The sequence below is a fragment of the Janthinobacterium sp. GW822-FHT07A03 genome, from assembly GCF_058798815.1.
In genome coordinates, this window is record NZ_JBXAKW010000010.1 from 224559 (window position 1) to 273727 (window position 49169).

Below are 49169 nucleotides of genomic sequence, written 5' to 3' on the forward strand. Positions count from 1 at the left end.
CGACCATGAGCTATGGTAACGGCATTTCCGTGTCGCTGATCCAGCTGGCGCGCTCTTATATGATGTTCGCGCGCGACGGCGACACGATTCCCCTGTCGTTCCAGAAGGTCAATGAACTGCCCGTGGGTCAGCAGGTGATCAAGCCGAAGACGGCTGCCGAAATGCGCGCCATGCTCGAACTGGTGGTCTCCGGGGCGCACGGCTCGGCCAAGCGCGCCCAGGTCGCCGGCTACCGCGTGGGCGGCAAGACGGGTACCGCCTATAAAGTGGAAAACGGCCGCTACGCGATGCCGCGCAAATACATCGGCTCTTTCGTGGGCATGGTGCCGATGTCGGCGCCGCGCTTCATCATTGCCGTGATGATCGATGAACCGACCGGCCCGGCCCACTATGGCGGCCAGGTCGCCGCTCCCGCTTTCGCGGCGATTGCGACCAACGCGCTGCGCGCGATGAACGTGCCGCCCGATTCCTCCGTTACCGAAATCGTGGTCCCGGCCAATGCCGGCCCGGAGGCCATGTGAAGTCACTCATGACCATACAAGACATCAGTTTGTGGATCAAAACGGCTGCCCCGTCCGGGCAGCTGACGTCCGATTCGCGCCGCGTGCAGCGCGGCGACGTGTTTTTCGCCTATGCGGGCGCCACCGATTTCATCGCCGCCGCCATCGCGCAGGGCGCCGCCGCCATCGTGCATGACGCCGTGGAATGGAACGCCGCATGGAGCGTGCCGCACCTGCTGGTCAGCGACCTGAAACGCCGGGCCGGCCCCGTGGCGCATGCTTTCTACGACATGCCCGACAGCGCCATGTTCAGCGCCGGCGTGACGGGCACGAATGGCAAGACCTCGTGCGCCTTGTGGCTGGCGCAGGCCCTGGCGCGCCTGGGCGAAACGTCGTCCGTCATCGGGACGTTGGGCGTGGGCCTGTGCAAGCCGCGCGGCGTCATCGAATTCGACGTCACCGGCTACACTACGCCGGACGCCGTGCTGCTGGCGCGCAAGCTGGCCGCCATGCGTGACGCTGGCGCCAAGGCCGTCGCCATCGAAGTGTCGTCGATTGGCCTGGACCAGGACCGCGCGGCCGGCATGCATTTTGACGTCGCCATGTTTACCAATCTGACGCGCGACCACCTCGACTATCATGGCGACATGGCGGCCTACGAGGCGGCCAAGGTCAAGCTGTTCGACTGGCCCGGCCTGAAAACGGCCGTCATCAACCTGGACGACCCGATGGGCCTGCGCCTGGCGGCGCACGTGGACGGCAAGCTGGCGGGCGAGTATCCCGTCATCGGCTATACCTTGCAGGATGCGGCTGCCTTGCCCGACTTGCCTGGCGTGCTGATGCTGCGCGCCAGCCAGTTCCGCAGCCGCAATGCCGGCACCGACTTCCACCTGGAATGCGCACTGGGCGTGGCGCTGGTCAAGACGCAGCTGGTGGGCCACTTCAACATCAGCAACGCGTTGGCCGTGCTGGGCGCCTTGCTGGCGCACGGTACCGGCCTGCGCGCCGCCATCGACGGCATCGAATCCTTGCAGCCGGCCCCGGGCCGCATGCAGCAGGTGGGCGGCCAGGAAGCGCCGATGGTCGTCATCGATTACGCGCATACGCCGGACGCGCTGGAAAAGACCCTGGCCGCCTTGCGCCAGGTGGCGCAGGAACGGGGCGGCCAGCTGTGGTGCGTGTTTGGCTGCGGCGGCGACCGCGATCCGGGCAAGCGCCCGCAGATGGGCGCCATCGCACAGCTGGCCGATCACGTGCTCGTCACCAGCGACAATCCGCGCAGCGAAGACCCGCACGCCATCATCGCGCAGATCGTCGCCGGCATGCGCGCAGACGGCCCGCAGCCGCAGGCCATCGAGGACCGCGCCGCGGCCATCCTGTCGGCCATCAAGCACGCCGCCAAGCCGGACGTGATTCTGTTGGCGGGCAAGGGCCATGAACCGTACCAGGAAATCAAGGGCAAGAAACTGCCGTTCTCCGACGCCGACCATGCGCAGCTGGCCCTGTCCGCGCGCCTGACCATGATGAGGACGAACTGATGCGCGGTACCCTGACAGAACTGATGCCATCGCTGGGCGGCGCGCAGCTGATTGGCGACGCCGTTTTTGACGGTGTCTCCACCGACAGCCGCAGCGCCCAGGTCGGTTCGCTGTTCGTCGCCCTGCGCGGCGAGAGTTTCGACGCCCATGACTTCCTCGAGCAGGTGGCCGCCAGCGGCGTCGCCGCCGTGGTGGTCGAGCGCTTGCCCGAAGGCTGGGACAGCGGCAAGGTAGCGGCCATCGTGGTGCCCGATACCTTGGTCGCGCTGGGCCGCATCGCCAACCACTGGCGCGGCCGTTTTAATGTGCCCGTCATCGGTGTTACCGGCAGCAATGGCAAGACCACCGTCAAGGAGATGATTTCATCGATCCTGACGGCGGCCTTCGGCGAAGAAGCGCGCCTGGCCACGCGCGGTAACCTGAATAATGAAATCGGCGTGCCATTGACCCTGTTCCGTCTGAGCGAGCAGCACAAGGCGGCCGTCATCGAGATGGGCATGAACCATCCTGGCGAAATTGCACGCCTGGCCGCGATTGCCGCGCCGACCCTGGCGATGGTCAACAATGCGCAGCGCGAGCACCAGGAATTCATGCATACGGTCGAAGCGGTGGCGCGCGAAAACGGCGCCGCGCTGGCGGCATTGGCCGACGACGGCGTGGCAGTCTTCCCGCATGGCGATGAATTCACACCCCTGTGGCAGGAGCTGGCCGGCGCGCGCGCCGTCATCACCTTCGGGCTGTCGAAAGAGGCGGACGTCAGCTGCACGCACCGCGCCGCCGAGGATTTTGGCAGCGACATGTTCGTCAGCGTGCGTGCGCAGGACGGCGCCTTGCGCCAGTTTTTTGTAGGCTTGCAGGCAGCGGGCGAACACAATGTGCGCAATGCGCTGGCCGCGGCGGCATGCGCCGTGGGCGCCGGCATCGCCATCGAACATATCAAGCAGGGCCTGGAGGCGTTCGCGCCGGTGAACGGCCGCCTGCAGAAAAAACGTGCCGCCAACGGCGCCACCATCATCGACGACACGTATAACGCCAATCCGGATTCGGCGCGCGCGGCCATCGATGTACTGGCGCAGGCCGCGGCACCGCGCATCCTGGTGCTGGGCGAGATGGGCGAAGTCGGCACGCAGGGGCAGCAGTTCCACGAAGAGATCGGCGCCTACGCCGCCGCCAAAGGCATCGAACACGTGCTGGCGACGGGCGGCTTGGCGCGCCATCTGGTAAGTGCGGCGCAGGCAGCCGCCAGCCAGGAATCGGGCACGGTCGTGGAGTATTTCGAACAGTTCGACGGTTTGCTGGCGGCGCTCGATGCGCATTTGTCCGGCCGTTCGGATGCAACAGTATTAATCAAGGGCTCCCGCTTCATGAAGATGGAACGGGTCGTGCAGCATTTGATTGGTTCAAACAACAAAAACAAGGAAGCTCACTAATCATGCTGCTCTGGCTCGCTCATTATTTCCAGGACGACATTGGCCCATTGCGGGTCTTTAACTTCATCACTTTCCGCGCCGTCTTCGCCACCTTGACGGCGATTTTGATCGGCCTGTGCGCCGGCCCCGCCGTGATCCGCATGCTCACGCGCATGAAGGTCGGCCAGGCCGTGCGCACGGACGGCCCGCAAACGCATCTGAAAAAACACGGCACGCCTACCATGGGCGGTGTGCTGATCCTTATCGCCATCGGCATTTCCACCTTGCTGTGGGCCGACCTGTCGAACCGCTTCATCTGGCCGGTTTTGATCGTCACCTTGGGCTTTGGCGCCGTCGGCTGGGCTGACGACTACCGCAAGGTGGTGCACCAGGACCCGGAAGGCATGCGCTCGCGCGAAAAATACTTCTGGCAGTCGCTGATCGGCATCGTCGCCGCGTTTTACCTGGCTTTTTCCGTCTCCGTCTCGGAACCGGATGCCGGCCACGTGTGGAACCTGATCTACGCCTGGGTGCAGTCCGGCTTCGCCATGGACCTGCCGCCGAAGGCCGACCTGATCGTCCCGTTCTTCAAGACCATCAGCTATCCACTTGGCGTGTGGGGTTTCATCGCGCTGACCTATTGCGTCATCGTCGGCACCAGCAACGCCGTCAACTTCACGGACGGTCTCGATGGCCTGGCCATCATGCCGACCGTGATGGTGGGCACGGCCCTGGGCCTGTTCGCCTACCTGACGGGTAACGCCACGTATGCGCGCTACCTGTTCATCCCGCACATTCCGGGCGCCGGCGAACTGGTGATCTTCTGCGGCGCGCTGGCCGGCTCCGGCCTGGCCTTCCTCTGGTATAACACGCACCCCGCCAAAGTGTTCATGGGCGACGTGGGCGCACTGGCACTGGGCGGCGCACTGGGCACCATCGCCGTCATCGTGCGCCAGGAAATCGTCCTGTTCATCATGGGCGGCATCTTCGTCGTCGAAACGCTGTCCGTGATCATCCAGGTCGTCTGGTTCAAGTACACCAAGAAGCGCTATGGCGCTGGCCGCCGCATCTTCCTGATGGCGCCGTTGCATCACCATTTTGAACAAAAAGGCTGGAAGGAGACGCAGGTAGTCGTGCGTTTCTGGATCATCACCATGATGCTGGTGCTGCTCGGCCTGACCACCTTGAAGCTGCGCTGATGATGTACGACGCTAAAACCGCACTGGTACTGGGCCTCGGCGAATCGGGGCTGGCGATGGCCCTGTGGCTGGCCCGCAGCGGTGCTTGCGTGCGCGTGGCCGATACGCGCGTGCTGCCCGAGCGCCTGGCCGCGTTGCAGGCCGCCGTGCCGCAGGCGCAATTCATCGCCGGCGCCTTCACGGCCGACCTGCTTGACGGCGTCGATTTCGTTGCCGTCAGCCCTGGCCTGGCGCCGGGTCGCGAACTGGCGCAGATTGCGCCTGCCGCGGCTGAAAAAAATATCCCCGTGTGGGGCGAGATCGAACTGTTCGCGCAAGCCCTGGCCGCGCTCAAGGCAGAACGCGGCTATACGCCGAAAGTCATCGCCATCACGGGCACGAATGGCAAGACGACCGTCACCAGCCTGGTGGGCCTGCTGTGCGAACGCGCGGGCCTGGCCACGCGCGTGGCCGGCAATATCAGCCCGGCCGCGCTGGACGTGCTGCGCGAAGTGCTCGATGCCGAACCCGCGCCGCAGCCGGTGGATGCGGACGCTGAAGTGGCGGAACCCGTCGCCAGTACCTTGCCGCAAGCGTGGATACTCGAGTTGTCCAGTTTTCAGCTGCACACGACGTTCAGCCTGCAGGCCGATGCGGCCACGGTCCTGAATCTGTCGCAGGATCACCTGGACTGGCATGGCGACATGGCCGCGTATGCCAAGGACAAGGCGCGCATCTTCGGCGACCAGACCGTGCGCATCCTGAACCGCGACGATGCGGCCGTGATGCGCATGGCCGATCCGCTGGCCGAGACGGTCACCTTCGGCACGGGCGAGCCGGCGGAAGTGGACAGCTTTGGCCTGGTCAACGAGCGGGGCATCTTCTGGCTGGCGCAAGCCGTGCCCAGCGAAGAAGTGATCGAGAAAAAACGCAAGAAGAACGATCCGGCGCCGGAACCGGTGCCGACGTTGGCCAAGAAACTGATGCCGGCCGATGCGCTGAAAATCCGCGGCCAGCACAATGCCTCGAATGCGCTGGCGGCGCTGGCCCTGTGCCGCGCCATCGGCTTGCCATTTGCGCCGCTGCTGCACGGCTTGCGCGAATACCAGGGGGAGCCGCACCGCGTGGAGCTGATCACGGCCGTGGGCGAAGTCGAATACTACGACGACAGCAAGGGCACGAATGTGGGCGCGACAGTGGCCGCGTTGTCCGGCCTGGGCAAGGCGTTTGGCGGCGCGGAACAGCGCCTGGTGCTGATCGCCGGCGGCGACGGCAAGGGGCAGGATTTCTCGCCGCTGGCCGAGCCCGTGTCACGCTACGTGCGCGCCGTGGTGCTGATCGGACGCGACGCGCCTGCCTTGCGCGCGGCGCTCCAGCCGGCCGGCGTGGACATCGTCGACTGCGCCACCTTGCCGGAAGCCGTCAAGCACGCCAGCAGCCTGGCGCAGGCCGGCGATGCCGTGCTGCTGTCGCCCGCGTGCGCGAGCCTGGACATGTTCAAGAACTATGCGCACCGCGCGCAGGTGTTTGTCGACGCCGTGCGCGACATCGCTCTGGAAAACGGACAGGATATCTGATGGCCTTCCAACTGCCTTTCCGCTTTGGTTCCGGCTCGGCTGCCAAGCCGCTGGATAGCCGCGCGCGGCAGTCGAAGATGATGGACTATGACAAGCCGCTGGTGTGGGTCGTCCTGCTGCTCATGTTGCTGGGCATGGTGATGGTGTATTCGGCGTCGATCTCGCTGTCGGACGCGCGCAAGTTCGCCGCCTATACGAACAATTATTTCGTCGTGCGTCAGGCGCTGTTCATCGGCGTGTCGATCATCGTCGGCGCGATGGTGTTCCGCATCCCCGTCGCCACCTGGCAAAAGATCGCGCCGTGGCTGTTCATCGGCACCCTGGTGCTGCTGGTGATGGTGCTGATACCGGGCCTGGGCGTGTCGGTCAACGGCGGTCGCCGCTGGCTGAATTTGCCGGGCCTGCGGCCGCAGCCGTCCGAGCTGATGAAGGTGGTGATGGTGCTGTACGCGGCCGACTACACGGTGCGCAAGCAGGAATACATGCACAAGCTGACCAAGGGCTTCATGCCGATGGCGCTGGCTGTGAGCTTCGTCGGCTTGCTGCTGCTGATGGAACCCGATCTGGGCGCCTTCGGCGTGATCGTCTGCATCGCCATGGGCATCCTGTTCCTGGGCGGCGTCAACGCCATCTGGTTCGGCGGCATCGGCGCCATGCTGACGGCGATCTTCGTCACCATCATCGCCCTGTCGAAATTCCGCCGCGAGCGGTTTTTTGCGTATCTCGATCCGTGGCAGGAAGACAATGCGCTGAACAAGGCCTACCAGCTGACGCATTCGCTGATCGCCTTCGGGCGCGGCGAGCTGTTTGGCGTGGGCCTGGGCGGCAGCGTGGAAAAACTGCATTACCTGCCCGAAGCGCATACGGACTTTTTGCTGGCCGTGATCGGCGAGGAACTGGGCCTGGTGGGCGTGCTGGTCGTGATCGGCATGTTCTACTGGATTATCAAGCGCGCCTTCGACATCGGCCGCCAGGCGATCGCCATCGACCAGACCTTTGCCGGCCTGACGGCAAAGGGCATCGCCATCTGGATCGGCGTGCAGACCTTCATCAACATGGGCGTGAACCTGGGCCTGCTGCCGACCAAGGGCCTGACCTTGCCCTTGATGAGTTATGGCGGCACGGGCGTACTGATTAACTGTATCGGCCTGGCGATTTTGCTGCGCATCGATTACGAAAACCGGATCCTGATGCGCGGAGGCCGGCTATGAACAACGTGACGAATTTGAAAACGACGAAAAGACTGATGATCATGGCGGCCGGCACCGGCGGCCATATCTTCCCGGGCCTGGCGATTGCGCAGACGATGCGCGCGCGGGGCTGGGAAGTGAGCTGGCTGGGCACGACCCATGGCATGGAGCAGGAACTGGTACCGAAAAGCGGCATTCCCATGGATGCCATCGCGTTCTCGGGCATGCGCGGCAAGGGTCTGGCGCACACCATCCAGGGCGGCTTCAAGATGCTGGCCAGCTTCTTTGCCATCCGCCGTTTCATCGCCAGCCGCAAGCCGGACGTGGTGATGGGCATGGGCGGCTACGTCACCGTGCCGGGCGGCCTGATGGCGCGCCTGAAGGGCGTGCCGCTGGTGCTGGTCAATGCCGACGCGGCGCTGCTGTTGTCGAACAAGACCCTGGTGCCGCTGGCGCAGCAGGTGTGCTTTGGTTTCCCTGCCGATTTCGGCAGCGCCGCCGGCAAGGCCGTCGTCACGGGCAATCCCGTGCGCGCGGAGATCCTCGCCATGGCGCCGCCAGCCTCTCGTTTCGCGGGACGGAGCGGACCGTTGCGCATCCTGGTGGTGGGCGGCAGCCTGGGCGCGAAAGCGCTGAACGACAGCCTGCCCGCCGCGCTGGCGCTGATGCCGGAGGGTCAACGCCCGCTGGTGACGCACCAGTCGGGCAAGAAGAATATCGACGCCCTGCATGCCGCGTATCCGCAGGCGGGCGTGCAAGCCAATGTGGTTGACTTCATCGACGACATGGCCAGGGCGTATACCGAGGCCGACCTGGTGATTTGCCGCGCGGGCGCGATCACCCTGTCGGAATTGACGGCGGCCGGCGTGGCCAGCGTGCTCGTGCCGCTGGTGGCATCGACCACCAGCCACCAGCGCGACAACGCGCAATGGATGGCAAAACAAGGCGCGGCGATTCATCTGCCGCAGACGGAAATGAGTGCGGCGTCGCTGAGCACCCTGCTGGCGTCCTTGACGCGCGATACCTGCCAGCAGATGGCGCAGGCGGCACTGGCAGCAGGCAAGCGCGACGCCAATGAGGCGATCGCACACGTATTGGAAAAACTGGCATGAGGTTAGCTCTGTGAAGCATAAAGTAAATAATATCCACTTTGTCGGCATTGGCGGCAGCGGCATGAGCGGCATCGCCGAAGTGCTGGTCAACCTCGGCTACAAGGTGTCGGGCTCCGACCTGGGCAGCAATGCGGCGACGCAGCGCCTGGCGAGCCTGGGCGCGACCGTCATGCTCGGCCACGCGGCCGAGAACATCGGCGACGCCGATGCGGTAGTGACGTCGGGCGCCGTCCCGCAAGACAATCCCGAAGTGGCGGCCGCGCGCGCGCGCAAGATCCCGCTGGTGCCGCGCGCCGTGATGCTCGGCGAGTTGATGCGCCTGAAACGCGGCATCGCCATCGCCGGCACGCACGGCAAGACGACGACCACCAGCCTGGTCGCCTCCGTGCTGGCGCAGGGCGGTCTCGATCCGACTTTCGTCATCGGCGGACGCCTGACCAGCGCCGGCGCGAACGCCAAGCTGGGCTCGGGCGACTACCTGGTGGCCGAAGCCGATGAATCGGATGCCTCGTTCCTGAACCTGACGCCGATGATCGAAGTGATCACGAATATCGACGCCGATCACATGGACACCTACGAGCACGATTTCGAGAAACTCAAGCAGGCCTTCGTGCAGTTCACGCACCGCTTGCCTTTCTATGGCCGCGCCATGCTGTGCATTGACGATCCGCACGTGCGCGCCATCATCCCGTCCGTCACCAAGCCCGTCACCACCTACGGTTTCGCGGAAGACGCGCAGGTGCGCGCCATCAACGCGCGCGCCGTGGGCCTGGAAATGCACTTCACCGTGCTGCAGGAAGGTTATCCGGACCTGGACGTGGTGCTGAACCAGCCCGGCATGCACAATGTGCAGAATGCCTGCTCGGCGATCGCCATCGCGCGCGAAATCGGCATCGCCGACGGCGCCACGCAGCAAGGCCTGGCCGAGTTTTCCGGCGTGGGCCGCCGCTTTACCCGCTATGGCGACGTGGCGCTGCCGAACGGCGGCAGCTTCGCGCTGGTCGACGATTTCGGCCACCATCCGGTGGAAACGGAAGTGACCCTGGCCGCCGCGCGCGCTGCCTATCCGGGCCGCCGCCTGGTGCTGGCATTCCAGCCGCACCGCTACAGCCGCACGCGCGACCTGTTCGAGGATTTCGTCAAGGTGCTGGGCGCACCCGACATGCTGCTGCTGTCCGAAGTGTATGCGGCGGGCGAAGCGCCTATAGTCGCCGCCGACGGCCGCGCACTGGCGCATGCGCTGCGCGCACGCGGCAAGATCGAACCGATTTTCGTCGAGTCCATGACGGACATGGCCGACACCATCATGAGCGTGGCGCGCGACGGCGACGTCGTGCTGACCATGGGAGCCGGCTCGATCAGCGGCATCCCGCAACAACTGACAACGTATCCATCCAACACTGTAAAGGCCTGATGTGAACCAAGCTTCAGCTATCGACGTAAAACAATTGGGCAAGGTCGGCGTCCTGTTCGGCGGCCGTTCGGCCGAGCGCGAAGTGTCGCTGATGTCCGGCGCGGGCGTGCTGGCCGCTTTGAAAAGCCATGGCGTGGATGCGCATGGTTTCGACACGGGCGAACGCAGCCTGGCCGAACTGGCCGCTGAGAAGTTTGACCGCGTCTTCATCGCGCTGCACGGCCGCTTCGGCGAAGACGGCAGCCTGCAGGGCGCGCTGGAACAGCTGGGCATCCCGTACACGGGCAGCGGCGTGATGGCGTGCTCGGTGGGCATGGACAAGGTCTATACCAAGATGATCTGGCTGATGCACGAGCTGCCGACGCCGAAGTATGCGGTGCTGGACGATAGCTCCGACCTGGCCAAGGTGGCCGCGGAACTGGGCTTGCCGCTGATCGTCAAGCCGCCGCATGAAGGCTCAAGCATCGGCATCACGACGGTCAATGAGGCGTCGGCCTTCCAGGCGGCCTACGACATCGCCGCCGGTCTCGATGATTCGGTGCTGGCCGAGGAATTCATCAAGGGCCGCGAATTCACCGTGGCGATCCTGGGCAAGGGCGCCGCGGCGCGCGCGCTGCCGCCGATCGAAATCGTCGCGCCGCAAGGCAATTACGATTACCAGAACAAGTACTTCACGGACGATACGCAGTATTTCTGCCCGCCGCAGCTGGACCCGGCCATCATCGCCGAGATGGAACGCATCGCCCTGGCCGCGTACCGCGCCCTCGGCTGTGAAGGCTGGGGACGGGTCGATGTGCTGATGCGCGCGGCCGACAGCAAGCTGTTTTTGCTGGAGGTCAATACCTCGCCAGGCATGACCGGTCACTCGCTCGTGCCGATGGCGGCGCGCGCGGAAGGCACCAGCTATGAAGACCTGTGCCTGGAAATCGTTTCCGGCGCAAGTCTGAAAATGCACAAGGGACAGCGCTGATATGTGGCATGACGCTAAAAGCCTCAATACGACTGCCAACGGCTTGCTGGCCGCGGTTCTGGTCGTGTGCGTGGCCGCCGGCGTCTGGTGGGTGTCGCAGCGTCCCATGTTCGACCTGCGCACGATCAAGGTGGAAAGCGCGGACGACAAGGGCCTGCGCCACGTGAATTACCTGACCCTGCGCAGCGGCACCCTTGGCCGCATCAAGGGCAATTTCTTCACGACCAACCTGGAAAGCGTGCGCGGCGTGTTCGAATCGGTGCCCTGGGTGCGCCGTGCCAGCGTGCGGCGCGAGTGGCCGAACCAGCTGATCGTGGCGCTGGAAGAACATGAAGCACTGGGCACCTGGGGCGAGGATGGACGCCTGCTGTCGGTCAAGGGCGACGTGTTTACCGCCAATGTGGCCGAAGCCGAAGACGACCATGAATTGCCTGCGTTTGCCGGCCCCGATGGCAGCGAAAAGGAAGTACTGGCCACCTATGTGCAGCTGGCAAAGTGGTTTTCGCCGTTGAAGATGGTGCCTGAATCGCTGTCGCTGTCGAGCCGCTATGCGTGGACCGTGAAACTGGATAACGGCATGAGCGTGGCGCTGGGGCGCGAGCAGAATCATACGACCCTGAAGGCGCGGGTGGACCGCCTGGTGGGCATCTACCCGCAGCTGGCGAGCCGGCTGGAGAATATCGACACGATCGATATGCGCTACCAGAATGGCCTGGCGCTCAGTTCCGCCGGCCTGGTGATACCGGCCGAAGGCAAGGATGGCAAGCCAGTGTTGAAGAAGAAAAACAGTAGTCCGATTAAAAAACCGACTTAACTCAATAATTTTAATTTATAGCCCATACAGTAGGCGACAGAAATGACAAAAGACGCGAAAAACCTGATCGTCGGCCTCGACATCGGCACCTCGAAAGTGGTGGCGGTGGTAGCCGAAGTGATGTCCGACGGGCGCCACGAAGTGATCGGGCTGGGCCAGCACGAATCGAAGGGCCTGAAAAAGGGCGTGGTGGTCAATATCGAGGCCACGGTGGAGTCCATCCAGCGCGCGCTGGAAGAGGCCGAGCTGATGGCCGACTGCAAGATCCGCAATGTGTACGCGGGCATTGCGGGCAGCCATATCCGCAGCTTCAATTCCAGCGGCATGGTGGCCATCAAGGACAAGGAAGTGACGGCGACCGACGTGGCGCGCGTCATCGAGACGGCAAAAGCGGTTAACATTCCGACCGATCAGCAATTGCTGCACACGGTGCCGCAGGAGTTCATCGTCGATAGCCAGGAAGATGTGCGCGAGCCTATCGGCATGAGCGGCATCCGCCTGGAGGTGAAGGTGCATATCGTCACCGGCGCCGTGTCGGCGGTGCAGAACATCGTCAAGTGCGTGCGCCGCTGCGGCCTGGAAGTGTCGGACCTGATCCTGCAGCCTATGGCCTCCGCCGATGCGGTGCTCACGCCCGACGAGAAGGAACTGGGCGTGGTGCTGATCGACATCGGCGGCGGCACGACCGATGTGGCGGTATTCTCCGATGGCGCGATCCGCCATACGGCAGTCATTCCCATCGCCGGCGACCAGATCACCAACGACATCGCCATGGCCTTGCGTACCCCGACCGCGGAAGCGGAAGAAATCAAGATCCGCTATGGCGTGGCCAAGCAGGTCCTGGCCGACCCCGGCGAATCGCTGGAAGTGCCTGGCCTGGGCGACCGCGGCCCGCGCAACCTGTCGCGCCAGGCGCTGGCGGCAGTGATCGAGCCGAGGGTCGAGGAGCTGTTCGCGATGGTGCATCAGGTGGTGCGCGAATCCGGCTACGAAGGCGTGCTGTCGTCGGGCATCGTGCTCACGGGCGGCACGTCCATCATGCCCGGCATGGTGGAAATGGCGGAAGACATCTTCCTGAAACCGGCGCGCCTGGGCACGCCCGAGTATCGGGGTCAGCTGGCCGACGTGGTGCGCAGTCCGCGCTATGCCACGGTATTGGGCCTGCTGCTGGAAGCGAAGAAGCAATACCTGCGCGGCCACATCGTGACGCGTCAGGACGGCTCGGTGAAGGCAGTCTGGCAGCGCATGAAGGAATGGTTTTTAGGGAATTTTTAAGGGCGTACTTCAGGCCCGGCAGTACAGGTTTTTTGGCAGCATCGCAGGTACACACACATAACTTTATTTTATATTTAACCGCAGTTTTCAATCTCCAGTTCTCCTACCTATATGAGGCCTGGCGCTTGGAAACCGCATCTGATAGGAGCACATCATGGAGTTCGATATGGTCGATAACACAGCTTTAGGTACCGTCATCAAGGTCGTCGGCGTCGGCGGTGCGGGTGGCAATGCAGTCCAACACATGATCAACAAAGGCATGTCGGGCGTGGAGTTCATTGCCGCCAACACCGACGCACAGGCCCTGTCGACATCGAAGGCCCACAACATCATCCAGATCGGCGACACGGGTCTGGGCGCCGGCATGAAGCCTGCCGTCGGCCGCCAGCTGGCCGAAGAATCGCGCACACGCATCGCCGATTCGCTGCGCGGCGCGCACATGGTCTTCATCGCCGCCGGCATGGGCGGCGGCACGGGCACGGGGGCCGCTCCTATCGTGGCCGAAGTGGCAAAGGAACTGGGCGCGCTGACGGTAGCGGTGGTTTCCAAGCCATTCTCGTACGAAGGCCAGAAGTGCATGGACATCGCCGACGAAGGCCTGGAGCAGTTGTCCCTGCACGTCGATTCGCTGATCATCATCCTCAATGAAAAACTGGAAGAGATCTACGAAGACGAAAGCATGCTGGAATGGATGCAGCACGCCGATGATGTGCTCAACAACGCGGTGGCTGGCATTGCCGAAATCATCAACGTGCCTGGCCATATCAACGTCGACTTCAACGACGTGAAAACCATCATGGGCGAGCAGGGCAAGGCCATGATGGGCACGGCGACGGCGTCCGGCGTCGACCGCGCGCGCATCGCCGCCGAACAGGCTGTCGCTTCGCCGCTGCTCGACGGCATTGATTTGTCTGGCGCGCGTGGCGTGCTGGTCAACGTCACGGCCAGCCGTGGCTTGAAGGGTAAGGAGATCAAGGAAGTCATGGCTGCCGTGCGCGCGTTTGCCGCGCCGGACGCGTCGATCGCGCAAGGTATCGCCTACGACGACGCCATGGGCGACGATATCCGCGTTACCGTGGTGGCCACGGGCCTGGGCCGCGCGAAGAAAAACATCCAGCTGGTACCGCAGCAAGTGCTGCGCACCGGCACCCACAACAGCCCGCTGACACCGTCGGCTGCCATGGGTAGCGCGCAAGCGGCGGCGACGACGGTTGGCGTGGCCACGCCGGCAGCCGGCTTCGACGGCATGAAGGCACCAGCCGTATGGCGCCGCGAATCGGCTTCCGAGCAAGTGCGCGCGATGGAAAAGAATGGCATGGAAACGTACGATATTCCCGCCTTCCTGCGCAAGCAAGCTGACTAAGGTGGTTTGATGTATGCACGGATGACGGCGGCCTGAGGGTCGCCGTTTTTTTTGCCGTTTTTTGACTTTTGGCTTTGCCTTTCCGGCCGTTTTCTGCACAAATACGGCAAGTCAGGCATACTATCGCGCAGTGTCGGCATCATGCCGGCAGAACCAGATCACGGGCGCTGTCCGCTCCATGGAGCGGGCGGCGCCCTTAACCGACAGTACACAAGGAGTCAACATGACTATCAAGATCGGCGACACCCTGCCAGAAGGCACCCTGGCTGAATTCATCGAAAGCGAAACCGAAGGTTGCGCACTGGGCCCGAACACGTTCAACGTGCAAGACCTGGTCAAGGGCAAGAAGATCGCCATCTTCGGCCTGCCAGGCGCCTACACCCCGACCTGCTCCGCACAGCACGTGCCAGGCTACGTGCAGCACGCTGCCGACCTGAAAGCCAAGGGCGTCGATGAAATCTGGTGCATCTCCGTCAACGACGCGTTCGTGATGGGCGCCTGGGGCCGCGACCAGAAAGCCACCGGCGTCGTACGCATGATGGCTGACGGCAACGCCGCCTACAGCAAGGCCCTGGGCCTGGACGCCGATTTTTCCAAGCACGGCATGGGCACGCGCTCGCAACGCTACTCGATGCTGGTCGACAATGGCGTCGTGACGCAATTGAACGTCGAGCAGGGCGGCAAGTTTGAAGTGTCGAATGCGGAAACCTTGCTGGGCCAACTGGCTTAAGTCCCTGAGAAAAAGTCCATGGCGGCGTTGCACTGCCTTGACGTACTACTCGTACTGCCTGCGGCAATGCGCCTTGCCCTGAACATTTTTCAGGGACTTGTCCTTTTTTGACGTAAAAACGGCGCCATCGGCGCCGTTTTTTTTATTGCACCTGCGGTTTTGTCGCCTCGAACATGGCCGCATCGATGCTGAACGAATAATCGTCCTGCAGCGCGAAATACTTGCGCGCTTCCTCTGGCGCGCCATCGAACAGGTTACGGATGGCCGCCACTCTTTCGTTCGGCGTGCGCATGCGCGCCACCCACTCGTCGAACTGCATGGTCAGTTTCCACACGCTGCGCAAGCTGTGCGTAAAGCCCGCGTTGTCAAACTTGGCACCCCATTCGCAGGTGCGGTAGTCGCGCACGTGCGAGGCGTCGCGCAGCATTTCCACCGCCTGCAAGGTGCTGTCGTACAGCGCCGTTTTCGGCGCCACGATATCGACCACCAATAACGTGCCGTTCGGGCGCAGCACGCGCCACGCTTCGGCCAGGGCGCCCGCCACGTCGTTCCAGTGGTGCGCGGAAAAGCGCGTGACGACCATGTCGAAGCTGGCGTCTGCAAACGGCAGGCGGGCGACGTCGCCCTGTTGCGTGCTGATGTTATGCAAGCCGCGCTGCGCCCTGGCGTGGTCCACCACGTCGAGCATGGGCTGCGCCAGGTCGTAGGCGACGACGGATGCCGCCACGGGAGCGACGGCGAAGCTGGCGTGGCCGGCGCCGCAGCCCAGGTCCAGTACCGCCGACTGGCCATGGCGGCGCGCGCATTCCTGCATCAGCACCAGGTCGGCCCCTTGCGCGTGGACCGCGCTGCTCAGGTAGGCATTGGCCGTCTTGCCAAACTGTTCGGTAACGACATCGTGCTGCTGCATGGTTTTCTCCTGTGGATGGGTGAGTTCCTGCAGAATAAGGATAAAATTATCCTGTAACAAGACCATAACTTATACTGGTATATCTACTACCATGCATCTGTCTCATGTCGAACAAACTCGCTGAATTCATCCGTGCCCGGCGCGAAGCCGTTACCCCCGCCATGGCTGGCTTGCCCGGCGGCGGACGCCGGCGCACGCCGGGCTTGCGGCGTGAGGAACTGGCGCAATTGTGCGACGTCAGTCCCACCTGGCTGACGTGGCTGGAGCAGGGGCGGCCCGTGTCGGCGTCGGCGAAGATGCTGGCGCGTCTGGCGCAGGTGCTGCAGCTGAGCACGGCCGAGCGCGCCTATCTGTTCGAGGTGGCCGACAAGCATGACCCCAGCCATGGCACAGGCGAGGCCGGTGGGCCTGCCAGCGCCGAGCTGGCGGCCATCGTTGCCGCCATCGGCACCCCCGCGTACATCCTCGACCGGGAATGGAACGCCGTGGCGTGGAACGGGGCGGCGTCCACCTTGTTCACGGGCTGGCTGCATGGCGGGCAGGCCGCGCCGAACCAGCTGCGCTTCATGTTTCTGGAACCTGGCGCGCGCGACCTGATCGTCGGCTGGCCCGAGCGGGCGCAGCGGCTGGTGGCGGAGTTTCGTGCCGATATCGGCCGCCAGGCGGACCAGGCGCCGCTGGCCGGCCTGATCGCGGAGCTGGCCGACGCCAGCCCCGAATTTCGCCAGTGGTGGGGCGCGCAGCAGGTGCAGGGGCGCGACGGGGGCTTGCGCCGCTTCCAGCATGCGCAACAGGGCGCGCTCAGCTTCAATCAGGTCACCTTGCACCTGGCGCGCCAGCATGAATTGAAACTGGTGATGCTGTTGCCTGTGTCATAAGGTAAAACAGCCGCGCTTGCTATAATCGGGCTGACCGCCTGGCCCGGCCTTTCCAGGCCATGCTGTCCTGGCTCCGGCCGTCGCCATGATGACGGTCTCGCTCTTTTGCCAGGAGTCTGTCCTGTTACCCCGCAATCAAAACCTGCGCAGCATCTATGTGATGCTGGTCGCCGTCGCCATGTTTTCCCTGATGGACACGGCCATGAAGCTGTTGTCCGCGCATTATCCGCCCATGCAGGTGACGGCCTTGCGCGCCCTGTCGTCCTTGCCGCTCGTCTGCCTGTACCTGCTGTACCGTGGCGCCTTCAAGAATGTGCTGAAGGTGCGCTGGCCGCTGCACTTGCTGCGCGGCGCGCTGGGCGTGTTGATGATTACGCTGTTTGCCTATGGCTTGAAGCGCATGTCGCTGGCCGAGACGTATGCGCTGTTCTTCGTTGCCCCCTTGATCATCACGGTCCTGTCGGTTTTTATTCTGAAGGAAAAAGTTGACGTCGCGCGCTGGTGCGCCATCGCCGTGGGCCTGCTGGGCGTGCTGGTGGCGCTGCGCCCCGACGGTTCGGGATTCTTCTCGCTGGCCGGGCTGGCCGTACTGGGCTCGGCCGCCTGTTACGCCATTTCCGCCGTCACGGGCCGTATCCTGAGCCGCACGGATGCCAGCGAAAGCATGGTCTTCTGGCTGATGGTGATGATGGCCATCGGCGGCGTGGCCCTGTCGGCGCATGAGTGGGTGGGCATCCGCCGCGAAGACTGGTGGCTGCTGGCGGGCTTGTCGCTGAGCGGCTTCCTGGGCCAGCTGGCCATCACGGAGGCTTTTCGTTTTGGCAAGGCGTCCAGTGTGGCGCCGTTCGAATACTCGGCCCTGGCCTGGGGCATGGCCTTGGACTGGATGCTGTGGCGCGCCTTGCCCGACGAATACACGCTGATCGGCGCGGCCATCATCATCGGCAGCGGTATTTACCTCGTGCGCAGGGAGGCTGTCCACGCCGAGAGCGAGCATCCTTAAGAAACGGCTGTGGTATTTCTGGCGTGGACCATGCCGCGCCGCAACGAAAATCCGGCAAATAGATATAATCGACAGATGTTAAAACAACGCACCATCAAACAACAGGTCCGCACCATCGGTGTCGGTTTGCACTCCGGCACCAAGGTCGAACTGACCTTGCGTCCCGCCGCGATCGACACGGGCATCGTGTTTCGCCGCATCGACCTCGATCCCATCGTCGAGTTTCCCGCCAGCGCCATGGCCGTGGGCGATACGCGCATGGCTTCCGTACTGATCAAGGACGGCGCCAGGGTTTCCACGGTGGAACATCTGATGTCGGCCGCTGCCGGTCTGGGCGTCGACAATATGTACATCGACGTGAATGCGGAAGAAATTCCCATCATGGACGGTTCCGCCTCGTCCTTCGTCTACCTGCTGCAGCAAGCCGGGGTGGAAGAGCAGCAGGCGCCGAAGAAATTCATCAAGGTCATCAAGCCCGTGGAAGTGCGTCAAGGCAAGGGCGACGCGGAAAAATGGGCGCGCTTGTCGCCGTACGACGGCTTCAAGCTTGATTTCTTCATCGAATTCAACCACCCGGCCGTCGATGGCACGATGCAGCGCGCTTCCGTCGACTTCGGCGACGTGTCCTACGTGCACGACGTGGCGCGCGCGCGCACCTTCGGTTTCATGCAGGACGTGGAAAGCTTGCGCGGCATGGGTCTGGCCCGAGGCGGCTCGCTGGAAAACGCCATCGTGATGGACGAGTACCGCATCTTGAATGCCGATGGCCTGCGCTACGAAGACGAGTTCGTGCGTCACAAGATCCTCGACGCCATCGGCGACCTGTATCTGGTGGGCCATCCCTTGCTCGCCTACTACACGGCGCACAAGTCCGGCCACGCGCTGAACAACCAGCTGCTGCTGGCGCTGCTGGAGCAGCCCGATGCGTATGAAATTGTCTCGTTCGCCACGAACGAGGCGGCGCCGCAATCGTATCTGCGGCAGATGGAGCGCGAGTGGTCCCTGACCTGATCTGAGCGACACCTCATTAAACCTACTGCGCGTCGGTATAGGCGGCCTGCGATGCTCACCGTACCTTCGTACGGTTGCGCTTCTTAGCCACCTCTCCCTTCCGCTCGCTACGGTTTTCTGAGGTGTCAAAATGTTGCCGGGCAGTCTTAATCTTTTGGTTCGCGGTGGTGGCGCACTAAACTGCGCAGCGCCGCGATCAATTGCTCGTTCTGCTTCGATGGCGGCAATGCCGTGCTCAGCTCTTCCAGGGCCGACATGGCCTTTTCCGGCAAGACCAGCGCCCGCGTATGCACGATGGGCGCGATGCTCTTGATGACTTGCACTTTCAGCTTGATGCCTGCAATTTGCCAGCCCTTTCTTTCCAGCTCCCCTTGCAACTTCGGCAATTGCTGCTTGAGCTTGGCCGCCAGCGCCGCGTTCGGCGTGGCCAGCACCAGTTGGCCGCTCTCGAATTGCAGGATGTCGCAATGCTCGAACATCGCCGGCAAGGCTTTGGCGCAGTCTTTTTGCAGGGCGGCCAGGCGCGTGACGGTGGGCATCAGGGAAGCCATCGTGGCGTTGCCGCGCAGAAAATCGGTTGCCCCCGTCGCGGCGGGGCCGGAACGGGCAAAGCCGTAGCCGCGGCGCGGCGCCGGAGAATAAGTGGGAGTTCGCATGGCCGAAACATAGCACACTCGCCCGCGCATGACGAGTGCGGCGGCGAGTGCGGCGGCGGGTGCGGTGCAGGCGGGTGGGCCGCATTGCCTTACAGTATGGGAAATGTCCGCAATTTCTGCCGTTTGTTTGTCATTAAGCTATTGTTATATGGTGCATTACCCCAACCTTGGCGGGAACGCATGATAAAATCATCGTCTTTTGCCATAGTCGAACTCCGTGCGGTCACGCGATTGTTACCTCGCTGTCAGCTACCGAGCTTTTTTTAACGGCGTTTTTTCAAGAATTCAAGCATGTCATTACTGACCCAGATTTTCGGTAGCCGCAACCAGCGGCTGCTCAAGCAATACCAAAAAACGGTACGCGAGATCAATGCGCTCGAGCCGGCCATCGAAAAGCTGTCGGATGCCGAGCTGCAAGCGAAGACGCCTGCCTTCAAGGAACGCATCGCCGCTGGCGAATCGCTCGATGCCTTGTTGCCGGAAGCCTTTGCCGTTTGCCGCGAGGCCAGCAAGCGCGTCCTGCGCATGCGCCATTTCGATGTGCAGATGATCGGCGGCATGGTCTTGCATTTCGGCAAGATCGCGGAGATGGGCACGGGCGAGGGCAAGACCCTGATGGCAACCTTGCCAGCCTACCTGAATGCCCTGTCGGGCAAGGGCGTGCATATCGTCACCGTCAATGATTACCTGGCGCAGCGCGATGCCGAGACCATGGGCCGCCTGTATGCGTGGCTGGGCCTGTCGACGGGCGTGAACATGTCGCAGATGGAGCACAGTGCCAAGCAGCAGGCGTACAACTCCGACATCACGTATGGCACGAACAATGAATTCGGTTTCGACTTCTTGCGCGACAACATGGTCTACGAAGCGCGCGAGCGCGTGCAGCGCAGCCTGAACTTCGGCATCGTCGATGAAGTCGACTCGATCCTGATCGATGAAGCGCGTACGCCGCTGATCATTTCTGGTCAGGCCGAGAACCATACCGACCTGTATTACAAGATCAATGAAGTGCCTGCGCGCCTGACCTTGCAGATCGGCGAAGAAACGCCGGACGGCAAGGGCAAGGTTGAAGTGCCGGGCGACTACACCAAGGATGAAAAAGCGCACCAGGTGCTGCTGACGGAAGCGGGCCATGAAAAGGCCGAAGGCATCCTGATGGAGATGGGCCTGCTGCCGGAAGGCGCCTCGCTGTACGACTCTGCCAACATCACCCTCGTGCACCACCTGTACGCGGCACTGCGCGCGCACGCGCTGTACTTCAAGGATCAGCACTATGTGGTGCAGAACAATGAAGTGGTGATCGTCGATGAATTCACGGGCCGTCTGATGACGGGCCGCCGCTGGTCCGATGGCTTGCACCAGGCCGTCGAAGCGAAAGAAGGCGTCAAGATCCAGAACGAGAACCAGACCCTGGCCTCGATCACCTTCCAGAACTACTTCCGCATGTACGCCAAGCTGGCCGGCATGACCGGTACGGCCGATACCGAAGCGTACGAATTCCAGGAAATCTACGGCCTGGAAACGGTCGTGATTCCGCAAAACCGTCCGCTGCAGCGCAAGGACCGCCAGGATCAGGTCTACAAATCGTCGGCGGAAAAATACAACGCGATGTTGAACGACATCCGCGACTGCTACGAGCGCGGCCAGCCCGTGCTGGTAGGGACGACCTCGATCGAGAACTCGGAACTGCTGTCGGGCATCCTGACCAAGGCCGGTTTGCCGCACAACGTGCTGAACGCGAAGCAGCATGCGCGCGAAGCGGAAATCATCGCCCAGGCAGGCCGTCCGAAAGCCATCACCATCGCCACCAACATGGCTGGCCGCGGTACGGACATCGTGTTGGGCGGTAACGTCGAAAATCAGATCAAGTTCATCGAAGCCAATGCTGAACTGAGCGACGCCGACAAGGCAGCCCAGTCGCAGACCTTGCGCGATGAGTGGCAGTCGCTGCACGACCACGTGGTCAATGCGGGCGGCTTGCACATCATCGGCACCGAACGCCACGAATCGCGCCGCGTTGACAATCAGCTGCGTGGCCGTGCCGGCCGCCAGGGCGATCCGGGTTCCTCGCGCTTCTACCTGTCGCTCGACGACGCGCTGCTGCGCATCTTCGCCGGCGACCGCGTGCGCGCCGTGATGGACCGTTTGAAAATGCCGGAAGGCGAACCGATCGAGGCAGGCATCGTCTCGCGTTCGATCGAATCGGCCCAGCGCAAGGTCGAAGCGCGCAACTTTGACATCCGCAAGCAATTGCTGGAATACGATGACGTCGCCAACGACCAGCGCAAGGTCATCTACCAGCAACGTAACGAGCTGCTGGAAACGACCGATATTTCCGAGATGATCGGCTCGCTGCGCCATGGCGTGTTCACCGACCTGGTGCACGAGTACGTGCCGCGCGAATCGGTGGAAGAGCAGTGGGATATCAAGGGCCTGGAAAATACCCTGTCGAGCGAATGGCAGCTCGACTTGCCGCTGCAGCAAATGCTGGAAGCCGATTCGACCTTGACGGACGAAGAGATCCTGGACAAAGTGCTGGCCGCGGCCGATGCCGTGTACCAGTCGAAGATCGATATCGTCGGCAAGGAATCGTTTGGCGGCTTCGAGCGCAATGTCATGCTGCAAAGCGTGGACAGCCACTGGCGCGAACACCTGGCGGCGCTCGATCACCTGCGCCAGGGTATTCACCTGCGCGGTTATGCGCAGAAGAACCCGAAACAGGAATACAAGCGCGAAGCGTTTGAACTGTTTGGCCAGATGCTCGACATGATCAAGAACGACGTCACGAAACACGTGATGACGGTGCGTATCCAGTCGCGCGAAGAAGTCGATGCGGCCGAACAGGCGATGCAGCAGTCGCACGTGGAAAACGTGCACTACCAGCACGCCGAATTCGACCCGAACGCGGCGCCGGAAGAACTGCTGGCGCCGACGGCTGGCGACAGCAACGACCAGTATGTCGACGACATGAGCGTGAGCATGGGCGTCAAGGTCGGCCGCAACGACCCATGTCCTTGCGGCAGCGGCAAGAAGTACAAGGCTTGCCACGGCAAGCTGGCTTAAGCGCGGTTTGTCAGCGTGAACAAAAAACGGAGACCGCGGTCTCCGTTTTTTTATGTCCGGCATACCGTGCCAGGTCCTGCTCAGGGAAAGGCCCAGTATTGCGGCGCCTGCGAGGGAATGCCTTTCAAGCCGCCACGGTTCCTGGCCCGTTGCCCCGTCTTGATCATGGTGGCGATATCGGTCAGCAGGACGCGGTTGCTGGCGAAGTAATCGTGTCCCATGAAATTCATGATGACGGCCGAGGCATCGACGAGTTCCATGCCGGGTATGCTGACGACAGGGCCGCGGATGTCGCCTATCCCGTCCCAGTCGGCAAAATTGTAGGAAGCGCGGATGGCCTTGTCGTTCGCGGACGCGTACAGGGTGGCGGGAAGCTTGAGGCTGGCAAAACGGGGAGCGATCTGCTCGCGGAAGATATCGGCATTGATGTCCGGCGCCGCCAGCACCACCTGCTTGAACAGGGGCCGCAGCTCGGGGCGCTTTTCCAGCAGGTTGGCCAGCGCCACGGTCATCGGGCGGTTGCCCATGCTGTGGGCGATGATGTAGATATCGGTGGCGGAAGCGTGCTCGGCGAAGTCGGCCAGGAAGGCTTGCAGGTGCGCCTGCGTCCATTCGGCGGCGTTTTCATCAAACTCATAGCCTGTCAGGGTGCCTTTTGATGGCCAGCTGTAGAACACGGGCAGGGCGCCGATATCGAGGTCGACCGCCATCTGCGCCGTGCGCCGGGCGGCGTCATCAAACGAGTTGCTGTAGCCGTGGATGTAGATGAAGGCGGCGTGCCGTTCCGGGGCGGCCCGTATCCTGGCCTTGACGGTGGCGAGAAAATCCGCGCGCGACAGGCGCGTGGTTCCCTTGATCAGCACATATTTTTGCGCATTGTTGCTGGCAAGGATGGCGTACCAGGGCGGCAGCGGCAGTTCGCCCGGCGCTCTTTTTTCCGGGATGCTCACCACGACGCTGCCGTAGCTCAGGTAGGGCGCCACGCGGTTGGGCTGCCAGCCGTAATTGTGGCTGCTGGCCTGGTATTGCCTGTCGGTAGCGTAATACACGGTGACGTGCATGGCGCCGGGGGGCGCAGTCTTGTTGTCGGACGTCAGCGTGCCGCCGCCGCCGATGCTGCCGGCCAGGTTGCCGAGGTTGCCCAGCAAGCCACCCGTGCCCGACCATGCGCTGCCCCACGGCTTGGTGGGTGCTGGCTGCGGTACGGCGGCTGGAGGTGGAACTTCGACCGCAGGCGGCGTTTCGGACGCCTGTTCAGTGACGCGTGCGCTAGTGCCATCTGCCGCGCCATCTTGCACCGTACAGGCCGTCAACCACGCCAGCAGGCAAAGCAGGCATAACAGACGCGACAGGCATGACAGACCTGCATCGCTGCACCGCATCCGGTTTGACTGACCCTGCGCCATGACATCCTCCCTGGACGGGGCGATTGCAAGACTCACCATCGTCCATTCCCATACCTTAGCGCAGCCAGGCGGCAGCGTTCTGATAAATCGCAAGCCTGGTCACGCTGGCGGCCGTATCGGCACCGCCGTGCCTGTCGCGACTATTCACTTGCCGCATGTTCACCCGCGCCGCGAAGGCGCTACAATAGCGCTTCCATTTTCCCTCGCAGAAGAAATCACCATGGCCGTCAATTCTCCCAAGCCCGTCGCCGCCGACTTGAAAGCCGTCGCCGGCATTGAAATCGGTGTTGCCGAAGCCGGCATCAAGAAACCCAACCGCAAGGATTTGCTGGTATTGAAACTGGCACCGACGGCCACCGTGGCCGGCGTGTTTACCCTGAACCGTTTCTGCGCCGCGCCCGTGCAAATCTCGAAAGCCAACCTGGCCGCCGTGACGGCCGGCGCCGCGCCGATCCGCGCGCTGCTGGTCAACACGGGCAACGCGAATGCGGGCACGGGCGAATCGGGCCTGGCCGACGCGCAGGCCAGCTGCGCCGCGCTGGCAGAGCTGCTGGGCTGCACGCCGCAGCAAATCCTGCCGTTTTCCACCGGCGTGATCCTGGAACCGCTGCCCGTGCAGCGCCTGGTCGCCGGCCTGCCGCAAGCCGTGGCCGCACTGACCTCGGATAACTGGTTCTCGGCCGCCGAAGCCATCATGACCACCGACACGCAGCCGAAAGCCGGTTCGCGCACGGTCATCATCGGTGGCCACACGGTCACCCTGACGGGCATCAGCAAGGGCGCCGGCATGATCAAGCCGAACATGGCCACCATGCTGGGTTTCCTGGCCTTTGACGCCACCGTGGCGCAGCCCGTGCTGGACCAGCTGGTGAAACAGGCGGCCGACAAATCGTTCAACTGCATTACCATCGACGGCGACACGTCCACGAATGACTCGTTCATGCTGGTAGCCACGGGCGCCGGCAGCCTGGTCATCGATTCGATCGATTCGCCGCATTATGCGGAACTGGCCGCCACCGTCACCGAACTGTCGACCTTCCTGGCGCAAGCCATCGTGCGCGACGGCGAAGGCGCCACCAAATTCATGACCGTGACCGTGGAAGACGGCCGCAACGTGGAAGAGTGCCGCAAGATCGCCTATTCCATCGCCCATTCGCCGCTGGTGAAAACCGCGTTCTTTGCCTCCGACCCGAACCTGGGGCGCATCCTGGCCGCCATCGGCTATGCGGGCGTGGACGACCTGGACGTGGGCCAGCTAAACCTGTACCTGGACGACGTGTGGGTGGCCAAGAACGGCGGCCGCAACCCCGATTACCAGGAGCAGGACGGCCAGCGCGTGATGCAGCAAAGCGAAATCACCATCCGTGTAAAACTGGCGCGCGGCGATGCCACGGCCACCCTGTGGACGTGCGACCTGTCGCATGACTACGTGTCGATCAACGCCGACTACCGCTCATGACCGGCCTCGATCAATTCCTGATCCGCGCCGAGCGGGTACTGGCGCGCCTGGAGTCGATCTTGCCGCCGGCCTTGCCGGCGACGGACTGGAACAGCTTTGCCTTCCGCTGGCGCCGGCGCCAGGGTGCCGCCAGCCATCTGCAGGCGGTGGCGCACGTGTCGTCCATCGCCCTGGATGACTTGCACAACATCGGCACGCAGAAAGCGCAGATCGAGCAGAATACGCGCCAGTTCGTCGCCAGTCGCCCCGCCAACAACGTGCTGCTGACGGGCGCGCGCGGCACGGGCAAGTCATCGCTGATCAAGGCATGCCTGAACCAGTTCGCCGACCAGGGCTTGCGCCTGATCGAAGTGGACAAGGCGGATCTGGCCGACTTGCCCGACATCGTCGACCTGGTGGCGGCGCGCCGCGAGCGCTTCATCATCTTTTGCGACGATCTGTCGTTCGAAGAGGGCGAAAGCGGCTACAAGGCGCTGAAAGTGGCGCTCGACGGCAGCATCGCCGCGCAATCGGACAATGTGCTGATCTACGCCACCTCGAACCGCCGTCACCTGATGCCCGAACGCATGTCGGACAACAGCAGCTACAAGACGGACGACGATGGCGATTTGCATCCGGGCGAGACGGTGGAAGAGAAAATCTCGCTGTCCGAGCGCTTCGGCCTGTGGCTGTCGTTCTACCCGTTCAAGCAGGACGATTATCTCGATATCGCGGCGCACTGGCTCGCCTCGTTTGGCTGCACGCCGGAGCAGATCGCGCAAGCGCGCGGCGATGCCCTGCGCTGGGCCTTGCAGCGCGGCTCGCGTTCGGGCCGTGTCGCCTGGCAATTCGCGCGCGATTACGCGGGAAAGCTGCCGCAATGAGCGAAGTGAAAGTGACACCGGTTGACGTGGCCGTCGGCATCCTGATGAAACCGAATGGCGACGTGCTGCTGGGCCAGCGCCCGGCCGGCAAGCCGTATGATGGCTATTGGGAATTTCCTGGCGGAAAGGTTGAACCGGGAGAAGCTATCCTCGACGCCTTGAAGCGCGAGTTTGTCGAGGAGCTGGGTTTATACATCGACAGCGCGGAGGCCTGGTGCGGCGTCGAATATGTGTATCCGCACGCCCATGTGCGCCTGCATTTCTATATCAGCCGCGACTGGCGCGGCGAGCCGCAAAGCCTGGAAGGGCAGGCATTCGCCTGGCAGGGCACGGTGGGCGTGGAACCCTTGCTGCCAGCCACCATTCCCCTGCTGGAATGGCTCGACGAGGTGCGCCGGGAATCCCTGGCTGCCTGAGTTCGATTTGTGCCAGTATGCAGCCCGTGCGCTGCGCTGGCGCAAACCTGTGTTGTCCTTCCCTTGCATCGGCGATGTTTTGCGCTAGAGTGCTCTCATGACGCACTGGGGAATTCGCATGCCGCTGACCCTGACCTTTACCGATACCGATGAACTGCTGCTCGCGGCGCTGCACAAGCGTGCCCGCGCGCATGGGCGCAGCATCGAGGAAGAGCACCGCGACATCCTGCGCAGCGCCTTGCGGCCGTTGCCGAAACGGCCGCTCGACGACATCTTGCGCGGCATGCCAGACGTGGGGGGCGATGGGGACTTCGAGCGCCGCTCCTGAGCCGCCATGGGCGCCTATCTGGTCGATACGGATGTGATCGTTGCTGCACGCAAAGGGACAGGTGCACCGGCGGGCATTGCCGCTTTCTTCGAGCGGGTGGCGCCCGAGGCGCGCTACTTACCGGTACAGGTGATCGCGCAATTGCGCGCAGGCATACAGTGCAGCTGGCGGCGTGAAGCGCCCCTGGAAGCGTTGGCCCTGGAAGGCTGGTTGGAAGCGCTGCTGGCCGATTATGCTGCGCGGCTGCTGGACTTCGACCTCGATTGCGCGCTCGTCTGTGCCCGTTTGCATGGCCGTGGCGCCGTACAGGGTGTGAACACGCAGATCGCGGCGATGGGCATCGCCTATGGCTTGACGGTGGTCAGCGGCAGGCTCGATAGTTTCGCGGCGCAGGGGCTGCGCCTGGAAAATCCATTTGCCTGATGCTTTTTAACGTCTAATAAAACCGTAGCGAGCGGAAGTGGGTGGTGGTTGAGAAGCGCAACTGTACCGAGTACGGGGCCGCCGAGGCAGTGAGCATCGCAGACCGCGACCCGCGACGCGCAGTAGGTTTGATAGACGTTATTACTGCGGCTTGTTGTCTTCGTCTGCCAGGGGATCTTCAAATGGATCGGCGGCGGGGATCGTGTATTTCTCTTCGGCCCAGGCACCCAGGTCGATCTGCTTGCAGCGTTCCGAGCAGAAGGGGCGGTATTTATTGGCTTCAGTCCATTCGACTTTGGCGGCACAGGTAGGGCAGTTAACGACGGTCATGATGGGGCAAATAAGTAACAGTTAAAAATTACACAGCGTGAGCTCGAATGGTACATCTTCTTCCAGCGGCTTGGGTTTCAAGTCGCCGCCCTGGGTAGTGAAGCGTACCCACAGCATGTATTTGTTGGCGGAAATTTCCGGGATGGCGCCGCTGTTTTCATCGAGGCTCAGGCGCAGCATCTGATACACCTTGCCTTGCAGCATTTGCTGGTAGCTGCCGCCATTGGCGATCAGTTTGACGGGGCCGCCGGAATCGCGCAGCAGGCGCAAGACGAGGGCCAGCGCGTCGAACAGGGGCGCCAGCGGGGCGAACCAGGCCTGGATATCGGTCAGGCGCTGCTCGCTGCTGCGTTTTTGCCAGGCGAAATACGACGGCAAGTCAAATTCGCAGGCGCCACCCGGGATGATGGTGCGGCCGCGGATGCTCATCAGCCATTCATTGTCGCGGATATTCTGGCCCGTCTTGCCTTGCGCCGCCACGAGGGCGCCGCTGACACTGTCGAGTTCACCGAGGATGGCATCCAGGGTTTCCGGTTCTACATTCGGATTGCTGCGGTAGCCCAGCAGGCTTTGACGCTGGCGCTCGAGTTCCTGCAGCAGGTCCGATTTCAGGTCGGCGCGGCCGGCCACTTCGAGCATATCGAAAATAGTTGCCAAGGCAACATGATGTTGCATTGCATGCTCTTGCTGGATGAAGAACTTGAATTTGTCGTACAGGTCTTCCAGCCGCAACAAGGTACGTATGCGTTCGTTGAAAGGGTATTCGTAGACAATCAAAATAATTCCCTTAAGTAAGGACCTGCAAACAATCCCGTGATTTTGAACCAAGCGTCGACAAATTACAAACGTTGCGGCCCGATTCCAGCCATTCTTTTTGAAAATGCCAGATATAAATCGTGCAACTGGGCAATCTGCGGCGCCAGGGCGGCCAAATCGCCATTATTGTCGATCACATCGTCCGCCGCCGCCAGGCGCATGGCACGCGTGGCCTGCGTGGCCATGATGGCTTTGACTTGTTCTTCCGATAAGCCATTGCGCGCCATCACGCGCGACACTTGCAGGCTCTCCAGGCAATCGATGACCAGTACGCGGTTGACCCGCTCCACCCAGCCGCCGGACTCGACCAGCAGGGGCACGGCAAAGATCACGTAGCTGCCTGTCGCTTCTGCCGCCGCCGTCAGGGTGGCCTGGCGGATGCGCGGGTGCAGGATGGCTTCCAGTTTCGCCTTGGCAGCGGCGTCGGAAAACACCAGGTTGCGCATTTTTGTGCGGTCGAGGGCGCCGCGCGCATCGGCGTAGCCGGACCCAAATTCCGCCACCAGGGCTGGCATGGCCGCGCCATTGGGCGCCGTCAGGCTGTGCGCGATCTGATCGGTATCGATGATGGAGGCGCCGCGCGCGGCGAACAGGTCGGCCACGGTGCTCTTGCCGCAACCGATGCCGCCGGTGAGTCCGACGCTGAAATAAGGGGCGTTTTGTCGTTGCATGTATTTATCCATAGGGGCAGTGCTGCGCTGGTCAGCTGGTCAGGCCCAGCGTGAGACGCGACAGGGGCGTGCCGTACAGCAGCGCGATCAGGCCTGCCGCCGCCAGGTAGGGACCGAAGGGAATCGGTTTGTCGCGTCCCCGCTTGGCAAACACGATCAGGCCGATGCCGACCACGGCGCCGACCACCGACGACAACAATATGATCGTCGGCAACATGGTCCAGCCCAGCCACGCACCGAGCGCCGCCAGCAATTTGAAGTCACCATAGCCCATTCCCTCCTTGCCTGTCGCCAGCTTGAAGGCCCAGTACACGGCCCACAGGGCCAGGTAGCCGGCGGCCGCGCCGATGACGGCGTCCTGCAGCGGCACGAAGGTGCCGTTGATATTGACCAGCAAACCCGCCCACAGCAGGGGGAAGGTGAGGTCGTCCGGCAGCATTTGCGTATCGGCATCGATGAAGGTCATGGCGATCAGCAGCCAGGCAAACACGAGCGTCGCCAGGCCCGTCCAGCCGCTGCCGAAGTGCCAGATCAACAGGGCCGACAGCGCGCCCGTCAGCAATTCCACCAGCGGATAGCGCACGGAGATGGGCGCCTGGCAGGCGCTGCATTTGCCGCGCAGCAACAGGTAGCTGATGACGGGGATATTTTCCTTGGCCGTGATGCGGTGGCCGCAAGCGGTGCAGTTCGAGTGCGGCAGCATCAGGTTGTAGCGGTCCGTGTGCGGCAAGGGCAAGCCGCTTTCTTCCGCCACGTAATTAGCGGATTCGCGCTGCATCATTTTCGGCACGCGGTGGATCACCACGTTCAGAAAGCTGCCGACAATCAGGCCGAACAGGGCGGCGACGAGGGCGACGGAAAGATTGCCGGGCGCGGCGAACAGCAGGGTATCTGGAGGCATTATTTATTGTTAATTTGAAATGGAAAGTGCAGGATTACAGCCGCGACGCCAGCCATGGTCAGGGCCAGCGTCGCGAACCAGGAGAATATAGTCTATCTGTCATCTTAACTCGGACGAGCATGTCTATGGCAATGGTACGTGCTGGTCAAAAATACCGCGTGCATCACGTTCGCGGGGTGCTTTGCTACTTTTTCGTGACCACGGTGGCGTTGATGGCCTGTCTAGGAGATGGTGTTTTTTTATGCTCGATCAGCAGTGCCAGCAGTTTGTTGCGAATGGATTCTGAGAGCATTTTCTCCAAGTAGCGATGCACTACGGCTGCGACTGAAATCGCCGTAACGGTGGTCACGAAGATATAGCCCCATGAGTGCGTATGTGCTTCCATGTCCAGCTTGAGCATGACCAGACTGAAATAGTGATGGGTAATCGTATGGCTGAGGTACAGTGAGAAAGAAATCGAGCCTAGCCATACCAGCCAGCGTGGAGCGGGAATCTTGACGGTCTTGCTGGCGATGGCCATGACGAGCACGGTTACTGCCAGGATGCCGCCCCATTTTGTGAGACCGTGAAAATCCACCACGCGCGAGTAGCCGAGCCAGATGGTAAACGCGATACTCAGGCCGAGAAGATGATAGGCGATGGCCGGGTTTCTGATCCTAGCCCAGTCCTGCAGATACAACAGTCCGATGGCGGCGCCCGCGAGAAACTCGAGAATAATCGGATTGCTCATCAAATTAAAGTAAGTAAAGGAGTAAGACAGGTTTCTGCTGGCATCGTAGGCCGACAATGCTGAATCTTGTTGCATGGGTATTAGTATTACGGTGGCGATCATCCAGGCGAACAGCACCAGCCAGCGCCATTTTTTGAAACAGAGCGAGGCGCAGAATATGGCATAAAAATACATCTCGAATTCCAGGGTCCAGCCCAAAGGCAATGCTGCGCCAAAATAGGGTGGATTATTGATGGAGACGGGGATAAAGAAGATGCTTTTTAAAAATAGAATGATATTGTCATAGGAGCTGAAATACGCGGTGACGTCTTGTGTTGCCGCTATCCACCAGAAGGTGATGACAGCGTAGACGGGCCAGACGCGCGCAAAGCGCTTGATGGCAAAGGTCTTCGCATATTCCAGGCTACCATCCGAATTTTTCGTTGAATAAGCCATGATGAAGCCGCTGATGATGAAGAACAGGTCGACGCCCATGGCGCCTGGCCTGAGCATTTCATCGGCCTTTTCCCAGTTGGCCGTATTGAGCATGAAGTAGCGGGCATGCGTCAGGACCACCAGAGTGGCCGCAATACCTCGGAGCGCTTCCAGCCAGTCCAGTTTATTGTGATTTTTCATGAATTAAGACATGACTCTTTCATTAAAGATGTGGGGTAGCGACGAAGTCTGACCCGGGAGCGAATACCTGTCAACGCGGCAATTGCTATCTGGAATCTTATTGGAAGTGCTGGCTGTTGCCTAGATCACGGCTCCCAGCTTGAAAATCGGCAAATACAGGGCAATCACGAGGGAACCGACGAGCACGCCCAGCACCACCATCAGCGCCGGTTCCAGCAGCGTGGAAAGAGTGGTCACGGTGGCGTCGATGTCCGCTTCGATGATCTCGGCCGCGCGCGACAGCATGGCGTCGAGCGCGCCCGATTCCTCGCCGATCAGGGCCAGTTGCGTCAGCAGCGGGGGAAATACGCCGCTGTGCTCCATGGCCAGGGCCAGGCTGCCGCCAGCGCGGATTTCACGCTCGATGCGCGTCGTCGCTTCCTGGTACAGCGCGTGGCCGGCGGCGGCGCCCACCAGGCCGAGCGAGTCGAGCAGCGGCACGCCGGCGGCGAACATGGCGGCCAGGGTGCGCGTCCAGCGGGCGATCGCCGCCTTGCGCAGGAGCGGGCCGAACACGGGCAGGCGCAGTACCCGCAGTTGCGCGTGCCGCCGCAAGGCGGGCCAGCGGCGCCAGGCCAGGTGCAGCAGCACGCAAGCGAGCAGCAGCGCCGCCAGCAAGGCCAGCCAGTAGCGGATCAGAAAGCTGGACAGGCCCATGACGACGAGGGTAGGCAACGGCAAGGGGGCGCCGAAGCTGTCGAAGACCTGGCGGAAAGCGGGCACGACCACGCTCATGATGACGGCCGTGACAACGATGGCGACGAGTACGATGACCAGCGGATACATCAGCGCGCCACGCACCTGCCGCCGCAGGGCGATGGCCTTTTCCTGGTGCGTGGCCAGGCGCGCCAGCAAGTCCTGCACGATGCCAGCCTGTTCGCCCGCCGCCAGCAGGTTGCAATACAGCTCGTCAAACAGCAGGGGAAACTGGCGGAAGGCCTGCTGCAGGCTGCTGCCCGCCTCGATGTCGTGGCGCAAGTCGCGCATCAGCTCGGTGATCGCGGGTTTAGCGTGGCCCTTGCCGGCGATGTCGAAGGCGTGCAGCAGCGGCACGCCGGCCGCCATCATGGTCGACAGCTGGCGCGTGAACAGGGCGATATCCTTGCGCGTGATGGCCTTGCCGGGCGCGCTGCGCGCTGCCTGCACCCTGGTGGCCAGGATGCCCTGGCGTCTGAGCGCGACCGTCGCCGCGCCGGCGTCGGCGGCGCGCAAGACGCCTTCGGCCGCCTGGCCATGGCGGTCCGTGCCCTTCCATGCAAAGCGCCGTTCGGCCGCCATGTGCACCTCCTGCCGTCACGTTAGCAGCGTCAGGCAAGAGTACCAGCCGTACTGGCGGCAAGCTTGATTTGGCTCAGCCTTTGGTGGTTTGCACTTCCGTCTGTACAACGGCCTGGGCCTTCACGTCGGCCGCATCCTCCCCGTCGCTGTCCGTGCCCTTGCTGATGCTTTCGCCATCGTCGCGGCGCAGGGTCCAGAAGGTCAGCGAAGACAGCACCGTCAGCGCGGCCAGGGTGAGGAAGGCGTGGTGCAGGGCCGTACTGAGCATGGCGCGGTCCGACTGCGGCATGTCGCCCAGGTACCAGCCCGTGATCAGCGAGCCGAAGGCGAGGCCAAAGCTCATTGACAGTTGCTGCATCGAGCTGGCGATGGTGCTGGCCATGCTGGAATCGGCCTTGTCGACATCGGCGTACGCGATGGTGTTCATGCTGGAAAACTGCAGCGAATTGAAAAAGCCCATGCACAGGCTGATGGCAACGATCACGTACAGGGGCGTGCCTGCGCCCACCTGCGAAAACATGGCGATGGTGACGCCGATCAGCACCGTATTGACGATCAGCACCTGACGGTAGCCGAAGCGGGCCAGCACGCGCGCGGAAATGAATTTCATGCCCATGGCGGCCGCGGCCGACGGCATCATCAGCAAGCCCGATTGCCAGGCGGGCAAGCCCAGGCCCAGCTGGTACAGCAGCGGCAACAGGAAGGGCAGGCCGCCCACGCCCAGGCGGGTGACGAAGCCGCCCACCACCGAGACACGGAAAGTGCGGATCTTGAACAGGGTCAGGCGCAGCAGCGGGTGCAGCACTTCGCTCGAATGCCAGGCATACGCGGCCAGCAGGCTGATGGAAATGAACAGCAGCACGGCAAACGAGGTGCCGTCGATGCGGTGTTCGCCGAAGATTTCCAACAGCCACGACAGCAGTGCGATGCCCGTGCCGAACAGCACCAGGCCGATCAGGTCCAGCGGACGGGGCTTGTCGCCGTAATAATCGGGCATGTAGCGGTGCGCCAGGTACAGCGCCGCCAGGCCGACAGGCACGTTGACGAAGAAAATTTCGCGCCACGACAGCCAGTGCACGATCAGGCCGCCCACCGTGGGTCCCAGCAGGGGGCCGATCAGGGCCGGGATGATGACGAAATTCATGGCCGCCAGCAATTGCGACTTGGGAAAGGTGCGGATGATGGTGAGCCGGCCCACCGGCATCATCATGGCCGCGCCCACCCCTTGCAGCAGGCGCGCGGCCACCAGCATGGGCGCATTCACGGACAGGCCGCACAGGATGGAGGCAATGGTAAAGATGGCAACGGCGGCGGAAAACACGCGCCGCGTGCCGAAGCGGTCGGCCATCCAGCCGCTGATGGGAATGCACACGGCCAGGCTCAGGATGTAGCTGGTAACGACGGCCTTCAGGCTCAGCGGCGTCACGTTCAGGCTGGAGGCCATGGCGGGAATGGCGGTGTTGACGATGGTGGAGTCGAGTTGCTCCATGAACAGGGCGGTGGCGACCACCCAGGGGAGGTAGCTTTTAATCGGGGAACTGGTCATGGATGTGAGCCTGAGGAGGAAAGACGGAGCCGACAGTACGACGAATTGTCACATAAATGGCGCCCGCGTGCCGCCCGCGCCATCCATTCTGGCCGCGTGCCGGGGGGAGAGTCCATGGAACATTTGTTCCATGGCAATAGATTGCGGGCAAGGCTAGCATGTGTTTCCGGCAGCTCCGGCCTCTTCTCTCCCCGAAAGTCACACCACATGAAAAATGCACTTACCTTCCTTGTTCTGGGCGCCGCGCTGTCTGCCTGCGGTGGCGGCAGCGATCACGCTGCGCCGGAAGCGCCGGTCACGCCTCCCGTCGTCCCCGCCGATAGTGTGGCCGCGGCGTCAGCCGCCGTGGCCAGGGACGCGGGCTTGAGCGTCATTGCCGGCGCCAGCGCCGATGAAAGCGTGTATGACGTGGCTGCCGATATCGGGGACACGTGGCGCATCACGTTCGACAGCGCGAAGAAAACCTACGCCATCCGCGTGCTGTCGACGCAGTTCGGCTTGAGCGACCGCAGCGGCACGTTCAGCGCAGTCACCGCCGGCCATCTCACCACCTACACGGCAACGGATTTCAGCGTCACCGTCGATGCGCGCACGCGCCTGCTCTCGGGCAATATCAAGCTGGGCAATATGACGTCGACCGTCAGCGGCACCGGCTATGCGGTGGGTGATGTGGCCAGGCTGGCCGGCAGCTACCTGTTCGTGGGCGCCATGCGCAATGCCAGGGGTGGTGGCGACCGATTCAATCCGAAAGGCAGTTTCAGGATCGCGGCCAATGGCGCAGCGCAGCTGTGCAATGGCGGTATCTTCAATGCGCAAGGAGCTTGTTCGGCCGTGCCGGGTTTGCCGCAGCCGGAAAGCGCGGACTTGATCTTGGTCAAGGATGCGAAGAGTGGCCTGCTCGTCGCCCGCCAGGGCGGCCAGGATTTCGGCATCGTGCACGTGCATGCGGGGGACCGGGGGCTGGCGCTGTTCATCGACCGCTATAGCCTGAACCAGGAAAACGTCTTGCGCGTGGGCACTATCGTGGCAGCTAAGCAACAGAAGATCGGTACGGAAGTCAACGGCAGCTATGTGTGCGCGGAGCAGGGCGGCACGACGGGCAAGATTGACATCGCCGGCACCGTTGCCACTATCACCAACAATGGCACGGGCAAGGTACACGCGGAAAACGTGACCTTGAACAAACTGGGCACCGGCACGCTGGCCGTCGATTTCGATGGCATCGCCGTACTGAAGGACCCGGCCGACGCGCTGGCCGATTACACGATGTTCATGCCCGTTTCGTCAAGCATGGCGGTGCAGTTCTCGACGGACCGCTCCTTCCTGACGACGTGCCTGAAAAAGTAAAGCTTAGCGCGGGAGCGCGTCCAGCGCGGCCAGCAGCGGAAGCGCGGCATCGGCGATGCGCTCCAGGCTGGCCTCGCGCAGGGCGGCGGTGTCCACTGTGTGGCCGGAGTCCAGCCCCGCCCAGCGCAGCAGCGCCGCACACGCGGCGGGCGTGTCGAACATGCCGTGCAAATAGCTGCCCAGGATTTGCCCGTCGCCCGATACGGCCCCCTCGGGCCGGCCGTCGATGACGAAGGCCGGCTGCGCCAGCGCCGCGCCATGCGACACGCCCATGTGGATTTCATAGCCTGCCACGCGCGCTTCGGCCGCGCCGGCAAACGCGCAATGGCCGCGCACCTGTTCTAGCCGTTTGTCGCTTGTTAATTCCGTCACCATGTCGAGCAGGCCCAGTGCCGCTGACTCTCCCGCCGCGCCTTCCACGCCCAGCGGATCGCGCACGCTTTGCCCCAGCATCTGGAAGCCGCCGCAGATGCCGAGCACCTTGCCCCCATAGCGCAGGTGTTTCGCCAGGTAGGCGGGCCAGCCTTGCTGCTGCAGCCAGGCGAGGTCGCCCCGCGTGTTCTTGCTGCCGGGCAGGATCACCAGGTCTGCCGGTGGAATCGGCTGGTCCTGTTTGATGAATTGCAGGTCGATACCGGGGTGGGCGCGCAGCGCGTCGACATCCGTGTGGTTGCTGATGCGCGGCAGTTGCGGCACCACCACCTTGAAGGCACCGCGTTCGGCCTGCGTCGCTTCGACGGCGTCCTCGGCATCGAGGAACAGGCCTTGCAGGTAGGGCAGCACGGCCAGCACGGGTTTGCCCGTCTGCTGTTCCAGCCATTCGATGCCGGGCGCAAGCAGCGAGATATCGCCGCGGAAGCGGTTGATGACGAAGCCGAGGATGCGCGCCCGTTCGCTGTCGGACAAACACGCCAGGGTGCCGATGATGTGCGCGAAGACGCCGCCCCGGTCGATGTCGGCCACCAGGATCACGGGGCAGTCGACGGCTTCGGCAAAGCCCATGTTGGCGATGTCGCGCGCGCGCAGGTTGACTTCAGCGGGGCTGCCCGCGCCTTCGACGACGACGGCGTCGTATTGCTGGCGCAAACGCGTGAAGGATTCCAGCACGGCGCCCATGGCGATGGTTTTATATTGCTGGTAGTCGCGCGCATCCATCTCGGCGCGCACCTTGCCGTGGATGATCACTTGCGCGCCCGTGTTCGACGACGGTTTCAAGAGCACCGGATTCATGTCCGTGTGCGGCGCGATGCCGCAGGCCAGCGCCTGCAAGGCCTGGGCGCGGCCGATCTCGCCGCCGTTGCTCGTCACCGCGCTGTTCAAGGCCATGTTTTGCGGCTTGAACGGCGCCACCGTCACGCCACGGCGCTTCAACAATCGGCACAGTGCCGCGACGACGGTGCTCTTGCCCGCGTCGGACGTCGTGCCCTGCACCATCAGGGCGGGGAAGGGGCTCTTCATGTCTGCTGCTCCTGCAGATGTTGCCAGCGCGCGATGATGTCGCTGATCTGGCGCAGCCCTTCGGTAATTGCCGCCGGGCCGGGCGACAGGATGTCGGGCGACTTGATCTCGAACAGCATGTCATTGCGTACGGCGGGAATCGCATCCCAGCCCGGGCGTGCCGCCAGTTGCGCCGGCTGGAACTTCTTGCCGCACCAGCCGGCGAGGATGATGTCGGGCGCGCGGGCGACCACGTCATGGGAATCGGCGATGATGCGCTCCTTTGCGCCCGGCTGCACGGACAATTCCGGGAAGGCGTCCGCGCCGCCGGCGATGGCGATCAGTTCCGCCGCCCAGCCGATGCCGCTCATCAGGGGATCGTTCCACTCTTCAAAGTAAATCACGGGCTTGCGCGTCCAGGCTGCGGCGCGGGCCTGGGCTGCGGCGATGTCCGCGCGCAGGCTGGCGATCAGAATTTTTCCCGCTTCCTCGCGCTGTACCAGCGCGGCCAGCACGCCGATCATGCGCAGGATGCCGTCGACCGTGCGCTGGTTGAACTGGTGTACTTCGATGCCGGCCTTGACCAGGTCGCGGCAGATATCGGCCTGCATGTCGCAAAAGCCGATCACGAGATCCGGTTCCACTGCCAGGATGCGTTCCAGGTTCGTGGAAGAAAAGCCGCTGATCTTGGTTTTTTCCTCGCGCGCCCGTGGCGGACGCACGGTGAAGCCCGAGATGCCCGCGATGACGTCCTCGGCGCCCAGCGCGTACAGCGTCTCCACGGCTTCCGTCGACAGGCAGGCGATGCGCTGGTAGTGGCTCATGGTATGGCCTTGGTGCGGCGCTGGCGGGCCACTTCCAGCTGTTCGCACATGGCGGCCGTGCCTTCGATCATGCGCGGGCCGGCGCGGTTCAGCAGGTCGCCATTCAGGCGGAACAGGTTATTTTTGCGCACAGCCGTCATCGACGGGAAGGCGCGCCACATGGCCAGGCCGCCTTCGCTACGCGGATCGCTTTTTTCGCTGGTGCCGAAGATGGCTTCCGGGTCTTCCTGCAGCACGCCCTCCGGCGTGACGACGGGCGCCACCACCTTCATCGCGGCAAAGACATTCTGGCCGCCGCACACGCGCATCGAATCGCTGATGATGCTCGCGCCGCTCAAGGTATATAGAGGCTTGTCCCATACCTGGTAAAACACGCGCACGGGCGGGCGCTGCGCATATTGTGCCGTCAGGCCGGCCAGTTTGGCGCGCAGCTGGGCGGCGGCAGGTTTGGCGACTTTTTCCGTGCCCATCAACTGGCCCAGGCGCTCCATGCTGTCGGGGATGTCGGCCAGCTTGCGCGGTTCGCTGTGATAGATGGGTACTTTCAACTGGCGCAGCATGGCGATCTGGCGCTCGGCGCTGCCATGCATCCACACGACGATCAGGTCCGGCTTCATGGCGATGATGCGCTCCATATCGTACTGGCGGTTGTCGCCCACTTGCGTGATCTTCTTGGCCGCTTCCGGATAGTCGCTGTAGCTGACGACGCCGGCGATCTTGTCGCCGCCGCCGGCCGCGAACAGCAGTTCCGTGACGTGCGGCGCCAGCGCCAGGATGCGCTGTGCCGGTTTTTGCACGGTGACGGTATTGCCGTCGTCGTCGCGCACGCTGATGGCGGCGTGTGTCTGCAGCGAGACCAGTCCGGCCAGCAGCAGTGTGGTTTTCAAGTGGTTCATAAGTGCTTCCATGCGGTGAGGGCCTGCTGCAGGTGCAGCCAGGCGTGTTCGTCGGGGGGCAAGCCCAGGCGGATGCCGTGGGCCGCGTGGCGGAACAGGCGCACCCAGATGCCCGATTCTGCCATGTAGCGCCAGAACGCTGCTGCGCGTGCTTCCGGCCACCATTGAAACAGCGCCGTGCCTTTGCTGGCGATGCCGTGCGTGGCCAATAACTGGTGCAGGCGGGCGCCTTCGCCGCGCAGGCGCTCGCGCATCGCTTCCTGCCAGTGCGTGTCGTTCAGGGCGGCCAGCGCCACTTGCTGTGCCGGGCCGCTGACGGTCCACGGACCCAGCATGTCGGCCAGCTGTGCCAGCAGCGCGGGATGGGCGGCGACAAAGCCCAGGCGCAGGCCCGCCAAGCCAAAGAATTTGCCCACCGAGCGCAGCACGATCAAGCCTGGCCGATGCGTATGCGGACCCAGGCTGGCGTGTGACTCCGTGTCGCCAAACGCTTCATCGACCACGAGCCAGCCGCCGCGCGCGGCCAGCTTGCTGGCCCACTCCAGCAGCAGTTCCGGTGCGATGCGTTCGCCCGTGGGATTGTTCGGGTTGCAGATCACCAGCACGTCGCAGTGGTCGACGGCATCGGCCAGCAGCGCATACGGCACTTGCCGCAACTGGTGGCCGTGCTGGCCCCAGTGGTGCGCATGTTCCGCATACGAGGGCGCGGCTACCACCACGCGCGACGGCGCGCGCAGTCGGGGCAGGGCCTGGATGGCGGCTTGCGTGCCCGCCACGGGCAGCATGGCCGGCGCGTCGTAATACGCGCAGGCGGCAGCCGTCAGCGCAGGATCGGCTTCCGGCAGCCGGTGCCAGGCGTTGGCGTCGGGTACTGGCGCTGCATACCAGTGCGGGTTGATGCCGGTCGACAGGTCGATCCAGTCGGCGATTGGCCGGCCGTATTCGCGCGCCGCGTCGTGCAGGTTGCCGCCATGTTCAAGCAAGGTATTTCCCCCTCAGGTAGGACAGCCCGGCCAGCAGTGCCACCCAGATCAGCCACAGCATGGCCGTTTCGGCCACCAGGCGCCAGGCGCGGTCGATGTCGCGCGCTTCCGCGGGACGGCCGGTGCCCAGCGGCGGGCGACGTTCCAGCTCGCCGTCGTAGATGGCGTCGCCACCGAGGGCCAGGCCCAGCGTGCCGGCGCCGCTGGCCATCACGGGACCGGCGTTCGGGCTGCCCCAGTTGGGCGCCTGCGTGCGCCAGCAGTGCCAGGCGCGCCGTTTGTCGGCCATGCTCCTGCCCAGCAAGACATAGGACAAGGCCGTCAGGCGCGCCGGCAGGTAATTGAGGATGTCGTCGATGCGCGCGGCGCAGCAGCCGAACCAGTCGTAGCGCGCGTTGCGGTAGCCCCACATGGCGTCGAGGGTATTGGCCAGCCTGAAGAGCACGGCGCCGGGCCCGCCCGCCACGGCAAACCAGAACAGGGTGCCGAAGACGGCGTCGTTGCCGTTTTCCAGCAGGGATTCCGTGCTGGCCTTGGCCAGGCTGGCCGTATCGGCGTTGGCCGTGTCGCGGCTGACGATGCGCGCCGTCAGCAGGCGCGCGTTGTCCAGGTCATCGATGGCAAGGGCATCGGCGATCGGCTGGTTATGGTCGCGCAGGCTGCGCAGGCCCAGACACAGATACAGCAGGAAGACGTGCAAGGCCGCGCCGGCCAGGCCGCACAGCCACCAGGCGGCATAGCTGATGGGCAGTACGGCCAGCGACCAGGCCAGCGCGCCGCGCAGGAAACGCCCACGGCCCCGGTTCAGCAAGCGCTCCAGCGTGCTGGCGAGGCGGCCAAAGCCCACCAGCGGATGCCAGCGGCGCGTTTCCCCCAACAGCATGTCGAGCAGCACGCCGGCCGTCATCAAGGCGGCCAGCACGGGCAGCGACAGGCCGCTCAGCATGGGCTGCCTTTCAGGTGCAGCGGCAGGCCGGCGGCGACAAAGACAGCGTTGTCGCACACGGCGGCCACGGCCTGGTTCAAGCGGCCCGCTTCATCGGTGAAGCAGCGCGAGATGGCGCCATACGGCACGATGCCCATGCCCACTTCGTTTGATACCAGCACGAGGTCGCAATCGGTATCGCCGATTTCGGCCAGCACGTACAGCAGGTGCGCGCGCTCGCTGTGGAACAGTTCGGGCAGGGCGATGTCGCCTACGTCCGGATACGTCGCGCCGCTGGAAAACATCAGATTCGTCAGCCACAGTGTCAGGCAGTCGACCAGCAGCAGCCTGCCAGGCCGTGCTTGCCGCAGGATGGCGTCGCCCAGGCGCAGCGGTTCTTCGATAGTCACCCACCCGGCCGGGCGCTGCTCACGGTGATGCCTGACGCGCGTGGCCATCTCGTCATCGCCCGCCTGCGCGGTGGCGATGTAGAGCACTTCCTTGCCGGACTCGCGGGCCAGCTTTTCCGCATAGGCGCTCTTGCCGGAACGGGCGCCGCCGAAGACCAGGGCGCGCGTCATGGCGCTGTTACCACTCGGTGCCGATTTGTGCGCCGATGCCGGCCGCGTACGCATGCTTGACGACGGCCATTTCGGTGACGGTGTCGGCGATCGCGATCAGTTCGTCCGGCGCGCCGCGGCCCGTGATGACCACGTGCTGCATGTGCGGGCGCTCCAGCAGGTCGGCGATAACCTTGTGCACGTCGAGGTACTTGTACTTGAGGGCGATATTGAGTTCGTCGAACAGCACCAAGCCGTAGCTGGGGTCGGCCAGGAAGGTCTTCGCCTGCTCCCATGCCAATTCGGCTTTTTCGATGTCGCGTTCCCGGTTCTGCGTTTCCCAGGTATAGCCTTCGCCCATAGCATGAAAACTGATTTCGTCGGGGAAGCGGCGCAGGAATTTCTCTTCGCCAGTCGACATGGCGCCCTTGATGAACTGCACCACGCCCACTTTCATGCCGTGGCCCATGGCGCGGATGGCCATGCCGAAGCCGCTCGAACTCTTGCCCTTGCCATTGCCCGTGTTGACGATGATGATGCCGATTTCCTTGTCCGCCTTGGCGATGGCCGCGTCGATGATGGCCTTCTTGCGTTCCATGCGCACGCGGTGGCGTTCGTTGATGGCCGCGGTGTCCGCGTCGATGGTCTTGTTGTCGCTCATGTCAGTCCTCTTTCGGTATGAATATCTTGCGTTTGCCGTGATCGATGATTTCGATCGGGTGGCCCAGGTAGTCGCCCAGGATGGAGGCCTGCATCACCTCGGCCACAGGGCCGGCCAGCCAGCCGCCGTCGCCCATCAGCAGCAGCGCATGGGTCGAGACGCTGTGCGCCAGGTTCAGGTCATGGCCTACCATGACCACGGTTTTATTCTGTTCGCGGCACAGCTTGGACAGCAGGCCCATGACGCTGACCTGGTGCGCCAGATCCAGTGCGTTGGCCGGTTCATCCAGCAGCAGCAGGGGCGTGTCCTGTGCCAGCATGGCGGCGATCGCCACGCGCTGGCGTTCGCCGCCGGACAGGCTGCGCACGTCGCGCTCGGCCAAGTGGTCCACTTCCATCGAGGCCAGTGACGCCAGGGCGATGCGCTGGTCGTCGCTGCCTTCCCAGTAATGGTTGTCGTGATACGGGTGGCGCGCCGACAGCACGGTTTCGATGACGCGGTAGGAGAACGCGTCGTGCCTCGCCTGCGCCAGGAAGGCCCGTTCGCGCGCCAGTGCTTCCAGTGGCCAGTCGATCAGGGCGCGGCCCTGTATCGTCACGTGGCCGGCATCCGGTTCGCGCAAGCCGGCCAGGGTGCGCAACAAAGTACTCTTGCCGGCGCCGTTGCGGCCGATGACGCTCCAGCATTCACCGTCTTTGATCTGCCAGGTGAGGTTTTCCACGAGGGAGCGCGTGCCCGCCTTCAGGCCCAGTTGGTAGGTGCGTATCATGCTTTTTTCATCTCCTGCGCAATCGATGGAGCTGGTACAGGAAGACGGGGGCACCGATCATGGCTGTCACCACGCCGACGGGCAGCTGCAAGGGTGCCAGCACGGTGCGCGCCAGGGTATCGGCCAGCACGAGGAAGGTGCCGCCGGCCAGAGCGGCGGCCGGTATCAGCAGGCGGTGATCGGGGCCGCAGGCAAAGCGCAGCGCGTGCGGCACGATCAGGCCGACGAAGCCCACGCTGCCGGCGCTGGTGACGGCGCTGGCCGTGAGCAGGCCGGAACAGAAGAACAGTCCCTTGCGCAGGGCGCCTACGCGCACGCCCAGGGTGCTGGCCGCTTCCGCGTGCAGGGCCATGACGTTGAGCGATCGCGCACAGCGCAAGGCGAAGAGCAGGGCGCCGGCCAGGACCAGCCAGGGCATCAGCCGCGCTGGCGCGCCGGACAGGTCGCCGATCATCCAGAACACCATGCTGCGCAAGCGGCTTTCCGGAGCGATGGACAGCATCAGGGTGACGATGGCCATGCAGGCCGAGGCCAGGATCACGCCCGTCAGCAGCAAGAGCGAAGCGCCGCCTTCGGCCGCCGTGCCGCCGCGCAGGTCGCGCCGGGCAAAAAAGTACAGCAGCATGGACACGCCGACGGCGCCGGCAAAGGCGGCGGCATCGACCACCCACAGCGCGCACATGAACAACAGCGCGGCCAGGGCGCCGACGGAGGCGCCGGCGGAAATACCCAGCACATACGGGTCGGCCAGGGGATTGCGCAGCAAGGCCTGCATCATCAGGCCCGCCAGCGACAGCGCCGCGCCGGTAACGAAGGCGGTCAGCGCGCGGCCCAGGCGCAGGTCGAGCAGGGTGGCGGCGAGGGTGTCGGTCTTGCCCTGTACGACGTGGAACAGGGCGGAAGGCAGGTCGGCGAGCGGAATCGCGATCGAGCCGATCATGCCGGAGAAAATCAGGCTGGCAACGGCGCACGCGACCAGCACCGTGAGGATCACGGTGGCGCGGTGGCGCATATTGCGAAAGAATGGGTGCATGTACTGCCTTAAAAACGGGGACTGCAGGACTGCATCTGCGGGCGATGAAAGCAATGCCATCGCCCGCAGCTTACATCATGATGACGTGCTTATTTCATGCCGTAGCGTACACCGACGAAGACTTTCGAGCCTGGCGTCGCATAGAAACGGGCCAGTTCGTAGTCCTTGTTGGCGATGTTGTTCCAGCGTGCCAGCACCGACCACTCAGGAGCAAACTGGTAGGTGGCATACAGGTTGACCAGCCCATATCCGCCCAGGACGTTCTTGTTGGCGGCATCGTCGTAGCGCTTGCCCGACAACTGCCATTCGGCGCCCGAGGTCAGGGCGCCCAGCGTGTAGTCAACGGCGACATTGGCGTGCTGCTTGGCGCGGCGTACCAGTTGCTTGTCCTTGGTTTCATCGCGCGGGTCTTGCAGGTCGATGTTGCCGCTGACATTGAAGGCGCCAAACTTGCGGCTGGCCGCCAGGGTCACGCCTTCGAGCAGGGCCTTGTTGACGTTGTAGGCGCAGCCATAGCTGCCGTTGAACAGCGGATCGGGGCAAGGCGTGGTGTTGACCAGCAGGTCGGTGACCTTGTTATGGTAGTAGCTGGCGCTGGCTTGCGATACGCCGTCGTTGTAGTGCAGGCCGATTTCTGCATTGCGGCCTGTTTCCGGCTTGTTCGATGCCAGGCCATAACCCGGGTAGTACAGCTCATTGAAGGTCGGTGCACGGAAGCTAGTGCCGTAGCTGGCGTTTGCGCGCAGTGCATTGCTGATGCGGTAGCCGTAGGCGATGCTGCCCGTGTTGTGCGAGCCGAATGCCGAGTTGTCGTCGCGACGGCCGCTGATATTGAACAGGTGCGCGCCGCGTACCATGTTGTACGCCGCTGCGTAGGACTTGGTATTGCGTGCGCCCGTCACTTCCGGCGTGCTGCTTGACATGACATCTTCATCGCGGTAGCTGGCCAGCAATTGCAGGTTGTCGCGGCCAATACGGATGTCGTTCTGCCAGGTGATGTCGGTCTGCTTCGTGTCGATCTGGCTTTTGCCATACGATGCGGCGCTGCTGTCGTCGCCCGACTTGTCGCGCGCTTCCGCGTAGCGCAGTTCGCTGGTCCAGTTGGGCATGAATTCATTTTTCGTGAAGACGGAGATGTTTTGCAGCTTCTGGTTGCTGCGCGCATCGTAACCTGGGCCGGCGTCGTATTGGGATTTCAGTTCGCTGTTCAGGAACACCAGGCCGACCTCATGGCCCTTGGCCATCTGGTAGCCGAACTGGCCGCTGACGCTTTCCTTGTCGTAGCCGTCCTTGTCCGGGTTGTAGGTGAACGAGGAGGCACCCAGCCTGGAAGCGGAGAAGCCATCCGACTTTTCCTTGCCTGCCGCCAGCGCGTAGCTGAAGCTGTTTGCGCCGCCCGTCGAACCGGCGACACTGGCTTCCGCCTGGCGCGTGTTGTTGCTGCCGTAGCCGGCGAAAGCGGAGAAGCGCGTGGCACCGTCGCCTTTCTTGGTGAAGATCTGGATTACGCCGCCGATGGCATCGGCGCCATACATGGTGCTCAGCGGGCCGTAGACGATTTCAACGTGGTCGATGCTCGACAGGGGCAGGGCGCTCCAGTTGGCCGTGCCAAGGGTGGACGAGCCGATGCGCACGCCGTCGACCAGGACGATATTCTGGTTGCTGTTCGCGCCGCGAATGAACACGCTGGCCGAGGTGCCTGCGCCGCCATTGCGGGTTACCTCGATACCGCGCTGCTTTTGCAGCAGGTCGATCAGCGAGCCGGCGCCCGAACGGGCGATTTCTTCCGAGCTGATGGTCTGCGTATCGCTCAGTACTTCGCTCAGGTGCTGCGGGTAGCGGTTGGCGGTGACGACCACTGGATCGAAGGTGTCGGGCGTAGATTGGGCGAAAGCGGCAGGCGCGGCAATGGCTAGCGCGAGCGACGTGAGCGCCGCGTGGCGGGAAACAGCATGGGTCATGATAATTTTCAATAAGTAATATGCAACCAGCCGACGTCCCCGTAGGCCAGATTGAACAGAAGTGGGAACTGAAGATGACGATCGAAGATGGCCATGGGCCATTCGGATCGCGAACATCCCCGTTCGCACACTTCCACCTGTCCTGGCCGGTATCCGGGCTGGCAAGTACGGCTATCCCACCTTCCCATGCTCGATGATTGCAAGCACAGTGGTTGTCAGAGATAGCTTGTCGTCCGCTTCCTGTAGAGAGGGGCGACACTTGCTTACCGTTGCGGGGGCAGCACACGTTCGCCGCGAGCGCGGCATCGTGTTTCCCGTTTAACTGCGCTCATGGACATGAGCGCGGGCACCAAAACCCGGTCATTATACGTGCAGTGGGCGTGGACTGACATGGCTGGCTGGACGATTCGATATCAGAAATCGACGACGACCGTCGCACCATAGGCGATTTTGTGGGCGGAATGGGCGGCCAGCAGGGCCGTTTCCTCCAATGGCAGCTGCGCCTGCAATGCCGACAGCAGGCGGATGGTGCCCGCATGGCAGATGATGATCGCCGTGTCGTGTTGTTCGCGCAACAGATCGCCTAAAAACGCATCGACGCGGGCAGCCATCGCCAGCACGTTCTCGCCGCCGCCGGGGCGGTACCAGGCGAGGTCCGCGGCCCAGGCATCGATGTCCGCGCGCGCAATCGCGTGCCAGGGCTGCATTTCCCAGGTGCCGAAATCCATCTCGGCCAGCCGGGCATCAAAGTGCAATTCGCTCGCGGGCAGATCCTGCGCCAGGGCCGTCGCCAGGCCGGCGCAGCGGCGCAGCGGACTGGCGTAGAGCGGCACACCGGGTGGCAAGGTCGCTTGCAGATGGGCGCGCACCCTCGCGATTTCATGCGGCGCCACCGCCACGTCGTTGCGGCCATAACAGGTGCCGCTGGTCACCTGCGGCGTGGGGTGGCGAACGAGGAGCAGGCGCATGGTGTCAATAGAAGCGTGTAGGCGGCTGGAAGCTGGAAAGGATGGCCAGGTAAATCGCCATTTCCGCCACCTGCTGCACGGCGCCCAGGCAGTCGCCCGTGTAGCCTTGCAGGCGGCGCTGGCATTTGCGGCCCAGCCAGAATGCGGCAGCCGCCGCCGCCACGATGGCAAGGGCCAGCGCCGCCCAGTCAAATATGCCCAGCAGTCCGCAGGCGATGGCCGGCAGCAGGGCGAAGGCGGCGGCAATGATGAATTCCCCCGTCGTCATTTCCTGGGCCATCGGTTTGGCCTTGCCTTCATCGCGCGCGTAGTCCATGAGCCAGATCAGGGCTACGGCGGCCAGGCGCGAGAGCGGATGGGCGATGAACAGCGTCGCCACGATGGTGGCAGGCGGCAGTGAAGCGAGCGCCGCGCACTTGATGACCAGCAGGCAGACGATACCGATGGCGCCATACGCGCCGATGCGCGAATCCTTCATGATTTCCAGCACCCGCTCGCGCGTCAAGCCGCCGCCGAAGCCGTCGCACATGTCGGCAAAACCGTCTTCATGGAAGGCGCCCGTCAGGTAGATGCCGGCGGCGACGGCCAGTAGCACGGCCACGACCGAAGGCAGGAGCCAGCTGGCCAGCAGATACACGGCGCCGCAAATCGCCGCTACCACCACGCCGACTAGCGGAAAGTAGCGCGAGGCGTGCTGCAGCCAGGCTGGCTCGAAACCCACCCAGCGGGGGATCGGCAGGCGCGTGAAGAACTGCAGCGCGATGAAGAAGAGGCGGCACTGGTGGAGTGCGGCGGAAACGGGGTTGGCCATGGTCTTAGTCTGGCGTGGACTTTTCGCTGACCTGGGCCGAGGCGAAGGTGGCCATTTCGCGCATGAAGTTCACGGCCGCGTGCAGCAGCGGCAAGGCCAGCGCCGACCCCGTGCCTTCACCGAGGCGCAAATCGAGGTGCAGCAGCGGACGCGCTCCGAGGCTTTCCAGCAGCTGGCGGTGGCCGTTTTCATCGGAGCAGTGCGAAAACACGCAGTAATCGAGGATGGCTGGCTGCAAACGGGCCGCCACCAGCAAGGCGCTGCTGACGATGAAGCCGTCGATGAGCAGAATCATGCGCCGTTCGGCTGCCTTGAGCATGGCGCCGGCCATCATGGCGATCTCGAAGCCGCCAAAAGTGGCCAGCACGTCGAGCGGCTCATGGACTGCCGCATGATGGGCGATGGCCGCCTCGATCACCTGCTGCTTGTGCAATATGCCTTCCTTGGAAAGGCCTGTGCCTGCGCCCACGCAGTCGGCGACCGGCGTTTGCGTCAGCTTGTGCATCAGTGCGGCGGCGGCGGTGGTGTTGCCGATGCCCATTTCGCCAAAGCCCAGCACATTGCCGTCCAAGGTGGCGGCCAGGTCCATGCCCGCCTGCATGGCGGCCAGGCATTGTTCCTGGCTCATGGCGGGTTCCTTGGCAAAGTTGCGGGTGCCGGGAGCTTGTTTGCGGTGCAGCAGGCCGTCGCGCGGGCCGAAATCGTGGTTCACCCCGGCGTCTACTATATAGAGGGCGCAATCGGCCTGGCGGGCAAAGACGTTGATGGCGGCGCCGTTGCCGAGGAAGTTCTCTACCATTTGCCAGGTCACGCTTTGCGGATAGGCGGAAATGCCTTCCGCGACGACGCCATGGTCGGCCGCGAAAACGATGATGGCCGGCTGGCGCAATACCAGTTGCGTGCTTTGCTGGATCAGGCCGACCTGGCGCGCCAGGGTTTCCAGCATGCCGAGACTGCCCAGCGGCTTGGTCTTGCTATTGATGGCGTGTTCGAGGGCGCTGGCCAGGGCGGGATTGGCGGTGGGGGCGATGTGTGGGATAGGCATGGGAGTCAAGGTGATGAGGCAGGGTATTGTCGGCGCTACGATATCACACAGCAATATTTGCCCGACTGCAAATTAGCGCTTGCAGGGTCCGCGCGCCTTGGCTATAATTCGCCCCCTCGCTGAACGACGCATGCAAATGCCGAGTAAAGCAGGGTGAAAAAGAAGGAGTTGACGGATTTAGCGAAATGCTTCATACTCTTCCTTCTTCGCAGCTGACAAACACAACGCTTTGTCGATAGCGCGAGAGTAGCAAATAAGCAGTACCGAATACAGTTCTTTAACAATTAACAGTCGATAAGTGTGGGCATTTGATGTAAGTGCAGCGTCAATCTTAGGATTGGCGTCTAACTTAAAATATATCAAATGTTCACAAGAAATAATGAAATAGGATACTTCTTCGGAAGTAGCCTGTCAGTTTTTTGAGTGAGCGACCCGTCAGCAATGACGGTGCCGGTAAAACGGCAAAGTAACAGAGATTAAACTGAAGAGTTTGATCCTGGCTCAGATTGAACGCTGGCGGCATGCCTTACACATGCA

46 protein-coding genes and 1 riboswitch (1 of these 47 only partly in view) are annotated in these 49169 nt (G+C 63.2%); of the genes, 23 read left to right on the forward strand and 23 right to left on the reverse strand.

What is annotated here, in order from left to right:
* The 13 genes from AC1RJW_RS25885 to AC1RJW_RS25945 form a co-directional block, all read left to right on the forward strand.
* Positions 1-521: the 3' end of a peptidoglycan D,D-transpeptidase FtsI family protein gene (locus tag AC1RJW_RS25885; RefSeq protein WP_034748891.1), read on the forward strand. Its footprint begins 1258 nt before the window's first position; only the last 521 of its 1779 coding nucleotides appear in the window; its start codon lies beyond the left edge, outside the window; it ends in the stop codon at positions 519-521.
* 8 nt (positions 522-529) lie between these two features.
* Positions 530-2038 (forward strand): UDP-N-acetylmuramoyl-L-alanyl-D-glutamate--2,6-diaminopimelate ligase, encoded by a 1509-nt coding sequence (locus AC1RJW_RS25890; RefSeq protein WP_493047455.1) that lies wholly within the window; start codon positions 530-532, stop codon positions 2036-2038.
* Complete coding sequence (locus tag AC1RJW_RS25895; RefSeq protein ID WP_493047456.1) at positions 2038-3468, forward strand: UDP-N-acetylmuramoyl-tripeptide--D-alanyl-D-alanine ligase; 1431 nt, start codon at positions 2038-2040, stop codon at positions 3466-3468. The genes AC1RJW_RS25890 and AC1RJW_RS25895 overlap by 1 nt, the downstream gene beginning before the upstream one ends.
* Before the next feature lie 2 nt (positions 3469-3470).
* Positions 3471-4646 (forward strand): phospho-N-acetylmuramoyl-pentapeptide-transferase, encoded by a 1176-nt coding sequence (gene mraY / locus AC1RJW_RS25900; protein WP_493047457.1) that lies wholly within the window; start codon positions 3471-3473, stop codon positions 4644-4646.
* On the forward strand, positions 4646-6202 hold the full coding sequence (gene murD / locus AC1RJW_RS25905; RefSeq protein WP_493047458.1) for a UDP-N-acetylmuramoyl-L-alanine--D-glutamate ligase: 1557 nt from the start codon (positions 4646-4648) through the stop codon (positions 6200-6202). Before mraY ends, murD begins: the two co-directional genes overlap by 1 nt.
* Entirely contained in the window at positions 6202-7413 is a 1212-nt protein-coding gene (gene ftsW, locus AC1RJW_RS25910; RefSeq protein WP_326458277.1) for a putative lipid II flippase FtsW, read from the forward strand. The genes murD and ftsW overlap by 1 nt, the downstream gene beginning before the upstream one ends.
* A complete protein-coding gene (murG, locus tag AC1RJW_RS25915; protein WP_493047459.1) occupies positions 7410-8504 on the forward strand; it encodes an undecaprenyldiphospho-muramoylpentapeptide beta-N-acetylglucosaminyltransferase in 1095 nt (364 codons plus the stop codon). Before ftsW ends, murG begins: the two co-directional genes overlap by 4 nt.
* Before the next feature lie 10 nt (positions 8505-8514).
* A complete protein-coding gene (gene murC, locus AC1RJW_RS25920; RefSeq protein WP_493047460.1) occupies positions 8515-9918 on the forward strand; it encodes a UDP-N-acetylmuramate--L-alanine ligase in 1404 nt (467 codons plus the stop codon).
* Position 9919: 1 nt separating this feature from the next.
* Complete coding sequence (locus AC1RJW_RS25925) at positions 9920-10888, forward strand: D-alanine--D-alanine ligase (protein ID WP_070222483.1); 969 nt, start codon at positions 9920-9922, stop codon at positions 10886-10888.
* Between the two features lies 1 nt (position 10889).
* On the forward strand, positions 10890-11702 hold the full coding sequence (locus tag AC1RJW_RS25930; protein ID WP_493047461.1) for a cell division protein FtsQ/DivIB: 813 nt from the start codon (positions 10890-10892) through the stop codon (positions 11700-11702).
* Positions 11703-11744: 42 nt separating this feature from the next.
* Positions 11745-12977 carry a cell division protein FtsA gene (gene ftsA / locus AC1RJW_RS25935; RefSeq protein ID WP_010394955.1) on the forward strand — a complete coding sequence of 411 codons (1233 nt, stop codon included), beginning with the start codon at positions 11745-11747 and terminating at the stop codon, positions 12975-12977.
* A 154-nt stretch (positions 12978-13131) separates the two neighbouring features.
* Positions 13132-14340, forward strand: coding sequence for a cell division protein FtsZ (gene ftsZ, locus AC1RJW_RS25940; RefSeq protein ID WP_475413897.1), 1209 nt, complete (start codon positions 13132-13134; stop codon positions 14338-14340).
* Between the two features lie 223 nt (positions 14341-14563).
* Entirely contained in the window at positions 14564-15070 is a 507-nt protein-coding gene (locus AC1RJW_RS25945; RefSeq protein WP_058050716.1) for a peroxiredoxin, read from the forward strand.
* A gap of 142 nt (positions 15071-15212) precedes the next feature.
* On the opposite strand, the gene AC1RJW_RS25950 is transcribed toward AC1RJW_RS25945, so the two are convergent.
* Positions 15213-15980 carry a class I SAM-dependent methyltransferase gene (locus tag AC1RJW_RS25950; RefSeq protein ID WP_493047462.1) on the reverse strand — a complete coding sequence of 256 codons (768 nt, stop codon included), beginning with the start codon at positions 15978-15980 and terminating at the stop codon, positions 15213-15215.
* Positions 15981-16084: 104 nt separating this feature from the next.
* Here AC1RJW_RS25950 and AC1RJW_RS25955 point away from each other — a divergent pair, with 104 nt between their 5' ends.
* The 3 genes from AC1RJW_RS25955 to lpxC all read left to right on the forward strand — a co-directional run bounded on the left by AC1RJW_RS25955 (position 16085) and on the right by lpxC (position 18872).
* On the forward strand, positions 16085-16858 hold the full coding sequence (locus AC1RJW_RS25955) for a helix-turn-helix transcriptional regulator (RefSeq protein ID WP_493047463.1): 774 nt from the start codon (positions 16085-16087) through the stop codon (positions 16856-16858).
* A gap of 160 nt (positions 16859-17018) precedes the next feature.
* Positions 17019-17861: a DMT family transporter gene (locus tag AC1RJW_RS25960; protein WP_326458310.1), complete on the forward strand. Its 843-nt coding sequence runs from the start codon at positions 17019-17021 to the stop codon at positions 17859-17861.
* Between the two features lie 75 nt (positions 17862-17936).
* A complete protein-coding gene (lpxC, locus tag AC1RJW_RS25965; protein WP_493047465.1) occupies positions 17937-18872 on the forward strand; it encodes a UDP-3-O-acyl-N-acetylglucosamine deacetylase in 936 nt (311 codons plus the stop codon).
* 146 nt (positions 18873-19018) lie between these two features.
* On the opposite strand, the gene AC1RJW_RS25970 is transcribed toward lpxC, so the two are convergent.
* The gene (locus AC1RJW_RS25970; protein WP_493047466.1) at positions 19019-19528 is read right to left on the reverse strand and encodes a DciA family protein; all 510 of its coding nucleotides are present in this window, start codon (positions 19526-19528) and stop codon (positions 19019-19021) included.
* 291 nt (positions 19529-19819) lie between these two features.
* On the opposite strand from AC1RJW_RS25970, the gene secA reads away from it, so the two are divergent.
* Positions 19820-22591, forward strand: a complete 2772-nt coding sequence (gene secA / locus AC1RJW_RS25975; protein WP_493047468.1) for a preprotein translocase subunit SecA — start codon at positions 19820-19822, stop codon at positions 22589-22591.
* An 80-nt stretch (positions 22592-22671) separates the two neighbouring features.
* On the opposite strand, the gene AC1RJW_RS25980 is transcribed toward secA, so the two are convergent.
* Entirely contained in the window at positions 22672-23904 is a 1233-nt protein-coding gene (locus AC1RJW_RS25980; protein ID WP_493047469.1) for an alpha/beta hydrolase, read from the reverse strand.
* Positions 23905-24217: 313 nt separating this feature from the next.
* On the opposite strand from AC1RJW_RS25980, the gene argJ reads away from it, so the two are divergent.
* From argJ to AC1RJW_RS26005, 5 genes are all read left to right on the forward strand, one after another.
* The gene (argJ, locus tag AC1RJW_RS25985; RefSeq protein WP_493047471.1) at positions 24218-25456 is read left to right on the forward strand and encodes a bifunctional glutamate N-acetyltransferase/amino-acid acetyltransferase ArgJ; all 1239 of its coding nucleotides are present in this window, start codon (positions 24218-24220) and stop codon (positions 25454-25456) included.
* Positions 25453-26319, forward strand: coding sequence for an ATP-binding protein (locus tag AC1RJW_RS25990; RefSeq protein WP_493047472.1), 867 nt, complete (start codon positions 25453-25455; stop codon positions 26317-26319). The genes argJ and AC1RJW_RS25990 overlap by 4 nt, the downstream gene beginning before the upstream one ends.
* A complete protein-coding gene (locus AC1RJW_RS25995; protein WP_493047473.1) occupies positions 26316-26735 on the forward strand; it encodes an NUDIX domain-containing protein in 420 nt (139 codons plus the stop codon). The genes AC1RJW_RS25990 and AC1RJW_RS25995 overlap by 4 nt, the downstream gene beginning before the upstream one ends.
* Positions 26736-26832: 97 nt before the next feature.
* Positions 26833-27063, forward strand: a complete 231-nt coding sequence (locus AC1RJW_RS26000; RefSeq protein ID WP_493047474.1) for a FitA-like ribbon-helix-helix domain-containing protein — start codon at positions 26833-26835, stop codon at positions 27061-27063.
* A 6-nt stretch (positions 27064-27069) separates the two neighbouring features.
* Positions 27070-27486, forward strand: coding sequence for a PIN domain-containing protein (locus AC1RJW_RS26005; protein ID WP_493047475.1), 417 nt, complete (start codon positions 27070-27072; stop codon positions 27484-27486).
* Between the two features lie 141 nt (positions 27487-27627).
* On the opposite strand, the gene yacG is transcribed toward AC1RJW_RS26005, so the two are convergent.
* The 7 genes from yacG to AC1RJW_RS26040 all read right to left on the reverse strand — a co-directional run bounded on the left by yacG (position 27628) and on the right by AC1RJW_RS26040 (position 34412).
* On the reverse strand, positions 27628-27819 hold the full coding sequence (gene yacG, locus AC1RJW_RS26010) for a DNA gyrase inhibitor YacG (RefSeq protein ID WP_034785391.1): 192 nt from the start codon (positions 27817-27819) through the stop codon (positions 27628-27630).
* A gap of 18 nt (positions 27820-27837) precedes the next feature.
* A complete protein-coding gene (zapD, locus tag AC1RJW_RS26015) occupies positions 27838-28593 on the reverse strand; it encodes a cell division protein ZapD (RefSeq protein WP_493047476.1) in 756 nt (251 codons plus the stop codon).
* A gap of 62 nt (positions 28594-28655) precedes the next feature.
* Positions 28656-29303: a dephospho-CoA kinase gene (gene coaE, locus AC1RJW_RS26020; RefSeq protein ID WP_493047477.1), complete on the reverse strand. Its 648-nt coding sequence runs from the start codon at positions 29301-29303 to the stop codon at positions 28656-28658.
* 31 nt (positions 29304-29334) lie between these two features.
* Positions 29335-30204, reverse strand: a complete 870-nt coding sequence (locus AC1RJW_RS26025) for a prepilin peptidase (RefSeq protein ID WP_493047478.1) — start codon at positions 30202-30204, stop codon at positions 29335-29337.
* Between the two features lie 184 nt (positions 30205-30388).
* Complete coding sequence (locus AC1RJW_RS26030; RefSeq protein ID WP_493047479.1) at positions 30389-31549, reverse strand: acyltransferase family protein; 1161 nt, start codon at positions 31547-31549, stop codon at positions 30389-30391.
* 120 nt (positions 31550-31669) lie between these two features.
* On the reverse strand, positions 31670-32866 hold the full coding sequence (locus tag AC1RJW_RS26035) for a type II secretion system F family protein (protein ID WP_493047480.1): 1197 nt from the start codon (positions 32864-32866) through the stop codon (positions 31670-31672).
* A gap of 73 nt (positions 32867-32939) precedes the next feature.
* Entirely contained in the window at positions 32940-34412 is a 1473-nt protein-coding gene (locus AC1RJW_RS26040) for a DHA2 family efflux MFS transporter permease subunit (protein ID WP_493047481.1), read from the reverse strand.
* A gap of 207 nt (positions 34413-34619) precedes the next feature.
* On the opposite strand from AC1RJW_RS26040, the gene AC1RJW_RS26045 reads away from it, so the two are divergent.
* On the forward strand, positions 34620-35759 hold the full coding sequence (locus AC1RJW_RS26045) for a hypothetical protein (protein WP_493047482.1): 1140 nt from the start codon (positions 34620-34622) through the stop codon (positions 35757-35759).
* A 3-nt stretch (positions 35760-35762) separates the two neighbouring features.
* Here the strand turns inward: AC1RJW_RS26045 and AC1RJW_RS26050 are convergent, their stop codons facing one another.
* From AC1RJW_RS26050 to cobT, 13 genes are all read right to left on the reverse strand, one after another.
* Positions 35763-37217 carry a cobyric acid synthase gene (locus tag AC1RJW_RS26050; RefSeq protein ID WP_493047483.1) on the reverse strand — a complete coding sequence of 485 codons (1455 nt, stop codon included), beginning with the start codon at positions 37215-37217 and terminating at the stop codon, positions 35763-35765.
* Positions 37214-38020, reverse strand: a complete 807-nt coding sequence (locus AC1RJW_RS26055) for an ABC transporter substrate-binding protein (protein WP_493047484.1) — start codon at positions 38018-38020, stop codon at positions 37214-37216. The genes AC1RJW_RS26050 and AC1RJW_RS26055 overlap by 4 nt, the downstream gene beginning before the upstream one ends.
* A complete protein-coding gene (locus AC1RJW_RS26060; RefSeq protein WP_493047485.1) occupies positions 38017-38916 on the reverse strand; it encodes a cobalamin-binding protein in 900 nt (299 codons plus the stop codon). The genes AC1RJW_RS26055 and AC1RJW_RS26060 overlap by 4 nt, the downstream gene beginning before the upstream one ends.
* Entirely contained in the window at positions 38913-39899 is a 987-nt protein-coding gene (gene cobD / locus AC1RJW_RS26065; protein WP_493047486.1) for a threonine-phosphate decarboxylase CobD, read from the reverse strand. The genes AC1RJW_RS26060 and cobD overlap by 4 nt, the downstream gene beginning before the upstream one ends.
* Positions 39892-40845, reverse strand: coding sequence for an adenosylcobinamide-phosphate synthase CbiB (gene cbiB, locus AC1RJW_RS26070; RefSeq protein WP_493047487.1), 954 nt, complete (start codon positions 40843-40845; stop codon positions 39892-39894). Before cbiB ends, cobD begins: the two co-directional genes overlap by 8 nt.
* A complete protein-coding gene (gene cobU / locus AC1RJW_RS26075; RefSeq protein ID WP_493047488.1) occupies positions 40839-41405 on the reverse strand; it encodes a bifunctional adenosylcobinamide kinase/adenosylcobinamide-phosphate guanylyltransferase in 567 nt (188 codons plus the stop codon). Before cobU ends, cbiB begins: the two co-directional genes overlap by 7 nt.
* A 7-nt stretch (positions 41406-41412) precedes the next feature.
* Positions 41413-42045, reverse strand: a complete 633-nt coding sequence (gene cobO, locus AC1RJW_RS26080) for a cob(I)yrinic acid a,c-diamide adenosyltransferase (RefSeq protein WP_493047489.1) — start codon at positions 42043-42045, stop codon at positions 41413-41415.
* A gap of 1 nt (position 42046) precedes the next feature.
* Positions 42047-42814 (reverse strand): ABC transporter ATP-binding protein, encoded by a 768-nt coding sequence (locus AC1RJW_RS26085; protein ID WP_493047490.1) that lies wholly within the window; start codon positions 42812-42814, stop codon positions 42047-42049.
* 7 nt (positions 42815-42821) lie between these two features.
* Positions 42822-43847 carry a FecCD family ABC transporter permease gene (locus AC1RJW_RS26090; protein WP_493047491.1) on the reverse strand — a complete coding sequence of 342 codons (1026 nt, stop codon included), beginning with the start codon at positions 43845-43847 and terminating at the stop codon, positions 42822-42824.
* An 89-nt stretch (positions 43848-43936) separates the two neighbouring features.
* The gene (locus AC1RJW_RS26095) at positions 43937-45808 is read right to left on the reverse strand and encodes a TonB-dependent receptor domain-containing protein (protein WP_493047492.1); all 1872 of its coding nucleotides are present in this window, start codon (positions 45806-45808) and stop codon (positions 43937-43939) included.
* Between the two features lie 127 nt (positions 45809-45935).
* Positions 45936-46177: riboswitch (cobalamin riboswitch) on the reverse strand.
* Positions 46178-46221: 44 nt separating this feature from the next.
* Positions 46222-46776 (reverse strand): histidine phosphatase family protein, encoded by a 555-nt coding sequence (locus tag AC1RJW_RS26100; protein WP_493047493.1) that lies wholly within the window; start codon positions 46774-46776, stop codon positions 46222-46224.
* A 4-nt stretch (positions 46777-46780) separates the two neighbouring features.
* Positions 46781-47587, reverse strand: coding sequence for an adenosylcobinamide-GDP ribazoletransferase (locus AC1RJW_RS26105; protein WP_493047494.1), 807 nt, complete (start codon positions 47585-47587; stop codon positions 46781-46783).
* 4 nt (positions 47588-47591) lie between these two features.
* Positions 47592-48632: a nicotinate-nucleotide--dimethylbenzimidazole phosphoribosyltransferase gene (gene cobT / locus AC1RJW_RS26110; protein WP_493047495.1), complete on the reverse strand. Its 1041-nt coding sequence runs from the start codon at positions 48630-48632 to the stop codon at positions 47592-47594.
* Positions 48633-49169 lie beyond the last annotated feature (537 nt).

Excerpts from the sequence above, each read along its gene's own strand:
- AC1RJW_RS25890 (WP_493047455.1), top strand. The coding sequence starts at position 530 with ATGACCATACAAGACATCAGTTTGTGGATCAAAACGGCTGCCCCGTCC.
- AC1RJW_RS25895 (WP_493047456.1), top strand. The coding sequence starts at position 2,038 with ATGCGCGGTACCCTGACAGAACTGATGCCATCGCTGGGCGGCGCGCAG.
- mraY (WP_493047457.1), top strand. The coding sequence starts at position 3,471 with ATGCTGCTCTGGCTCGCTCATTATTTCCAGGACGACATTGGCCCATTG.
- murD (WP_493047458.1), top strand. The coding sequence starts at position 4,646 with ATGATGTACGACGCTAAAACCGCACTGGTACTGGGCCTCGGCGAATCG.
- ftsW (WP_326458277.1), top strand. The coding sequence starts at position 6,202 with ATGGCCTTCCAACTGCCTTTCCGCTTTGGTTCCGGCTCGGCTGCCAAG.
- murG (WP_493047459.1), top strand. The coding sequence starts at position 7,410 with ATGAACAACGTGACGAATTTGAAAACGACGAAAAGACTGATGATCATG.
- AC1RJW_RS25930 (WP_493047461.1), top strand. The coding sequence starts at position 10,890 with ATGTGGCATGACGCTAAAAGCCTCAATACGACTGCCAACGGCTTGCTG.
- ftsA (WP_010394955.1), top strand. The coding sequence starts at position 11,745 with ATGACAAAAGACGCGAAAAACCTGATCGTCGGCCTCGACATCGGCACC.
- ftsZ (WP_475413897.1), top strand. The coding sequence starts at position 13,132 with ATGGAGTTCGATATGGTCGATAACACAGCTTTAGGTACCGTCATCAAG.
- AC1RJW_RS25945 (WP_058050716.1), top strand. The coding sequence starts at position 14,564 with ATGACTATCAAGATCGGCGACACCCTGCCAGAAGGCACCCTGGCTGAA.
- AC1RJW_RS25950 (WP_493047462.1), bottom strand. The coding sequence starts at position 15,980 with ATGCAGCAGCACGATGTCGTTACCGAACAGTTTGGCAAGACGGCCAAT.
- AC1RJW_RS25955 (WP_493047463.1), top strand. The coding sequence starts at position 16,085 with ATGTCGAACAAACTCGCTGAATTCATCCGTGCCCGGCGCGAAGCCGTT.
- AC1RJW_RS25960 (WP_326458310.1), top strand. The coding sequence starts at position 17,019 with ATGCTGGTCGCCGTCGCCATGTTTTCCCTGATGGACACGGCCATGAAG.
- lpxC (WP_493047465.1), top strand. The coding sequence starts at position 17,937 with ATGTTAAAACAACGCACCATCAAACAACAGGTCCGCACCATCGGTGTC.
- AC1RJW_RS25970 (WP_493047466.1), bottom strand. The coding sequence starts at position 19,528 with ATGCGAACTCCCACTTATTCTCCGGCGCCGCGCCGCGGCTACGGCTTT.
- secA (WP_493047468.1), top strand. The coding sequence starts at position 19,820 with ATGTCATTACTGACCCAGATTTTCGGTAGCCGCAACCAGCGGCTGCTC.
- argJ (WP_493047471.1), top strand. The coding sequence starts at position 24,218 with ATGGCCGTCAATTCTCCCAAGCCCGTCGCCGCCGACTTGAAAGCCGTC.
- AC1RJW_RS25990 (WP_493047472.1), top strand. The coding sequence starts at position 25,453 with ATGACCGGCCTCGATCAATTCCTGATCCGCGCCGAGCGGGTACTGGCG.
- AC1RJW_RS25995 (WP_493047473.1), top strand. The coding sequence starts at position 26,316 with ATGAGCGAAGTGAAAGTGACACCGGTTGACGTGGCCGTCGGCATCCTG.
- AC1RJW_RS26000 (WP_493047474.1), top strand. The coding sequence starts at position 26,833 with ATGACGCACTGGGGAATTCGCATGCCGCTGACCCTGACCTTTACCGAT.
- AC1RJW_RS26005 (WP_493047475.1), top strand. The coding sequence starts at position 27,070 with ATGGGCGCCTATCTGGTCGATACGGATGTGATCGTTGCTGCACGCAAA.
- coaE (WP_493047477.1), bottom strand. The coding sequence starts at position 29,303 with ATGCAACGACAAAACGCCCCTTATTTCAGCGTCGGACTCACCGGCGGC.
- AC1RJW_RS26025 (WP_493047478.1), bottom strand. The coding sequence starts at position 30,204 with ATGCCTCCAGATACCCTGCTGTTCGCCGCGCCCGGCAATCTTTCCGTC.
- AC1RJW_RS26030 (WP_493047479.1), bottom strand. The coding sequence starts at position 31,549 with ATGAAAAATCACAATAAACTGGACTGGCTGGAAGCGCTCCGAGGTATT.
- AC1RJW_RS26035 (WP_493047480.1), bottom strand. The coding sequence starts at position 32,866 with ATGGCGGCCGAACGGCGCTTTGCATGGAAGGGCACGGACCGCCATGGC.
- AC1RJW_RS26040 (WP_493047481.1), bottom strand. The coding sequence starts at position 34,412 with ATGACCAGTTCCCCGATTAAAAGCTACCTCCCCTGGGTGGTCGCCACC.
- AC1RJW_RS26045 (WP_493047482.1), top strand. The coding sequence starts at position 34,620 with ATGAAAAATGCACTTACCTTCCTTGTTCTGGGCGCCGCGCTGTCTGCC.
- AC1RJW_RS26050 (WP_493047483.1), bottom strand. The coding sequence starts at position 37,217 with ATGAAGAGCCCCTTCCCCGCCCTGATGGTGCAGGGCACGACGTCCGAC.
- AC1RJW_RS26055 (WP_493047484.1), bottom strand. The coding sequence starts at position 38,020 with ATGAGCCACTACCAGCGCATCGCCTGCCTGTCGACGGAAGCCGTGGAG.
- AC1RJW_RS26060 (WP_493047485.1), bottom strand. The coding sequence starts at position 38,916 with ATGAACCACTTGAAAACCACACTGCTGCTGGCCGGACTGGTCTCGCTG.
- cbiB (WP_493047487.1), bottom strand. The coding sequence starts at position 40,845 with ATGCTGAGCGGCCTGTCGCTGCCCGTGCTGGCCGCCTTGATGACGGCC.
- cobU (WP_493047488.1), bottom strand. The coding sequence starts at position 41,405 with ATGACGCGCGCCCTGGTCTTCGGCGGCGCCCGTTCCGGCAAGAGCGCC.
- cobO (WP_493047489.1), bottom strand. The coding sequence starts at position 42,045 with ATGAGCGACAACAAGACCATCGACGCGGACACCGCGGCCATCAACGAA.
- AC1RJW_RS26085 (WP_493047490.1), bottom strand. The coding sequence starts at position 42,814 with ATGATACGCACCTACCAACTGGGCCTGAAGGCGGGCACGCGCTCCCTC.
- AC1RJW_RS26090 (WP_493047491.1), bottom strand. The coding sequence starts at position 43,847 with ATGCACCCATTCTTTCGCAATATGCGCCACCGCGCCACCGTGATCCTC.
- AC1RJW_RS26095 (WP_493047492.1), bottom strand. The coding sequence starts at position 45,808 with ATGACCCATGCTGTTTCCCGCCACGCGGCGCTCACGTCGCTCGCGCTA.
- AC1RJW_RS26100 (WP_493047493.1), bottom strand. The coding sequence starts at position 46,776 with ATGCGCCTGCTCCTCGTTCGCCACCCCACGCCGCAGGTGACCAGCGGC.
- AC1RJW_RS26105 (WP_493047494.1), bottom strand. The coding sequence starts at position 47,587 with ATGGCCAACCCCGTTTCCGCCGCACTCCACCAGTGCCGCCTCTTCTTC.
- cobT (WP_493047495.1), bottom strand. The coding sequence starts at position 48,632 with ATGCCTATCCCACACATCGCCCCCACCGCCAATCCCGCCCTGGCCAGC.